Origin of the sequence: Parabacteroides chongii (assembly GCF_029581355.1) — a bacterium.
Lineage (GTDB): Bacteria > Bacteroidota > Bacteroidia > Bacteroidales > Tannerellaceae > Parabacteroides > Parabacteroides chongii.
The window spans coordinates 2394348-2452018 of sequence record NZ_CP120849.1 but is presented as its reverse complement, the minus strand read 5'-3'; the positions used below and the strand labels follow the sequence as shown (position 1 = coordinate 2452018).

43 protein-coding genes, 1 tRNA gene and 1 pseudogene (2 of these 45 cut by a window edge) are annotated in these 57671 nt (G+C 43.7%); 21 read left to right on the top strand and 24 right to left on the bottom strand.

Annotated features, from left to right (window positions below):
* From P3L47_RS09140 to P3L47_RS09095, 10 genes are all read right to left on the bottom strand, one after another.
* Positions 1–103 carry the 5' portion of an HU family DNA-binding protein gene (locus P3L47_RS09140; protein ID WP_277783407.1) on the bottom strand. 344 nt of this gene lie to the left of the window's left edge, so the window shows 103 of its 447 coding nt (coding positions 1–103); its start codon is at positions 101–103; its stop codon lies off the left edge, out of view.
* A gap of 185 nt (positions 104–288) precedes the next feature.
* Positions 289–1185: an Rpn family recombination-promoting nuclease/putative transposase gene (locus P3L47_RS09135; RefSeq protein ID WP_277783406.1), complete on the bottom strand. Its 897-nt coding sequence runs from the start codon at positions 1183–1185 to the stop codon at positions 289–291.
* A gap of 257 nt (positions 1186–1442) precedes the next feature.
* Positions 1443–2429 (bottom strand): FimB/Mfa2 family fimbrial subunit, encoded by a 987-nt coding sequence (locus P3L47_RS09130; protein WP_277783405.1) that lies wholly within the window; start codon positions 2427–2429, stop codon positions 1443–1445.
* Between the two features lie 58 nt (positions 2430–2487).
* Complete coding sequence (locus P3L47_RS09125) at positions 2488–3573, bottom strand: hypothetical protein (RefSeq protein WP_277783404.1); 1086 nt, start codon at positions 3571–3573, stop codon at positions 2488–2490.
* Positions 3574–3908: 335 nt separating this feature from the next.
* The gene (locus tag P3L47_RS09120) at positions 3909–5258 is read right to left on the bottom strand and encodes a fimbrial protein (protein WP_277783403.1); all 1350 of its coding nucleotides are present in this window, start codon (positions 5256–5258) and stop codon (positions 3909–3911) included.
* 46 nt (positions 5259–5304) lie between these two features.
* The gene (locus tag P3L47_RS09115) at positions 5305–6378 is read right to left on the bottom strand and encodes a fimbrial protein (protein WP_277783402.1); all 1074 of its coding nucleotides are present in this window, start codon (positions 6376–6378) and stop codon (positions 5305–5307) included.
* Positions 6379–6401: 23 nt separating this feature from the next.
* Positions 6402–8396, bottom strand: a complete 1995-nt coding sequence (locus P3L47_RS09110; protein WP_277783401.1) for a DUF4906 domain-containing protein — start codon at positions 8394–8396, stop codon at positions 6402–6404.
* Between the two features lie 18 nt (positions 8397–8414).
* Positions 8415–9341, bottom strand: coding sequence for a FimB/Mfa2 family fimbrial subunit (locus P3L47_RS09105; protein ID WP_277783400.1), 927 nt, complete (start codon positions 9339–9341; stop codon positions 8415–8417).
* Positions 9342–9378: 37 nt separating this feature from the next.
* The gene (locus P3L47_RS09100; protein WP_277783399.1) at positions 9379–10731 is read right to left on the bottom strand and encodes a fimbrial protein; all 1353 of its coding nucleotides are present in this window, start codon (positions 10729–10731) and stop codon (positions 9379–9381) included.
* A 269-nt stretch (positions 10732–11000) separates the two neighbouring features.
* Complete coding sequence (locus P3L47_RS09095) at positions 11001–12281, bottom strand: fimbrial protein (protein WP_277783398.1); 1281 nt, start codon at positions 12279–12281, stop codon at positions 11001–11003.
* 348 nt (positions 12282–12629) lie between these two features.
* Between P3L47_RS09095 and P3L47_RS09090 the strand changes: the two genes are divergently transcribed.
* Positions 12630–12917: an HU family DNA-binding protein gene (locus P3L47_RS09090; protein ID WP_122363258.1), complete on the top strand. Its 288-nt coding sequence runs from the start codon at positions 12630–12632 to the stop codon at positions 12915–12917.
* A 268-nt stretch (positions 12918–13185) separates the two neighbouring features.
* Positions 13186–13437 (top strand): hypothetical protein, encoded by a 252-nt coding sequence (locus tag P3L47_RS09085; protein WP_277783397.1) that lies wholly within the window; start codon positions 13186–13188, stop codon positions 13435–13437.
* Between the two features lie 269 nt (positions 13438–13706).
* Here the strand turns inward: P3L47_RS09085 and P3L47_RS09080 are convergent, their stop codons facing one another.
* Positions 13707–15752 carry a response regulator gene (locus P3L47_RS09080; RefSeq protein ID WP_122363257.1) on the bottom strand — a complete coding sequence of 682 codons (2046 nt, stop codon included), beginning with the start codon at positions 15750–15752 and terminating at the stop codon, positions 13707–13709.
* Positions 15753–16312: 560 nt separating this feature from the next.
* Here P3L47_RS09080 and P3L47_RS09075 point away from each other — a divergent pair.
* The 6 genes from P3L47_RS09075 to P3L47_RS09050 all read left to right on the top strand — a co-directional run bounded on the left by P3L47_RS09075 (position 16313) and on the right by P3L47_RS09050 (position 23799).
* Positions 16313–17248 (top strand): FimB/Mfa2 family fimbrial subunit, encoded by a 936-nt coding sequence (locus tag P3L47_RS09075; protein ID WP_122363255.1) that lies wholly within the window; start codon positions 16313–16315, stop codon positions 17246–17248.
* 602 nt (positions 17249–17850) lie between these two features.
* Entirely contained in the window at positions 17851–18513 is a 663-nt protein-coding gene (locus P3L47_RS09070) for an ABC transporter ATP-binding protein (protein ID WP_122363278.1), read from the top strand.
* A 17-nt stretch (positions 18514–18530) separates the two neighbouring features.
* Positions 18531–19796 carry an ABC transporter permease gene (locus tag P3L47_RS09065; protein ID WP_277783396.1) on the top strand — a complete coding sequence of 422 codons (1266 nt, stop codon included), beginning with the start codon at positions 18531–18533 and terminating at the stop codon, positions 19794–19796.
* Between the two features lie 2 nt (positions 19797–19798).
* Complete coding sequence (locus tag P3L47_RS09060; RefSeq protein ID WP_277783395.1) at positions 19799–21073, top strand: ABC transporter permease; 1275 nt, start codon at positions 19799–19801, stop codon at positions 21071–21073.
* A 45-nt stretch (positions 21074–21118) separates the two neighbouring features.
* Positions 21119–22474, top strand: coding sequence for a sigma-54-dependent transcriptional regulator (locus P3L47_RS09055; RefSeq protein WP_277783394.1), 1356 nt, complete (start codon positions 21119–21121; stop codon positions 22472–22474).
* Positions 22471–23799, top strand: coding sequence for a sensor histidine kinase (locus tag P3L47_RS09050; protein ID WP_277783393.1), 1329 nt, complete (start codon positions 22471–22473; stop codon positions 23797–23799). The genes P3L47_RS09055 and P3L47_RS09050 overlap by 4 nt, the downstream gene beginning before the upstream one ends.
* 88 nt (positions 23800–23887) lie before the next feature.
* Here the strand turns inward: P3L47_RS09050 and P3L47_RS09045 are convergent.
* A pseudogene (locus P3L47_RS09045) lies at positions 23888–24100 on the bottom strand (ORF6N domain-containing protein); the annotation flags it as partial.
* Between the two features lie 118 nt (positions 24101–24218).
* A tRNA-Met gene (locus tag P3L47_RS09040) sits at positions 24219–24292 on the bottom strand.
* 203 nt (positions 24293–24495) lie between these two features.
* Between P3L47_RS09040 and P3L47_RS09035 the strand changes: the two genes are divergently transcribed.
* The 4 genes from P3L47_RS09035 (at position 24496) to P3L47_RS09020 (ending at position 29344) form a co-directional block, all read left to right on the top strand.
* Positions 24496–24879 (top strand): START-like domain-containing protein, encoded by a 384-nt coding sequence (locus tag P3L47_RS09035; RefSeq protein WP_277783392.1) that lies wholly within the window; start codon positions 24496–24498, stop codon positions 24877–24879.
* 102 nt (positions 24880–24981) lie between these two features.
* Complete coding sequence (locus tag P3L47_RS09030; RefSeq protein ID WP_277783690.1) at positions 24982–26919, top strand: LptF/LptG family permease; 1938 nt, start codon at positions 24982–24984, stop codon at positions 26917–26919.
* A gap of 1 nt (position 26920) precedes the next feature.
* Positions 26921–28138: a bifunctional 3,4-dihydroxy-2-butanone-4-phosphate synthase/GTP cyclohydrolase II gene (locus P3L47_RS09025; protein WP_122363248.1), complete on the top strand. Its 1218-nt coding sequence runs from the start codon at positions 26921–26923 to the stop codon at positions 28136–28138.
* 12 nt (positions 28139–28150) lie between these two features.
* Positions 28151–29344, top strand: a complete 1194-nt coding sequence (locus tag P3L47_RS09020) for a pyridoxal phosphate-dependent aminotransferase (RefSeq protein ID WP_122363247.1) — start codon at positions 28151–28153, stop codon at positions 29342–29344.
* A gap of 81 nt (positions 29345–29425) precedes the next feature.
* On the opposite strand, the gene tsf is transcribed toward P3L47_RS09020, so the two are convergent.
* The 4 genes from tsf to rplM all read right to left on the bottom strand — a co-directional run bounded on the left by tsf (position 29426) and on the right by rplM (position 32386).
* Positions 29426–30415, bottom strand: a complete 990-nt coding sequence (tsf, locus tag P3L47_RS09015) for a translation elongation factor Ts (protein WP_122363246.1) — start codon at positions 30413–30415, stop codon at positions 29426–29428.
* Positions 30416–30559: 144 nt separating this feature from the next.
* Entirely contained in the window at positions 30560–31402 is an 843-nt protein-coding gene (rpsB, locus tag P3L47_RS09010; RefSeq protein ID WP_122363245.1) for a 30S ribosomal protein S2, read from the bottom strand.
* 136 nt (positions 31403–31538) lie between these two features.
* Positions 31539–31925, bottom strand: coding sequence for a 30S ribosomal protein S9 (rpsI, locus tag P3L47_RS09005; protein WP_122363244.1), 387 nt, complete (start codon positions 31923–31925; stop codon positions 31539–31541).
* A gap of 5 nt (positions 31926–31930) precedes the next feature.
* Positions 31931–32386, bottom strand: coding sequence for a 50S ribosomal protein L13 (gene rplM, locus P3L47_RS09000; RefSeq protein ID WP_122363243.1), 456 nt, complete (start codon positions 32384–32386; stop codon positions 31931–31933).
* A 282-nt stretch (positions 32387–32668) separates the two neighbouring features.
* Here rplM and P3L47_RS08995 point away from each other — a divergent pair, with 282 nt between their 5' ends.
* Positions 32669–32914 carry a DUF6722 family protein gene (locus P3L47_RS08995; RefSeq protein ID WP_122363242.1) on the top strand — a complete coding sequence of 82 codons (246 nt, stop codon included), beginning with the start codon at positions 32669–32671 and terminating at the stop codon, positions 32912–32914.
* A gap of 170 nt (positions 32915–33084) precedes the next feature.
* On the opposite strand, the gene P3L47_RS08990 is transcribed toward P3L47_RS08995, so the two are convergent.
* From P3L47_RS08990 to P3L47_RS08975, 4 genes are all read right to left on the bottom strand, one after another.
* A complete protein-coding gene (locus P3L47_RS08990) occupies positions 33085–33726 on the bottom strand; it encodes a porin family protein (protein ID WP_122363241.1) in 642 nt (213 codons plus the stop codon).
* 326 nt (positions 33727–34052) lie between these two features.
* Positions 34053–37019, bottom strand: a complete 2967-nt coding sequence (locus P3L47_RS08985) for a DUF6383 domain-containing protein (protein WP_277783391.1) — start codon at positions 37017–37019, stop codon at positions 34053–34055.
* 518 nt (positions 37020–37537) lie between these two features.
* Positions 37538–39922 (bottom strand): DUF3987 domain-containing protein, encoded by a 2385-nt coding sequence (locus P3L47_RS08980; RefSeq protein WP_277783390.1) that lies wholly within the window; start codon positions 39920–39922, stop codon positions 37538–37540.
* 25 nt (positions 39923–39947) lie between these two features.
* The gene (locus P3L47_RS08975; protein WP_122363238.1) at positions 39948–40184 is read right to left on the bottom strand and encodes a DUF4248 domain-containing protein; all 237 of its coding nucleotides are present in this window, start codon (positions 40182–40184) and stop codon (positions 39948–39950) included.
* A 212-nt stretch (positions 40185–40396) separates the two neighbouring features.
* Here P3L47_RS08975 and P3L47_RS08970 point away from each other — a divergent pair, with 212 nt between their 5' ends.
* The 3 genes from P3L47_RS08970 to trxA all read left to right on the top strand — a co-directional run bounded on the left by P3L47_RS08970 (position 40397) and on the right by trxA (position 45371).
* The gene (locus P3L47_RS08970; protein ID WP_277783389.1) at positions 40397–40840 is read left to right on the top strand and encodes an HU family DNA-binding protein; all 444 of its coding nucleotides are present in this window, start codon (positions 40397–40399) and stop codon (positions 40838–40840) included.
* A gap of 340 nt (positions 40841–41180) precedes the next feature.
* The gene (gene dnaE / locus P3L47_RS08965) at positions 41181–44984 is read left to right on the top strand and encodes a DNA polymerase III subunit alpha (RefSeq protein ID WP_277783388.1); all 3804 of its coding nucleotides are present in this window, start codon (positions 41181–41183) and stop codon (positions 44982–44984) included.
* 72 nt (positions 44985–45056) lie between these two features.
* A complete protein-coding gene (gene trxA / locus P3L47_RS08960; RefSeq protein ID WP_122363235.1) occupies positions 45057–45371 on the top strand; it encodes a thioredoxin in 315 nt (104 codons plus the stop codon).
* On the opposite strand, the gene mnmC2 is transcribed toward trxA, so the two are convergent.
* Positions 45372–46028: a tRNA (5-methylaminomethyl-2-thiouridine)(34)-methyltransferase MnmC2 gene (gene mnmC2, locus P3L47_RS08955; RefSeq protein ID WP_277783689.1), complete on the bottom strand. Its 657-nt coding sequence runs from the start codon at positions 46026–46028 to the stop codon at positions 45372–45374.
* A 131-nt stretch (positions 46029–46159) separates the two neighbouring features.
* Between mnmC2 and P3L47_RS08950 the strand changes: the two genes are divergently transcribed.
* Positions 46160–48496 carry a TonB-dependent receptor gene (locus P3L47_RS08950; RefSeq protein WP_277783688.1) on the top strand — a complete coding sequence of 779 codons (2337 nt, stop codon included), beginning with the start codon at positions 46160–46162 and terminating at the stop codon, positions 48494–48496.
* Positions 48497–48600: 104 nt separating this feature from the next.
* On the top strand, positions 48601–51276 hold the full coding sequence (locus tag P3L47_RS08945) for a response regulator (protein WP_277783387.1): 2676 nt from the start codon (positions 48601–48603) through the stop codon (positions 51274–51276).
* Positions 51277–51280: 4 nt separating this feature from the next.
* Here the strand turns inward: P3L47_RS08945 and P3L47_RS08940 are convergent, their stop codons facing one another.
* Both P3L47_RS08940 and P3L47_RS08935 read right to left on the bottom strand, forming a co-directional pair.
* Complete coding sequence (locus P3L47_RS08940; protein ID WP_277783386.1) at positions 51281–52282, bottom strand: sensor histidine kinase; 1002 nt, start codon at positions 52280–52282, stop codon at positions 51281–51283.
* Positions 52279–53643 carry a sigma-54-dependent transcriptional regulator gene (locus P3L47_RS08935; protein ID WP_277783385.1) on the bottom strand — a complete coding sequence of 455 codons (1365 nt, stop codon included), beginning with the start codon at positions 53641–53643 and terminating at the stop codon, positions 52279–52281. The genes P3L47_RS08940 and P3L47_RS08935 overlap by 4 nt, the downstream gene beginning before the upstream one ends.
* 168 nt (positions 53644–53811) lie before the next feature.
* Here P3L47_RS08935 and P3L47_RS08930 point away from each other — a divergent pair, with 168 nt between their 5' ends.
* The 3 genes in view from P3L47_RS08930 to P3L47_RS08920 are tightly spaced (at most 11 nt apart) and all read left to right on the top strand, a layout consistent with a single transcriptional unit that may run on beyond the window.
* Positions 53812–55290: a TolC family protein gene (locus tag P3L47_RS08930; RefSeq protein ID WP_122363229.1), complete on the top strand. Its 1479-nt coding sequence runs from the start codon at positions 53812–53814 to the stop codon at positions 55288–55290.
* A 4-nt stretch (positions 55291–55294) separates the two neighbouring features.
* Positions 55295–56545: an efflux RND transporter periplasmic adaptor subunit gene (locus P3L47_RS08925; RefSeq protein ID WP_277783384.1), complete on the top strand. Its 1251-nt coding sequence runs from the start codon at positions 55295–55297 to the stop codon at positions 56543–56545.
* Between the two features lie 11 nt (positions 56546–56556).
* Positions 56557–57671, top strand: partial view of an ABC transporter permease gene (locus tag P3L47_RS08920; protein WP_277783383.1) — the start only. 1282 nt of this gene lie beyond the right edge of the window; only the first 1115 of its 2397 coding nucleotides appear in the window; the start codon lies at positions 56557–56559; its stop codon lies off the right edge, out of view.

The following is a 57671-nucleotide window of genomic DNA, read 5'->3' as shown; positions in this document are numbered from 1 at the left end:
AATAATCAACACTACCTGCCAACAACGGACGGGCTACATACTTCGCTGTCTTAGTTTCATCGAAACCGAAAACTGTTTTCTTTACTACATACTTTAATGCCATAATACTTTGTTTTTATGATTACGAAACAAAGGTACGGCAAGCGATTGCGGCGGTGTAGACTTACGTGTCTTTACGTGACGATACGGCACTTTATTTCCGTTTATTGCACTTTAGGGCGATTTAACTCCACCTTTGTTTCTCGATTATGATACAAAGATAGGATGGCGGCGTGGAGGCGTGTCCGGTTACGGAAGGTTACGAACAGTCTTTTCATCCAATCCGGTACATTCGATAATGGAAGCCAGGTCTATGCCTTTCTTTTTCATATTGGCAGCTACAAGATGTAATTTTGCTTTGCCTTTTGCCAAGCCCTCTGCCAAGCCTTCCGCTTTACCTTTTGCTTCGCCCTCTGCCAAGCCTTCTGCCAAGCCTTTTCGGATAGCGCTGTTGTAGATTGTTTTTTCTACGCTGATGCCGTCCCAGAAATGTTCGTAGCCGGCCAACTGCTCTTCGGTAAAGGCAGATTCTTCCAGTTCGGTCAGGGCTTTATTTATTTCCGGGTTGGAAAGCAGTTCTTCCGGAACCTCACGCGTACGCTCGTTGATCTCTGTCAGGTAACGAAGCCAGAGTACCTGCATTTTTTTCTCTGCATAATTATGCGGTGTAAATTTCGGCAGCTCTACAAAAATAAGCTGTAAACCGTCGATCACCTTGTCGCTGTGCTCTACATGCACCAGTTCATAATGATGATAATAGCCCTCCAGTTCCGGTTCAAAGATATCGTTCACCAGGTTAAGCGAGTAAACAGGTTGCAAGAGTTCATACGTTTCTCCTTTATCCAGCTGCCGGACATAAGCTTTGGAGGCATTGAATAATACGCGTTGATAAAATTCAGGCGACCATAACATCTGCATCTCGACCAGGAACTGACGACCTTGCTTGTCCTTGCAACGGACATCGACAATACTGTATTTACGTAGGGGATTTTCCGGCACCATCTCAGCGGGCAAGTACTCGATTTCGGTTATCTCTGCGCCTTTTTTCAAAGGCAACAATGCGTTAAGCAGGCTCATCACCAGATCGGGGTGCTCGCCGAATACCCGCTTGAATGTTAAATCGGCTTTCGGATTTAGATACTTCATAGTTATAAAGTTTTATATGTTCACCGACAAATGTAGTGATTATTTCATGACAGACAAAGGTTTATTGAACAAAAACAGGCACGAACCGAAATACGATCCGTGCCTGCTTTATTCATTTATTCGGGGAGACTATTCGATTACGGGGCGGTCGTCTTCGCCGCTTCCGGAACATCCTTTTCTTCCTCCTGGCATTTACAGCCGAAGGCAGAACGGAAAGTCCCGAAAACTATTTACTCTTTATATCTATATCGTAAGCATCAATTAAAGCTAAAATCCACAGACTTCTCTTCAAAGCTTTCTATTTCAACATCCAATTTTCCTGTCACCGGAATTGATTTTATAACTGCAGTAACTTTGTAAGAATGACCGTTCTGAATGCACCCTTTAGTAATATTATCGGGAACATTAATATTAAAAGAAGAAGAATATGTATCCTTACCGATGTTTCCTGCTAAACTCACATTTAAATGATTATCCTTTGTTTTTCCATAAGTATAAAAAACAATATTCTGAGTTCCTTCTTTATCAAGCGTCAACGAACTTCCTTGATATTTTCCATTCTCGGAACAGCCATCAACCTTCATTGGATCTGTTATCCAAGCTTGCGTTCGTATATTTGAAACGGTTGGAATTACTGACAATTGTGCATTCCCTTCCAATCCAAGTTTAAAAGCAACCTCGACACGTGCAGACAACTGAGTCATCTTTATCTGAACACTATTTGCTCCGCCTTTAAAATCGACGTTTGTTTTACTTCCGACCTTAACTAAAGCATCAGCACTAAATGCCTCGTTATAGCTTTCAACACCTTCGATAATTTTTTGCAGAGAGGTTAGATTTTTGCAGTTTGTATAGTCATCCTTCGTAGGATTAGCGACAGCCCAAAAATCATACCTACCAAAATCAAGAGCTTCAATAACAACAGTTTTATTCGCCGAAGAAGTACCATTAGCTTTTGTCGACCCAAAATTAAAATAGTTTGGGCTACCAACAATTTTACCACTTTGATCAAAGACAAAAACATAAACATCTTTCACATTTTTTTCATTATCAATAGGTGCCAGCGATTCGTCCTTCGAAGCCGCCTTTGTTATATCATCCGTCTGGATAGAGGAAGAGCTCAACTCTAATACTAGATCACCTTTTCCCTGCACATCAGGAGCATCTATTATTTCTTCTTCTGTACAGGCACCAAACACCAACAGAGAAAATGCAATCGTTAAGAATATATTTTTACTTTTCATAATTTGTATAATTTTACCGTCAATACTTTCTTTTAAAGACTTTCAATATAGTATATTATTATAAGTCAACCTCGCCTAAATCATGAGAAAACCAATCCTCTGTAGTTAATGTGATATTAGCATCTACCCATTTTGGAGAAACTTCCATATTAACAACAATCTTATAAAGATTACCGCCAAGAACAGATCCCTTATTATCACTCTTAGGATTCACTACGTATGTTTTTTCATATTCTTTAGCATGACCATTATATTCAACAGAAAACTTAATATACAATTCTACATATTGATCATCATATCCGTCATTTCTATAACTATAAGCTGTGAGAATTGGCGATTGCTCAGCTTTAAAACTTATTACCTTTTTAGAAAAGGCATTTGCTCCTGCTCCATTAAGTAGTCCTTTCTCTTGAATATTTCTAAATTCAGCAGCTAACAAATTAACAGTACAAGGATTAAGATTTTTTTCTTCTACCACACCACCTTTATCTATAACATTAAATTTACTGAACTCCAAACGGGCAGCAACATGCTTTACTTCAACATTAATAGATTTTGGACTTCCCACATTTACAGATTTCGACTTCGGAAAAGTTCCATCAATAATAAATGAAGTTTCACCAACCTTCACTAAAGATTCAGCAGTCAAGTGACCAAAAATTTCTGTTTGTTCAATATCTTCTTTCGAATCACCTATTTTAATAGTATTAAAAGGATCGTCTGTAATTGCATCACTTTTATACGTTGTTGCATTAACAACTACATAAGCAGTTATTGTGCGACCATCTTTATATTTCGTTACAAACTCAGAATTTTTTAAGGTTATACCATCTGAAGTTTCGCTTGAAACATCACCACCTTTTCTTATTATACCAATAACGTTGTTATCTTCCAGTAAAAAAATATCATAAGAAGAAACTGTCATTTCTTTATCATCCGCATCTTGAGAATCAGCAGCCCCTACAGTCGTTTTAGACTTAGTAGTCATATCAGAGGTAGTGAGGCCAAAATTTATGGCTGTAAACATTTCAGATTCTTCTGCAATGCCGTTTTCTACGTCATTCATAATCGTATCGTCTTCCATTGAACAAGAAAAAGCGACAAAGATTAAAGAGATTGCTAATATTATATTTCTAAGTTTCATAACCCAATACTTTTATTTCGTTTGTGATTGTATTGCAAAAGTATTGCGAATAGCCATAGGATAAGATAGGCGAAACTTTCAAGATTAGGGGGTAAAAACGCCACTCCGAAAATTGATAGATGTACCCTTTAATGCGATAGAAATACCACAAAGCAAACAGAGTATCACAGAGATTCCTATTCAACAAAGGTGTAACATACAAAAAGATAGGTAAAATTATACAATTCTGCTATTTGAGAGTTTTAACCCCCAAAATGAGAATGGCGGTATGTCAAAAAGACACACCGCCATTCCCCTTATTATCGTCTGCTAAGATTAAAATTGCAATTTTTTAATTAGTTTGTATCCGATTCATTCTGTTCATAAACATTCCAGGGAGCGACCTTAATAGTGAAGTTCACACAAGTATTTTCCAGGATCTCATCCGGATTCGGACTACCTTCACCCGTGATAACAGCCGAGACTTTATAAAACTTGTTACTTACCACGTTTCCTTCAGTAGTACCATCCTCAAACTTCAAAGGAATATGGAAATATCTTGTTCCCAAAGAAGTTCCATTATCTTTCAATTCACCTTCAATAACCAAACGAGTTTGGTAAGCTCCGCTCTCACCTTCAATTCCTTGTGTTGATTCAGGACTATTGGCTGTAATATAAGTATCGAATGACAAATCCTGACTATTATCACCAACTAAAAAACCACCTGAATAATCTTTCTTGAAACAGCCTTTTATACTGCCTTTTGAGTCAATCAAATCCTGGATTATATCGAATTTAGCCGGAGCACCTCTATAAAAATCTGCCTCCTGATTCTCTTTTCCCATAACAGTCGCATCAGCGCGAACATTTGCCAGGAATATAGATTTAACAGTCAAAGTCAAATTTTTATACTGTAATGCAGAAAAGTCCGTTTTCAAAGAAACAAATTGAACACGTGCTACAGAACGGACCATTGAAACTGACTTACTACCGTCAGGTACAGCTACATTATGAGTACCATCATCAGTTTCTGCCTGTTTCGATTCATTTGCACCTGCATACCAATTCAATACATGTTTAGTTGTACCATTCTCTGTTTCATAAGATATTTTTAATCCGCCAACAGATAACACTGCACTATGCATCGGTAAATAGGCTACACCTGTTCCTGCGTCACTATATGTAGTAATATCAGCGATTTGCTCCTTTTTTAAAGCGTCAAGATCCGCCACTGAACGAGGTGTTGTATTTGCCAACAGCACAACTTGAAATTTAGAAGCTGAAGCCCCCTTTTCCAGGGCAGGTTTAGCCACTTTTACGTGAATACCTTTGATGGCTATAATAGAACCATCATTTACAGAATAATCTTCATTTTCTGTACCTGCCTTTGCATCTCCATCTCCTCCATTACCTAAAGACACATGTTTACTAATTACATACTTCCCATCAGCATTAAACACATAGGCTGTCAGCGAATTTATCTTTGCTTCATTTCCCGTACCAGCGTCTGTTTTCCCTTGGTTTTCGCCTTCACCTTCATTATTATCACCAGCTCTAGTAGATGATTTTGTCATCTGATTGGAAGTAGCCGCAATAGAGAAGTAGGCATCCACTTCCTGAGGTGTGGATAATCCGTCATCGTCTTTTGTGCAGGATGCCATTGAGCAGATTGCCAAAGATGCTATTAATAAATTTCTTAGTTTCATAATTATAATTCGTTTATTTTGTTCTACCATTCATTACCCTATACAATCAGATTTCCACATTCTGGCTGACCGGTCCCCAGCTTACCACCTGTACCTGAACATCCAGTGTTGCATCTTCTTCTTCGAAACTATTATCTCCGAAAGAGATATGGAGCTTATAGACATAATTTCGTTTGATGAAATTATGATTATAATTGTTTTCCAGTCCATTATTGTTGATCACGGCGGTAAACGTCTTGGTCTGCGCCTTGTATTTATCCGTTGCCAGCAGTGTAGCTTTGACCTGCAGGGTGGTGGGGGCTTCCGATCCATCGTTTTCCATCACATAATGCACATAGGGAGTATCGCTGAATCCGGCGGTGTTAGAGATAACGCGGTTTAGCGTAGTTGCTTCGCTGTTTGCCAGGTTACCGTCCACCATGACAGCGCCCCAATATCCGCGGCTGAAATAGCGGGAAGCGGTGTTCTGGTTGAGTATACGTACTTCATCGATTCTGACCGAACGGTCGATCAACGATTTTTTCGTAAACTTCGTCTTAGCATCGACCAGATCGAGCCGCGCCACCAAGCGGGTTATTTCGATAGGTTGGCTGATACCGTTGATATTATCTTCGCCCATAGAAGAGTATCCCAGATAGTTTTCGTCGGCGACCAGAGTTTTTTCAGTTGTAATAACCTGGCTGCTCATCACGAGGTTATTTTGTGACTGATCGGCGAGTTTAGCCAAGCGTGCTTCGAGTTCGCTATAATTCTTCACTCCGTCAAGGCTATTTTCGGGCACATTAGAGATAAGCACGATTTGTGCCAGATCAGCTTTAGCCGGAACATTGAGAATAGACGTTTCGCCTTCGTCGGGTGCAGTATTCTGCCATTTGTATCCGAAAAGTTCCGTACCAGTCTGATTAAAGACAAATGCAGCCAGGCTGTTCACTTTAGCTTCTCCTGAAAGTTCATTTTCATCGTTGGGATGAAAAGCCTTCGTTTCCGTTCTACCGGCAGCTTTCACGACAATGCTCACTTTAGCATCCGCATTTTCATTCCTGGATGAATCGTCATCCTTGGAACAGGCAGCACACAAAAGAACTGCCAACGTTGAGAGAAATATGTTTGTTAGTTTCATATGCTATGATATTATGTAATTAATCAAAAAGAACCAGAAGGACCTTGTTGTAATACACAACGAACATATCCAATACCCGATTGACTAACAGATCCATTTAAATCTACAAGCCCATCTGAAGTCCAATATGAACCTTGGTGCAATTCATAAAGCAAATCTTTAGTGTTATCTGCTCTCATCATATTAAGCTCATCCTTAGTAGGCAACCGCCATGTATAAGCAGCACTACTTCCTACAAAATCTTGCAATTTTTTACATCTAGCTTTTGCTGCCTCTAGAGTAGTAACAGTACCTTCTTCTTCTATTCTCTCCACATAAGGTCCTTTTCCAACAGAAGCTCCTGATACAGGTAAATAGAGTAAAGGATACTGCCGAATAAATATTTGATCCACTACACTTTCTCCTAAAGATGCAGTAACTGTTCTTTCGCGATAAATAGAACCACGACGAATTTTATTAAATAATGAACTCTTGTCAGTTGGCGAATTTTGATCAACATTTGTTATTTTTGTTAATGGATCATCGGTATTCCAAGTAGATACAGCACCACTTACAGAAGAGCCAACAACAGCCGGTTCATTAGAAGTCATTTCAAAATACGTACCACCTTTATTTGCTACACCTGTAATACTTCCGGACTCAGAAGCAGTGCCATTTTCGGCTTTAACCTTCCAAGGTCCCCAGGTATAATTTTCAATTACAATAGTAACTTCTTGGTCAGTATTATTTATAATTCGAAATGGATATACATAACTACCTTCTCCATCCATAATAACCGAACGACGAGAAAAACCTATTGTCTTTAGATCAGCAGCGACACGCCAATTTACTTTTATTTCATTATATCCGGCATCTGAACTTAACTCCAGATGGACTGTATATTTTCTATTTCTTTTAACATCCAGACTATTATAATTATTTTCTCCCAAAAAGAAACGATAGCGAATATCACCAACAGTTTTTTGCCCTTCTTCTTGATCTGTGCTTTTCCTCCATTTAGCGTAATAACCTTCTACTTGAATATAAGTACATGCAGTATTCGTCCATAATGATTCCCAGTTACCGAATGGATCAGAATCTATATTTTGAAGTTCCTCTGGCATCTCAATACCAATAGGTCGTTTAGTTTTTTGATCAGCACTACTAAGTTCCTCATTCACTCCCTGTGCATTCTCATACATATAAAAATTAGTCCCCTCTAACGATTGATCATTGCTACTCTTTATATAAACAGCATTCTTATGCACGTCTGAAAGCGTCCATGCACTTGGGAAAAGAGAGTATTTTGTTGGTAAATTATGTACAGAAATAGAAGTAATAGTAACCCTTATGCCCGCATTTTCATTATCCAAGCTACGACATTTATTATCAATAACAAAATCAACATGCGAATAAGGAGGTGTTACACTCGCATAAAAAGACTGATCGGCTGATTCAATAGAAATCACATCTGCTGAAGCTTTTTGACGATTTTTCGGGTTACTTTCTGTATAATTTGATTGATATCTATCATTGCTATCATCTTCACTACTTTTAAGAACAACATACCCCATCATCATTTCCTCACCAGTAGGTTCAGTTGGCTTCACTACATTATTATCTATTTGATAATTAAATATATCACCATCGTTTGCAAATGTCGTTTTCAACGCTTCTTCACTTTGCAAACTCTCAGGCAAATTTACCAATACATAAGTCTTACGATTTCCCGTTTTTGTATTAAAAGAAATGTCGGTAGTCTGACCTGACACATAAGTAGCACAAACATCTCCGCCTTCTGAATTATAGGAAAGAACACCTACATTTTTTATCTCTCCAAATGTTTTATCACCATTCTCCACCGCCCTTGTTTCGACCACGGGCACCTCGGGGGTACCGACGGAAAGTTTCAAGGTGACGGGTAATCCTTCGGGGACTGTCGGGCCGTCTTTGCGGTCGAGGTCCTCATTGGAACACGACACGATCATTACTGCGCTGCAGAACAAAGCGAATAGCTTGATTATATTTATATTTTTCATATTGCGTTCTTTTAAAAATTACCAGTCAATATCGTTGTCAACTACTCCCCAAGGAGTTACTTTCACTTTAGCACCCAAAAAAGCGCCGTTTTCATCCCATTCAAATTGCACAAGTGTGTTTTGCTGCGGTTGCACAGTGATAGGGCCGACAGTTCCGTCGGCATAGGTTCCTACTTCCACGCTTTGCAACTCCGCACCATTATAATAGATCGTACCTTCCAGATTCTTGTTGTCATACATATTGGTTCTTTCAGGAGTGATCCATTCCTGGTTCTTCAATACTCCACCCGGCTTGTAATAAACCGTATTGCCGGTTTCCTCGCCATTATAATCGAGACTTTCAATGGTACGGTCTACCTGAAACTGATACGTTTCTTCGGCATCCGATTTCAATAAGCCACGTCTTTTAGCTGCTTTCGACAAATTGACGGTTTGCATTGTAAGCGTCCCCGTCCGTGGCTGTATCACGATTTCCTGATTACCACCGACGAAACCGCCTGCGCCGTATGTTTCAACGACTTTATTACCATAAAAGATGGAGTCGGGCGAAGAAGCCAGTCCGTCAGCAGCGGTTTTCACAGACACCAGCAGTTCTTCTGCTTTCGTACCGGCCTTCACAATCTGGTTTCCTCCTGACAAGTTACCATAAGCCACTAAGGTCAGTTTTTTTCCTTCCGGATAGTTCAACGCGATCGCTTTCCTGTTCACTATAAAATCCTGATCCAGTTGAACCGTTTCCAACAAGGTCTTATTCTCGTCGAATACATACAACGACACGTCCTTCACAGCGCCCAGCGGTGTGACATCGTCATTTTTATAGTTCACGACTTTCAAAGTCAGGTTCGAACACTCGTCCAGGTCGTCTTTGATACAACTGGTCGACAATAATAATATCGTAGAAAGAACCAGTAACAGAAATTGCTTTGTCAATAATATATGTTTCATAATAAATTAATTTTCGTTTACCCTATATTATTATCTTTTAATCAAGAGATTCATTTTGATCGACCACATCCCAATCTTTCACATCAATCGCAACTGAAATATCAGCTGTACTTTCCGGATCGAATGGATTCTCAGAGCCGGGACCGGCAATAGTCAAACTTATATCATATAGATAATTATGCTTGATATACTCATGATCGGATTTTTTATTGTCTTTATTCACAACTACCGTATAATATCTGTCCTTCCAAACTTTCATCTGTCCCTTCACCGGATTATAAGTATAATCGCCTTTTACAACAAAAAGAGTGCGATTGGTTCCTAAATCTTTATTTTCGTAAATATGGAAGTAGGTTCCTAAAGGAAACCCTGCCGAATATCCTATATGAGGGGGCTCTTTAGAGTCTGCTTTTGGATCATAGTTAATCGTTTGAGAAACAACATTTTTATTATTTTCATCAAGTCCAAAAATATTACCAGAACAAACAATTATATCATTATTCACAAAAGGATATAATTCATTCATTAGGGTATGATTTAAAGGAGGATTTGTCACATCATAAAACAAGAAATTTTTTTTTGTATTCGGCTCTAAGCTACCTGTTCCCGTAGGAAAGTTACCACACCATAAATCAGAAGTCTCACACTCAACGGAAGCGCCTTTATCAAAAATCAGTTTTGATTTACTCTTTACATTAGCTACAAAAAAATCTTTTATTGTAAAAGTAACATTACCTTCTCCCAAATACTCGGAGTTTGGCTTCAAATACACAACAGCTAGCTCAACGCGAGATACATTTCTTACCATCTTGATCTTTTCACCAGACAATTCAACTCCACTCACCGAAACTCCACTGTGATCCACTGTTACTTCTTCTCCTTTACTTCCATACCCTACAAAATTATATCCCGGATTAAAACTATAATCCAGAAAACCGCTACTCATAGACAAAGAACCATTTATTTCATCATCCAGAGAAACAGTCATTTCTTCATAGTCAGACAGTTTTGTATTATTCAGTTTCTTATACTGTTCACCCACCTTCACATTAGCTAAAAGAACCACCTTTACGTTTCCGGACGGAACTGCTACCTCCTCGATCCGATAAACGCCATTTTCACCATCTTCTTCTTCTGAAAAAGCCACCAACTTACCTCCCTGAAAAACAGCTAAAGACAAAGATTTAATAAACATATAGTTATTACTTTCGACTTTGCCTACCTCCTTAGACTTTGTTTTAGCCTTTTCAGTATGATTGACAGATAACGAAAACGTTGCGTCATAGACGATTTCCGGTTCCGTATTTTCCTCTATGACATCATGTTCAGAACATGATATACATAAAACAAGCGCGGATAAAATTGTTAAAAAAGAACTATAGAACTTCATATTTATAGATTTTTTCGTTTTTTCTTATTGACAATACAAAAATAAGTTCTCTGTTTCAACATTTGAATAGGTGGTTCTCTCTATATTAATAGACAAATCTATCACTCTTAAAAATGATAGTTTTGCATAGGTTTTTAAGATTGAATATTTGATAAAATACTCAATACTCCTAAATAAACTTTACCCAATACCCCTTATCAAATATTATATAAAAAGCCAAAAGCCCCCGGAATCACCGAGGGCTTTCTATTTTTTCTGAATAATCCGGATTATTCGATTGTTACATCTTGATTAACATATCCGAAAGGTACAACCTGAACCTGAACATCCAACATTTGTGAATCACCTTTACCACCCGGTGTTTTATAACCAATACCTTTCACTGTCAAAGAGATATTGTATTGCAAGTTACGTAAAACATCAAAGGCATGTCCTGCAGTAGCGCCATTGATACCGTCAGCTCCACCACGAAGTGCGCCAAAATCAGTGGGGAGAGAGAAACCATTCTCAAATCCTGTACGACCTATGGCGATTGTATAATATCTATTGGGCATTGTTGTACGTACCTGGTTGCCAGATTCATCTTTCTCAGCAGTTTCATAAGAGAAGTCACCTTTGATTACCAACAAAGTTTTGGCATCAGTTTTTACGTCATTTTCAGAATTGTTCTCATATACATAAAATGATTTATCAAATTCGTTTTCTCCTTTTGCATTGATTACTTTACCAGAATAACTTTCTGCATAACTATCTGTTGCGTCGCTAACCTCTTCCACTTTGAATTTAACATCATCACTACTTTCTGCAGTTGTAGTAACACCTGCCAACCAATTAAAACTACTCGAAACTTGAGTTTCACCCCATTCAGTAAAATCACTAGGAAGGATTGATGTCTTGTCCTTTGCATTAGCAATATATACTTGTTTTACATCCAATGCTGCATTTGGATAGTGAGTATTGTCTTCACCTAATACGTCTGCTACAGAAATCTTACTAAGAACAACTTTTGCAACATTACGATACAATTTCACTCCATCTGTAGGAGCTTTGTCTATATAATTATTTCCGTCATTAGCTTTATCATATCCTAAATAATTTGTAACATTTGCCACCACATCAATATCATAAACAACAGAGTTCATTGACAGATTACCATCTGTTTCAGAAGCAATGCTATTTGTTTCAGCTGCAAGATCAGTTAGAGATTTTCCCACAAAACCTGCATTAACAGTTACATTTGCAAGCATAACCACTTTCTTTCGACCAGGGGTAACGGCAACCTTACGGGATAGATCACCTTTCCCTTTGTCTTTTGAAGCATCACTTGCAATTGCTTCAATTTTACCATCATTATCAGCCACAATCAAAGTCAGAGAGGAAATAGTAGCATCAGCATTAGCTTTTGTTTCAATTGATTTTGCATTAACTTCAACATAAGTTTTACCATCACCGCCATCGGGAGTCGGATTAGGAGTAGGATCGTCATCGTTAGAACAAGCAACGAACGCACAAGCGATCATTGTACCGAATAATAAATTTCTTAGTTTCATATTCTTTAAATTTAAAAGTTATATAATATACGTTTAATAAAATACTAGTTTCAGCCATGAGAGGATTATCATTTTTACCCTATACGATAATTTGTTTCCTGATGACATTGCAAAGGTATGGCAGTCCTAAAAAAAGCTGAATAGGTATCAGTATCAATAAATAGCGGTGAAACTCTAAATGTTTTTCAACGGTTCTTTCAATGCGATTCTCAACAAATGTAAGACTCTCAAAAAAGGGGTAAAAATATCTTTTGCAGGGTCCGACAATATTTATAGGCCAAAGATTTCAATTAGATCGCTTGTTTTCATTAGCTTTGTCGAATTATTAATCATTAAAGAAAAATACTCATGAACAGAGCAGAACTCATTGTAGCATTGGCGGAGAAATCCGGCCTGAGCAAGCAAAAGGCTAAAAAAGTGTTGGAGTCTTACATCGAGATCGTAACAGAAAAAATGTGCCAGAAAGAAGAAATAGTTATTATTGGCTTCGGTACATTGACTCCGCGACCGCAAACTGCCCGTATGGCACGCAATCCCAAAAACGGAGACCCGGTAATGATCGAGGCAAGAACGACAGTCAAGTTCAAACCCGGTAAATATTTGCTGGAAGATATCAATGGCAAAAAAACAAAATGACATCTCCGGTAGTTGTATATACTTTTCAGTACAACTCACTGATAACCGTCAAGTTAGATAGTATGATATCAGTAAAAGTCAGCCCGAAAGCCCAAATCTTGTTTTAAACGGGCGAAAATTCGTTTTAAACGAGCCTACAGTCCGTTTTAAACGAAAAAAAACTCGTTTTAAACGAAATGACGGTTCGTTTAAAACGAGTTTTTAGGGAATTTGCATAGACAGAATATTTTATCTATGTTTGTATGACAAACCTTAAAATAGAAACAAGATGGATGCAAATGTAAAATTAGAAGTGGATAAGGCAATGTTGGCTCGCCAAATTCTGAATATTGAAGATACAGCACTCTTCAATAAATTGAAACGATCTATAAACCAAATCCTTAAGCAAGAATATGAAAAAGAAACGATAAGTAAAGAAGAAATACTTGCCGGTATATCATGCGGACTAAAAGAAGTAGCCGAAGCCAAACGTACAGGACAGAAATTAAAAACCCTCCAGGAAGTAATTGATGAACTATAACATAGTCACAGCTCCGACATTTTTAAAGGAGTTGAAGCACTTAAGCAAAAAGTATCGTTCCTTGAAAAAGGACCTTATGAATTTGCAAGAGGAATTAATAGATAATCCTGAAACCGGAACCGATTTGGGTCGAGGTATAAGGAAGATTCGAACAGAACAAGACTCCATCAGCATTACTGAAATCGAACATTTAATAAAGGAAAATAACCTCCGGATAAAAGAATAATTTAAAACTGGCGGGCTTGAGCCCGCCAGAACAGATTTTAACCTTACGGCTGCCCGTACTGCGAAGGTGTTGTGCCATATTGCTCGGTGAAGCGTTTGCGGAACGTGGCGGTATCGTTGAAGCCGACCAGTTCAGCCACTTCCTGTACGGAGTATTGCTGGGTCCGGATCAGTTCGGCGGCTTTTTTCAGACGGATCGTACGGGTCAGCTCCAGGATACTGCAATCGGAGAATTGCTTGATCTTACGATATAAGGTCGGCAAACTCATATTCAATGAATCCGCCAGCACTTTGGCTTCGAAAGTCGAATCGTCCAAATGCATTTCGATATTCTTCACGACCAGATCCATGAACGGATTGCTCGGTATGCCCGGTTCGTTTTCGTCCGGTTCCTGGGGAGCCGTTCCTGCAAGCGTCTTGGTGAAGAACTGCTTCAACTGTTCACGCCGTTTCACCAGGTTATTCAATTTACTACGCAGAATCTCAACATCGAAAGGCTTCGTGATATAATCATCCGCACCGGCTTCAAGACCGACAATGACATCCTCACTCTCCACCTTTGCCGTCAGCATGACAACAGGGGTCTGCGAAGTACGGGGATCGGCCTTCAACTCCTTACAGGTTTCGAACCCGTCTTTGACAGGCATCATCACATCGCAAAGAATCAGGTCCGGATTGGCGGCAAAAGCAACACTCAAACCTTCTTCCCCGTTACGCGCCTCCAGTATCTCATATTCTTTCGCAAAGACATGTTTCAGGAACCAGCGTATCTGGTCGCTGTCGTCGATAACGAGGATTTTCTTACCGGTAGTCTTCTTCTGCGGGATCACCTGGATAAATTCGGCAATTTCTTCCTTCTGGCGGTCATTCAGTTTCACCAGGTCGGCTTCCGGTTCCACAAATTCCACACGGCGTTCCATCAGATGCTGTTTGCCCAGCGGTATTAATAATGTGTAGGTCGTACCCGAAGCGGTCGTTTCATTGCTGTAGAATCCGCCTATATCCTCCGTCATATCGTGCACCTGCCTCAAACCGCGGCGGGCACTTTCATCTTCATTCAACCCCTCGTCCTGTACGGATACAGCGCAGTAGGCCCTGCCGTCCTTGCGGACCACGGAAATATCCAGCGTAACTTTTCCGTAAACGAATGTATTTTTGAATGCATTAGATAATAATGTACGTAAAGCATATTCCATTTTACGCCGGTCCAGCCAGATCCATAACACAGCCGTCTGGGTATTGACCTGGAAATCGACGTTATTCATAGCCACCCAGTCGACAAACAAGTCACATATCTGGCGGGATATCTCAATCAAGTCGTAACGGGCGATACGCAGATAGTTGGCAACATCATTGGCGCGGCGTGTTCCGATCAGCTGGTCGGCAAGGTCCTGCAAGGCCAGCGTATTACGATAGGCAGAAAGCAGCTGGGTCGACATATCCTCGTTTTCATCCTTATTCTGCACCACCAACGCCAACGAACCCAGCACCAACGAAAGAGGAGTACGCATCTCATGGATGGTCTCGATAAAGAAATTATCATGGATCAGTTCGGCTTCTTTCAGGCGGGATTCGGCTTCCGCCAGTTTGTCGGCAACCTCGCGCTGCATGGCATCGCTCTCTTTTATTTTGGAAACAAGCAGTTGCTCCAGGTCTTTTTTATTACTGTTCAATGTAGAGATAGCCGTTTCCTGGGCAGTAATTTTTTGAAGAAGTTCGTTTTTCTCTGATTCGAGCTCCGCTGCTTGTTCTTCGATAGTTTGCTTCTGCTCTTCTATTGCATGCTTCTGTTCCTCCAATTCTTTTTTAGCAGCTTCCAACTCTTTACATTTTCGGTCAGCCTCCTTTTGTTTCATTGCCAGCAACTCGTTTTCCTTTACTATTGCCTGAGACTGACCCGTAAAACCGCTATACATCTTTCTTATATAGAAAGCTGCACCGATAAACAGCAATACCAGAATAAGAACAACCACCAAAACTGTTATTTCCAGAGGACTGGCAGAATCCCCTGCTGCGAATGCCTGTAGGCCGCAAAAAACAAAGTAAACAAGAAATAGGAACCATTTCCTGTACAAAGTCTTATTAATCATATCGATATATATATTTTAGTTTCTAAGATTTTTTATCTCCTCAATATCCTTTCAATCAATGATCAGTGCCTGCCTGATTACACCGGATCACCTATGCAAAGGTGCTAAAAAAATTTCGTTTTGAGAGTGTTGAATCTTTTTTATTTACGAAATAAGACATGATTATCAATTTTTTCTTCACCATTTACATTTATCAACACATTCCACAAGATCTCCCCACTACCCTCCTCAAACTATCAAATACAGATGCATTCCTATCGCAAAAGAGTGGTATTTCTATCAATTCAAAGAATAACGAGCCTGTCATATCTATCATTCACGACATGCAAATAAGAGATTTACATACGTTTTAAGAGTTTCACACCGCTGTTTTTGACATTTTCAGCAACTATTTTGATCGTTTTAACTTTTATTATCACTACATTTGATACACATGTCATTTTAGTCTCTACATTTGCAATGTAAACGAGAGACAAAAGGTTTTGATGAGGGTCTTAACCAAATTAAGGGAATCTCTCAAGAGTATAGGGTAATTTACAAGCATATAAAAAATTAAGGTCATGAAAAAGGGTAGAATTTCAACAAATTGTATTGTGTTTGTTTGCACATTGATCGCTACAATCACTTTCGCTAGCTGTTCAGCAGACAGTACATCTTCAACAGGTATCGATGAAAGTATTATTGATACAGCAGCTTCTAAAGCTGAAGCTCCATTTTCTGTTATTCTTAAAGCATATTCCGACAATCAGGATATCACAGTAAAAGGTGACGTAGATCAGACAACTTTGTTCGTATTCGACCAGAGCGGTGATTTCTACAAACAAATGACTGTAGACAAGACGTATTTACTCCAGGCTAAACCGATCGAAATAGCATGTCCGGGATCTGATCAGATCACTGTTGTGGCATGGGCAGGATTGTGTGGAGACAATGAAAACGTCAGCACCATGAGTCAGGCAAATATTATTTCCGACCTGCAGGTAAGCCTGAAACAGAATAACGGTATCGCATCAACACTGCCGGGAGATTTATTCTACGGACAGGTTACTTTAAAAAGCGCTTCTACAAAATCGGCTACTCAAACTTTAAAAATCGAACGCAAAGTTTCTTCCATTTCTTTGATCACAAAAGGGATCATTAAAGTGCTGGATTCAAGAGACGGCGATTTTTATTACAAAATAAAGAAAACAAAAAGTTCTTTCAATCATAACGGTGAACTGACCGGAGAAGATATCGAATATATTATTCCGGCTACTTTGAACGAAAAAGGAAATCTTGTTGCTGACAACACAACTATTTTACCGGCTTCCAATATCACGATAGAGCTTTACAAAGACGATAAAATGATTCTTTCTTCCGAAAATGTCAAAAATTTGGAGAAAGTGTCTGTAAACGAAGGAGAATTGTCTGAATTGACTTTTGATCTTTCAAGAAATAGTGGCAATATTGTTGTAACAGACTGGGGTACAGTTATTCAGCATGTTACTATTGATTAAAATTTGACCCTCAATTTTTTATATGCATAAAGGCGTACATCCGGATTGTTCCGCATGTGCGCCGCTTTTTTTCATATACGCGATTCTCCGTGATAGGATTACCACCCTTTATGATAGGAACACATGCGTTAATTTAAGTTTTATAAATATTGATATTCAAGACCTACAAACACAACAGCTGTATTTGTATCAGAAATGATAGTTTTACCACCCAACATATAGCCTCCAATAAAGATTGATATATATACCACATATCTATGATAGGAATACACACATTGCAAATAACACCAATGGCAGTACATTTGTGGACACAATACAATTTGTGAAATTTTACCCTATACTCTGTCTATACGGATCCCTTAAATTCTATAGGCAAACCTTAATTAACATAACCGTGAGGTTACATAATTAATATAGCCCGCATTCTCAAGTTGTTCATAGATGACAATCTGAGAATGCGGGCTTCTTTTATACAGGATTATGGACAAATTTGTCCGTATTCGGACACCCCGTAAAAAAGACTACCGCTCATTTTCAGCACAATAGAAATATGGCACACACATTGCAACAGGATAGGCAGATAAACTGGAAATAATATGGAAATAATCAAACTGGAAGGTATAACAAAAATATACCGCACAACGGAAGTAGAAACCACTGCTCTTGAAAATGTGAATCTCTCAGTCCAAAAAGGCGAATTCCTTTCTATTATGGGACCGTCGGGATGCGGGAAGAGTACATTACTCAATTTAATGGGCTTACTGGATTTGCCTGATAAGGGAAATATCCTGATCAATGGTACAAAAACCACAGAAATGAAAGACGGGGAAATGGCGGAGTTTAGAAATGAAATGCTCGGATTCGTCTTCCAGAGTTTTCATCTGATCAATTCGCTGAATGTGCTGGACAATGTAGAACTCCCGCTGCTTTACAGAAAATCCTCTGCCAAAAGCCGCCGGGAAGCTGCCGTAAAAGTGTTGGAAAAGGTAGGGCTATCACACCGCATGAGACATTTCCCGACCCAGCTATCGGGCGGACAATGCCAGCGCGTCGCCCTTGCCCGCGCCATAGTCGGTAATCCGCAGATCATTCTCGCCGATGAACCGACCGGAAACCTGGACAGCAAAATGGGAGCGGAAATCATGGAGCTTTTATTCCGGCTGAATGCAGAAGGAACCACCATCATCATGGTAACCCACGACGAGCATATTGCCGAATCAACACAACGCATCGTCCGCTTCTTCGACGGAAGACGGGTAGAATAAATCACAAAAGAACCAGTATGTACAAAGTATATTTCAAACAGGCGCTGCTGATGCTGAGACAAAACAAGTTCATCAGCCTGATCGCTATTATGGGAACTGCGCTGGCTATTATGATGATCATGACGATCATTGTAACAGACGAGATAAAGGAGATCAGTACCGCACCGGAGATAAACCGGTATCGTACCTTATATATAAACTACCAGGTAAAAAGGGATACGGCAAGAAACAGCTGGCAGTCGGGATCCATCCCTTACGAGACACTCAAAGAGTATCTTTACCCGCTGAAAACTCCCTTATATGTTTCCGGAGTCAATCCGTCATGGTCAAATATTCCCAATACACTGATCACGCGCGAAGGATCGAGCGAGATCATCAATGCCCATATGCGGATAACCGACACGGCTTACTGGAAAATAATGTCTTTTTCCTTCTTGCAGGGACGGCCGTTCAGCGACGGGGAATTTCAGTCGGGAATATCCGTGGCGGTTGTCAGTGAAACACTCGCCCGGCAAGTATTCAAAGGAGAAAATGCGCTGGGACAAACTTTTCTAGTGAATTTCAAACCGTACCGGATCGTGGGTATCGTAGAAGACGTATCGCCGGTTTTCAAACAGGCATACGGCGACCTGTGGATACCCAATACCACACAGCCTGTCGAAAACAGGTTTACCGAAGTGATGCTGATGGCTGAAAGCCCGGAAGATTTCCCGACTATCATAGAAGAGGTACGAAAGATGGAGAAAAAATTCGAAACGGAACACAGTCCCTGGATTCTTTATCTGAAAGGACCGGTAAACAACAAGATATTCCAGAAAGAGGTTTACGGGAACAATGCCGAAGAGATTGCCTCCGCTATCGCCGTACAAAAAAGGAAAATGATTTTTATCCTGCTGATCCTGCTGCTGATACCGGCGATCAACCTCTCTGGCTTGAGTCTCTCGCGTATAAAGAAACGGACGGAAGAGATCGGTATACGAAAGGCGTTCGGTGCCAAGAAGTATACGATCCTGATACAGGTACTTTTTGAAAACCTGATCACTTCAGTGATCGGCGGCGTGATAGGATTGGCACTGTCGTACGTCGTCGTCTTCCAAATGCGGGACTGGCTGCTGGATATTGCGGCAGACAGCACGATTCCTGCCAGTACGCTCATCTCATTCCCGGTCTTGCTGGCGATATTTGCCGTTTGCCTGATCATCAATCTCCTTTCTGCCGGCATACCGGCGTACCGGGCTTCACGGATGAAGATCATTAATTCACTCAATCAAAATGACAAATAATTATGATACGTCACATATTTAAAATTATCTGGAACGAACGCAAAACGAATGCCTGGATCGTATTGGAATATATACTTGTATTTTGTGTGCTTTGGTTTTGCGTCGATTACCTGTACTATATGGGAAAATGTTATTGGGAACCGGTCGGTTTTGACACGAAGAACACGTATCTGATCGAGATGCAAAAAAGACCTGATACGCCCTCCAACAACACCGAAGGAAACGGAGAAACGGAAAAGGTGGACAAACCGGCACTGGCGCAAACGCTTCTGAACCGTGTAAAAAATTATCCGGGTGTAGAAAATGTATGTTTTTCCAAATGGGCGGCTCCTTTTGACAGATCCAGCTACATGAGCGGCTACTACATCGACGAAGATACGACCCACAATGTCACATTCCGGTTGAGATGGGTTTCAGAAAGCTTCTTCGATGTGTTTAAAATAAATACCACGGCAAAAGAGCTCAGCGGCTGGGGCGCTCCCGGATCGAACCAGATACTGATCACTCCCAACCGGAAAGGCTTATTCGGCAATGACGAATACAATGTTCCGCTGGAAAATGTAAAAAAACTGACTTCATCCACCGACGACAGAAGGGAGCATACGGTCATCGGGACCGCCGAAAAAATGAAAGACGGCTATTTCAACTCGTATTTCTGTAATATCTTGTTGCCGTTAATGAGAGAAGAATATGATTTGCGGGAGCTGCAGATATGCCTGCGCGTAAGCCCGAGTGCGGATAAAGATTTTGAAGAACGGTTTACGAAGGAGATGCGGGAACAATTGATGCTCGGACCGTATTTCATGAGTTCACTGAAATCGATCGACAAAAATGCCCGGTTAACGAATTGGCCGACAGAAGATTTGAACGGGATCTATGCGATCACGGCCTTCCTGATCCTGAATATATTCCTGGGGATCATCGGGACATTCTGGTACCGCACGCAGGCACGCCGGAGCGAAGTAGGTCTGCGGCTGGCGCTCGGATCGACCCGGTGGGGCGTGAAAAAGTTAATTTTCGGAGAGACGTTGCTGTTGTTATTTATCGCCAGCATAGTGGGTGTAAATATCTGCATCAACATAGGGCATACCGAATTACTGGAACTTCTTGATATTCCGATCGCAAACAGGATGGATGCGGGCATAGGGAATGAACAGGAGTTCATTAATTACGCACTGGCATTCGGCTTGCTGGCTGTCATATCACTGATAGCGGTATGGTATCCTGCCCGGCAGGCAGCAAAGATTCCTCCGGCAGAAGCCTTACGGGATGAATAAAATTAGTAACTTTACAGTACTGATAATAATGAAATAATACATGCTATGATACTTATCTCTGACGATGATCTAACGGTACAGACTTCACTGACCCTGGTGCTGAAGCGGGCGGGATATGAGGTCGCAACAGCGTCGAACCCGCAGGAGACAGTCGACTTCGTGCGCCGCAACTGTCCGCAACTGATCCTGATGGATATGAATTATAGTAATACGACAACCGGCGAGGAAGGGTTGGAGTTACTGGCGAAAGTCCGTATCTTCTGCCCGGCGGTTCCGGTTATCCTGATCACCGCCTGGGGCTCCATAAACCTGGCGGTACAGGGCATACGGGCCGGCGCTTTCGATTTCATCACCAAACCCTGGAACAATCTGGCTCTGCTGAAAACGATACAGACTGCTATCCAGCTACGGGAAAGCGAAGAAAAAGAAACGGACGGAAAAGAGACGGAAAGAACGGACCGCTTTGAAAAGATCATCGGAAAGTCTCCCCGTCTGCAACAGGTTCTCAATACGATTTCACGCATCAGCCGGACGAACGCGCCTGTCCTGATCACCGGAGAAAGCGGAACAGGCAAAGAGCTGATAGCCGAAGCGATTCACGAGAGCAGCAACCGGCTGGGTAAACCGTTCGTCAAAGTCAATCTGGGCGGTATCTCACAATCACTGTTCGAGAGCGAAATGTTCGGTCATAAACAGGGGGCTTTCACGGATGCACGCCACGACCGGACGGGACGTTTCGAACTCGCCGACAAAGGGACGATCTTTCTCGATGAGATCGGAGAACTGGATATGGTTTGCCAGGTCAAACTATTGAGGGTTTTACAAGATCAGACTTTCGAGCCGCTGGGTGAAAGTAAGCCCAGGCAGGTGGACACACGAATTATCTGTGCGACAAACAAAAATCTCCCGGAGATGGTGGCGCAGGGAAAATTCAGGGAAGACCTGTTTTACCGCATCAATCTGATCACGATACAGATGCCGGCTTTACGCGAGCGGCTGGAGGATATTCCTTTGCTGGTCGAACATTTTGCACGCAGACAGGCTGAACAGAACAACTTTCCCCAACCGGAGATATCGCAGGAAGCGTATGGGTATCTGAAAAAGCTCCCTTACCACGGAAATATCCGTGAACTGAAAAACCTGGTAGAACGAACCATCCTGATCTCCGGAAAGGATATCATTACGGATGCCGACTTCAAAAAGCAATATATAGAAGTCCCTGCCAGCCAGCCTGCAGGCGGGAACACCATCCTTTCCCTGGAAAGGGTGGAAAAAGAGATGATACAGAGAGCTGTGGAATTATATGGTTGCAATCATTCCAAAATAGCTACGGCATTGGGACTGACCAGGCAAACGTTATACCGCCGTCTTGAAAAATACGACATCAAATTACCTGAATGAAATCGAAGCTGATATTCTGGACGATCGCTGCCTTTATCACGGGTATATCAAGTGGTATCGGTTTTCTCTTTTTCCGGGAAGAGCCAATTCCTTTTTGGGTTATACAGTGTATCGCCATTTTATCGCTCCTGCTGGCTGCATTTATCTACCATAAGCTGGTCAAGCCGTATCATATCCTGCTCAGCGGCATGCAGCTTCTGAAAGACCAGGATTTTTCCACGCATCTGCGCCCGGTCAGGAATAAAGATGCCAACGAGCTGATCGGTATCTTCAACCGGATGATCTCGCAGTTGCGGAGCGAACGGCTGGCGGTAAGGGAGAAAAACCAGTTCCTCGACCTGCTCATCCATGCCTCGCCGCAGGGGATCGTTATCCTGAACTTCGACAAGCAGATAGCAGATGTAAATCCCACCGGTTTAAAACTGCTGAATATCTCCAATCTTTCGGATATCAAAGGGAAAACGCTCCTGGAATCTTCTTTTGAGCTGGCCCCTGCCCTGGCGGAATTAAAACAGGGGGATGATGTGATGATCCGGACTTCAACGCACACGATCTACCATTGTATCCGATCGGCATTTATCGACCAGGGATTTAAGCATCCTTTTATATTGATAGAAGAGATTACGCAGGAGTTGCTTAAAGTGGAGAAGGATTCGTACGAACGTATCATCCGGATGATGTCGCATGAAGTGAATAATTCGGTCGGAGCGATCGGATCGACTCTGAATGTAGTGGCAGACATTTTCAAACAGGACGAAAACGGGCAATGGGAATATGTATTACCTGCCGTGGAAGCGTCTTTCGAGCGGTGCAGGCATCTGGCGAGTTTCATCAGTAACCTGGCGCATGCCATCCGTGTCCCCGAACCGACTCTTTCAGCTATTTCACTGAACGAACAGGCGCGTTCGGTCTATGCTCTCACGGATATAGAATGTCGCCAAAGAAACATCAGGCTGGTCCTGACATTGACAGAGAATGACCGGACGATTGAAGTCGACGGGGTACAGATCGAACAGGTGCTGGTCAATATTATCAAAAATGCGTATGAAGCGATCGGACAAAACGGGGAAATACGGATTACTACCCAAACTTCGCCGGTATCCATCCTCATTGAAGACAATGGTCCGGGCATCAGCGAAGAAACTCAAAAGAAGCTTTTCACTCCTTTCTTCACCACCAAATCATCAGGCCAGGGCATCGGCTTAATGTTCGTCAGAGAAGTTCTGACAAATCATCACTGCCAGTTCAGCCTCTCCAGCGACAACGGCTGGACCAGATTCACAATCCTGTTTAATACAGTAAGTGATAGATGTCGGTGCAACTGATTTCATTTTACAAAACCAATTTTGGGCCGCGGCTTATTCAAGGCTTTATTTTTATCCTGCAGTTCTGCCAGCGTTTCATTGATTAGCTCCAACTTGATGTCGCAAATTGCGATTTCAAGTTTTTCCACTCATCGGCATTAAGCTGAAACATGAAATCATCGGGAAACCGCCTTATATTCCTTTTCACGGCTTCATTAAGCCTACGTGTTTCCACTTGATAGAGTTCGGCTAAATCAAAATCCAGCATCACCTTTTGTCCTCGTATCTCGTAAATTTTATTCTGTATTAGTTGCAGTTCCATGGTCATTCATTTTAATTATTGAAATACAAAGCTACCATAAAAAATGAATTAAAAACAACCCTGAAGATATGAAAAACAAAAAAAGCCTCAAAATCTTTCGACCTTGAGGCTTAAATCGTAGCGAGACCCGGGATTGAACCGGGGACCTCATGATTATGAATCATGCGCTCTAACCAGCTGAGCTATCTCGCCATCATGTTTTTGTTGTCATTTCTCTTATTAACGCTGCAAAAGTAGAAGTTATTTTTATATTATGCAACACTTTCGCGAAAAAAAATCTTTTATTTTTCAGGGCTTTCAGCTAAGACGTTAAAAATTAGATGCTTTTTTACTATAAGATTATTGGGAATATCAATCTTTATGAGTAACTTGCTGCGCAAATAATTGCATGAAAGATGAAAAAAGAGAAGTTTCATATCGAATACATTTTCGATAAAGTTTCGCGCCGAAGTTTATGGAATCACCTCACTACTCCGCCAGGGCTGTCGGCCTGGTTCGCTGACGATGTAACTATTAATGACAACATGTACGTTTTTAAATGGAACAGGGACGAACAGGAAGCAGAGGTGTTGTCGGTAAAACCCGAAATAAGCATCCGCTACCGATGGGCAGATGAGGAAGAAGAGAATGTCTACTTCGAGTTTTTAATTCACACTGTCGAACTTACGGGAGCAACCGCGCTTGAAATAACTGACTTTGCCGAACCGGATGAAAAGAAAGATTCTATCAATTTGTGGGACTCACAGGTGGAAGAATTGAAACGGACACTCGGCATTTAGGTTGTTTTAGAGAATTATGTAATGTTCTTATCGTTTTTTACACTACTTTTGCCCCGTCAATCCGGATAGGCAATGGTGAAGATAAAACGATTATATACATTTATGCTGCAGACTTTCCTGCCGTTGTTCATTATGACCTTCGGTATCTGTCTGTTTATTGTACTCATGCAGTTCCTTTGGAGGTACATAGACGATATGGTAGGAAAGGGATTGGGCATTCCTGTACTCGGCGAAATGTTCTTCTACGCCGGCTTATCACTCTTCCCACTGGCTCTCCCGCTAGCCATTTTGTTGTCATCGCTCATGACTTTCGGGAATCTGGGTGAACGCCTGGAATTGCTTGCCATGAAATCCGCCGGTGTATCGCTTATTCATATCATGCGCCCTCTGATTATCACTATCGGACTTATCAGTGTCGGCGCTTTTTTCTTCCAAAACAATGTAATGCCTGTCGCACAGGTCAAATTATACACCCTACTCTATTCGATGCGTCAGAAATCACCGGAACTGGATATTCCGGAAGGTGTTTTTTACGGGGAAATCACAGGGTACAATGTGTATGTCAAAGAAAAAGACAAGACCGGTTTGCTCAAGGATATCATGATCTATGATTATTCGAAAGGATTCAATAAAACCAGTGTAATCGTTGCCGACTCCGGCAGACTCAAAACATCAGCCGACAAGTTATTTCTCGTGTTGTCGCTCTTCAATGGGGAGTCGTTCGAGAATATGGAAAACCAGTCCGGAGGCAGTAACAAGAAAACATCTGTTCCTTACCGCAGGGAGACATTCAATACCAAGGAGATACTGATCGAATTCGATGCCAACTTCTCCCGGACTGACGAATCTCTCATGGCAAACCAGTATATGGGCAAGCAGTTGAATGACCTGCAGTCTTCCATTGACTCCATGACCGTTCGGCTCGACAGTATCAAAGCACTCAATGCAAGAAGTGTTTATGACATGTCGTACAGAAGAACATTCTCCAAATCAAAAAGAGAATCGAGCCCACAGGAGGAATCGGGTGCTGCCGCAGTCGCATCAAACAAAACTGATTCGTTGACCAAGAAATCGGACGAGCCGGTCAGAATCATCAAATTCGACAGTCTGTACAAGGCTGAAACGCCAAGTGGGCAGGCCGCATTACTTGTCCGCGCCAAATCAAATATTGAAAGCGTAAAAGCTGATTATTATTTTAAAGCCGCCACACAGGGAGACGAAGCCTACAAGCTGCGCCGTCACCTGACCGAGTGGCATAAGAAATTCACACTTTCGTTCGCCTGCATGGTTTTCTTCTTTATCGGTGCCCCGCTGGGAGCTATTATACGTAAAGGAGGACTGGGTATGCCGGTCGTTATCTCCGTTATCCTGTTTATCTTCTATTATATCATAGATAATATAGGGTTCAAGATGGCGCGCGACGGGATATGGCAGGCATGGGAAGGCATGTGGCTGAGTTCAGCGGTACTGGCTCCGCTGGGTATTTTCCTGACTTACAAAGCGGTAAACGATAGCGTGATACTGAATGCGGACACGTATCTGAACGCATTGAAAAACTTCATCGGCAAACGCGCCGGCCGTAAGGTGGAGAAAAAAGAAGTAATCATCTTCAATCCGGATTATGCTGCTATGCTGCCCCGCCTGGACAAGTTGGCGGAAGACTGCGTCGTATACCTTAAAAACCATAAGCGTTGGCTTAATTATTTTACTTTCTGGAAACAGGGAGGAAAAGATCATACAGCCGAACAGCTAGCTGCAGAAATGGAAGGTATCATCGACGAACTGGGAAACTCGGATCAGAATCTGATACTCAACAAGCTGATGGATTATCCCGTTATCGGAGGATACAACCAGCTGAATGCCAACATCAATGGAAAGGTCGGACTGATATTCGGACTGTTTTTTCCGATAGGAGTTCCGGTTTATCTGCTCGCCACCTACCAGCGCAAGTTATTGCGCCATGATATACAGGTTGTACAAAAAACAAGCCGCGAACTGGAAGATATGATCAGTAATTTGGAAACTAAAAATTTAAAATGATATGAGTGAGATCAAATTAAACACCATCGAAGAAGCAATTGAAGATTTCCGTGAAGGAAAATTCCTGATCGTAGTAGATGACGAAGACCGCGAAAATGAAGGAGACTTCATTGTGGCAGCGGAAAAGATAACACCCGAAAAAGTAAATTTCATGATGACATATGGTCGCGGTGTTTTATGCGCCCCGATCACAGAAGAACGCTGCCAGGAACTGGAGCTGGACATGCAGGTTGCCAGAAACACTTCCATGCTTGAAACACCGTTTACCGTAACAGTCGACAAACTGGGCGGGGGATGTACAACCGGTGTTTCCATGTTCGACCGTGCTGAAACGATCCGCGCATTGGCTGATAAGCAAACCAAACCTGCCGATCTGGGACGTCCGGGACATGTGAATCCGTTACGCGCCCGTTCACGCGGTGTACTTCGCCGTGCAGGACATACGGAAGCCGCTGTCGACCTGGCACGCCTTGCCGGTCTCTACCCTGCCGGAGCACTGATCGAAATCATCAATGAAGACGGCACCATGGCACGTCTCCCGCAATTAGTGGAAGTGGCTAAAAAGTTCGATATTAAAATCATTTGCATCAAGGACCTGATCGCTTACCGCCTGAAGACGGAATCGATTGTCGACAAAGGCGTGGAGGTAGACATGCCTACGCAATACGGTCATTTCCACTTGATCCCGTTCCGTCAGAAAAGTAACGGACTGGAACATATCGCCTTGATAAAAGGAGATATCTCCGGCGACGAACCCGTATTGGTTCGCGTACATTCTTCTTGTGCGACAGGCGACATTTTCGGTTCCATGCGTTGCGAATGCGGCGAACAGCTTCACAAAGCCATGCAGATGATCGAGAAAGAAGGACGCGGTGCCATCGTTTACCTGAACCAGGAAGGACGCGGTATCGGTCTGATGGATAAAATGAAAGCCTATAAACTGCAGGAAGAAGGACTGGATACGGTCGATGCCAACCTGCACCTGGGACACCAGGCTGATGAGCGCGATTACGGTGTCGGAGCACAGATACTGAAACATATCGGTATCACGAAAATGCGTCTGATGACCAACAATCCGATAAAACGCGTGGGCCTGGAGGCTTACGGTTTGACTATTGCAGAAAACGTTCCTATCGAAGTCACTCCCAACAAATATAACGAGTTTTATATGAAGACAAAGAAAGAACGTATGGGACATATCCTTCACAACATCAAATAAATTCATACTATCATGACACAAGTTTCAGATCGTTTAGCAAGTTTGTCGCCTTCCGCTACGTTGGCGATGTCTCAGAAGAGCAATGAGCTCAAAGCACAAGGTATCGATGTAATCAACCTGAGTGTGGGAGAACCTGATTTCAACACACCTGATCACATCAAGGAAGCAGCTAAAAAAGCGGTAGATGACAATTTCTCTCGTTACTCTCCGGTTCCCGGTTACCCGGCATTACGCAATGCTATCGTAGCCAAACTGAAGAATGAAAACGGATTGGAATATGCAGCTACTCAGATTTCTTGCGCGAATGGAGCAAAGCAATCCGTTTGTAATACTATCCTGGTACTGGTTAATCCCGGAGATGAAGTGATCATTCCGGCTCCGTTCTGGGTTAGCTATCCTGAAATGGTTAAATTGGCTGAAGGTAAACCGGTAATCGTTACGGCTGGCATCGAACAGGATTTCAAGATCACTCCTGCCCAGCTGGAAGCAGCTATCACACCGAAGACAAAAGCATTGATCCTCTGCTCTCCTTCCAACCCGACAGGTTCTGTCTACAGTGCAGAAGAGTTGGCAGGACTGGCTGAAGTATTGAAAAAACATCCGGAAATCATCGTTATTGCTGACGAGATCTACGAACATATCAACTATATCGGCAAACATCACAGCATCGCTTCCGTTGATGGCATGAAAGACCGTACTGTTATTGTAAACGGTGTTTCCAAAGCCTATGCAATGACTGGCTGGCGTATCGGTTTCATTGCCGGTCCGGAATGGATTGTTAAAGCCGTAAACAAATTACAGGGACAATATACTTCAGGTCCTTGCTCTGTATCCCAAAAAGCTGCAGAAGCTGCTTATACAGGCTCACAGGAACCGGTTGAAGAAATGCGCAAAGCATTCGAACGCCGTCGCGACCTGATCGTCAGCCTGGCAAAAGAAGTTCCGGGATTCGAGATCAACAAACCGGAAGGCGCTTTCTACCTGTTCCCGAAATGCAGCTACTACTATGGCAAGACAGACGGAAACAACACGATTAAAGACGCTGACGATCTAGCTATGTATCTCCTGGAAGCCGCACACGTTGCTTGTGTAGGCGGAACTTCTTTCGGAGCTCCCGAATGTATCCGTATGAGCTATGCAACCAGCGACGAAAATATCGTGGAAGCTATCAAACGTATCAAAGAAGCTTTGGCTAAACTGAAATAAGAGAAAGCAAATCCTATAAACAGAAAAAGGGGTTCCGATAATTTCGGAACCCCTTTTTTATGTCATTCTGCTAACGCAAAATTATTCAGCACGCAAAGTAAAGCGTTTGAATGCAAGGATCTGCAATTCAGGATCAGCAGCCTTCATTACTTCTTTAACAGTCTTCTTGGCATCCATGATGTCTTCCTGGTTCAGCAAGCAAACTTCTTTCAAGAATTTGCTAAGACGACCCTGAGCGATGTTCTGGATCATCTGTTCCGGCAGGTTAGCAGCCTTTTCTGCAGAAACAGTAGCGATAATTTCTTTTGCTTTCGCTACGTCTTCAGCAGTGATCCAGCCCTTAGCCATATTGCTTTCCATATGATCTTCGCTATCCACGTGTGTAGGATTGATACCCGCTTTCTTCAAAGCAGCTTCAACAGCTTTCTGTACCTGTTCAGCTTTTGTCTTTTCGATAGCTACCTGGATTTCCTGTTCTTTTACAGATTCAGGAACACCGGCTTCGTCGATAGCGATCGGGTTCATAGCAGCGATCTGCATAGCGATGTTGTGAGCAACTTCTTCTGATTCCTTGTTGAATGCAACGATTGTACAGAGCTGATTCTTACCCATGTGGTTGTAAGTAGTGGTATAAGCACCTTCTACTACATTGTAGCCGTCCAGTTCCATCTTTTCGCCAGTGATACCGCTACGGTCAGTAACAGCGTCCTGGATAGTACCTTTACCCATCGGCAATGCTTTTACTTCGTCCAAAGTTTTGCACTTGTTAGCCACAGCAGCGTCAAGGATAGCCTGAGCCAAAGCAACGAAATCTTCGTTCTTAGCAACGAAGTCTGTTTCGCACTTCAAAGCGATAGTTGCAGCAAATTCACCGTCTTTTTTAGCCAGTACACAACCTTCAGCCGCTTCACGGTCAGAACGTTTTGCAGCAATTGCCTGTCCTTTTTTACGGATAATTTCCATTGCCTTTTCGATGTCACCGTCAGCTTCAGTCAAAGCCTTCTTACAATCCATCATACCAGCTCCACTCATTTTGCGCAGCTTGGTAATATCAGCCATAGTTACAGCCATAATCTTATTTCCTTCTATTTTAATGTTTATACTCTTTTAAATTGACAATGGACAATTGACAATTGACAATTACTGTCAAAAGCCAATTGCCCATTGTATTTGTATTCGAATTGTCAATTGTCAATTCTCAATTTTCAATTGAAATTACTCTTCTTCTTTAGCGTACTTGTCGGCAACGTTAGCATTCAGAGCTTCTTCGTCTTCTTTCTTAGTACGTTCTTTCTTTACAGTAGCTTTTCCTTTGCGTTCTCTTTTAGCACCTTCGCCTTCGCCGGCAGCTTCTGTATCGATTTTTTCAGCTTTGCGTTCCTGCAGACCTTCGTTCATAGCTTCGCAGATAGCGCCTAAGATAACTTCTACTGATTTAGTAGCGTCATCGTTAGCCGGGATCACGTAGTCAATGTTGTTAGGATCAGAGTTAGTATCAACCATACCGAAAACGGGGATACCCAAACGGTTGGCTTCACGCACTGCAATATGTTCTTTCATCACGTCAACAACGAACAAAGCAGACGGCAGACGAGTCAGGTCTACAATAGAACCTAAAGTCTTTTCCAGCTTAGCACGCTGACGAGTGATCTGAAGTTTTTCTCTTTTTGACAGATTATCAAATGTACCATCTTTTGTCATCTTATCGATAGTAGTCATCTTTTTGATGGCTTTACGGATAGTCGGGAAGTTAGTCAACATACCACCCGGCCAGCGTTCGATAACGTAAGGCATACCTACAGAAGCAGCCTTATCAGCGACAACTTGTTTTGCTTGTTTTTTAGTAGCAACGAAAAGTACTTTTTTACCTTGCTTAGCCAGGTTTTTCATTACTTCTGCTGCTTCGTCTACTTTAGCAACTGTTTTATATAAATCAATGATATGAATACCATTGCGCTCCATAAAGATGTAAGGAGCCATAGCGGGATTCCACTTTCTCTTCAAGTGTCCGAAGTGTACACCAGCTTCTAATAACTGATCAAAATTAACTCTTGACATTTTTTTCTTTTTAAATCGTTTACTTTCTGTTTAATTTTCAACTATCAGGTAGTCCTCCGGCATGTCTGCATGCAAAAGAAATCCCGACAATTTAGATACTAAACGCTTTGTCCTTGTAAGAAACTCACAAATAACATTAACGTTTGCTGAACTGGAATCTCTTACGAGCTTTCGGCTGACCCGGTTTCTTACGTTCAACAGAACGAGGATCGCGAGTTACGAATCCTTCTGCTCTCAACGCAGGTTTGTCTTCCGGATTAATCTTGATCAAAGCACGAGCGATAGCCAAACGTGCAGCTTCTGACTGACCTTTGAAACCACCACCGTCAAGGTTGATCTTGATATCATATTGTTCTTCAACATTCAGCTTTGCAAGCGGCTGCTTAACAATGAACTGAAGGATTGTAGAAGGAAAGTAATTTGCAAGATCACGTTTGTTGATAGTTATCTTTCCCGTTCCTTCGCTTACGAATACGCGAGCAACTGCTGCTTTACGTCTTCCTATTGCATTTACTACTTCCATAGTTATTATTTAAGTGAGTTTATATCGATTGACTTAGGCTGTTGAGCTTCGTGTTTGTGCTCTGTTCCTTCATATACATATAAGTTACCAAGTAACTTAGCACCCAGACGGTTTTTAGGCAACATACCCTTTACTACTTTCTTGAACAAATGACTAGCACCTTTCTTCATCAAGTCGTTAGGTGTGTACTCGATCTGTCCACCGGGATATCCGGTATATCTCAAATAAATACGATCGTTCCATTTGTTTCCTGTCAGAACGATTTTATCTGCATTGATAATGATTACATTATCACCACAATCAACATGAGGAGTGAAGTTGGGTTTGTACTTGCCGCGCAAAAGTTTTGCTACTTTTGCACAAAGGCGTCCCAAAGTCTGTCCATCAGCGTCAACGATGACCCACTCTTTGTTTACAGTTGCTTTGTTTGCAGAAATGGTCTTAAAACTTAAAGTATCCACTGCTTAATAAATTAATTAATTAATAACTCTAAAAAACAAGCGCTTAGTTTTTTCGCTGTCATTATCACTACGGACACTTGACGTAATAATGTGCTAGAAACTAAACCCTTAGTACAATTTGATAATATTCGGCTTGCAAAGGTACGGCTTTTCTTCGAAATACAAAATATTTGTACATCTTTTTCATTATGAACAGCTAAGAGATAGAAGGTATAAAGTACGGCAAACATTTTTTATAATCAATGAGATACCTATCGCTAATTTATTTTGTATATTTGCGATATGGGAACGTGGGAGAAGCAACAAGAGATAAAACGAGAGAAACGGGAACAGGATAAAATTCGTAAAGAAAGTCTTGGTAAATTCTTCTATGATCTGGCAAAACTAACATTTGCAGCTATCGTTTTAGGAGAAATGCTAGTTTTACAAAAAGATATATCGGATTTTATGAGTTGGTATATGATTTGTGTCGGTATTTTACAAACTTATATACTTGCTTATATTGGAAATAAAATATTAAAACAATAATAATATGAATGGGTTAGCTTTATTTTTCACAATCGGTTGTGTAGTAGCTGGTGCTTTCCTTGCATGGCTTTACACCAAACCTGGCAAAAGATGGCTGGATAACTTATAAATAATTTTTATAACAAGCTAAAGCTCTGTGTAAACACACAGGGCTTTTTTATTCAATAAAGTTACTTCCTAAAATAATACCCCAGTGAGAAAGTAACATTATTCTGATAAAGGGAAGATTCGCCGTCGTGTTTGGAAGTACGGCGGTCTAAGGTTCCGCATAGGGCGGATACGGAAAAGAAGAAATTGGAATATTCAACCTGTAATCCGAGATTTACTCCCAGGTCGAACGTTTGAAGGTCTGCCTCGCCCGATTTTCCGAAAACGATATCGGTATCGACATTTTTAGTTCGCATCTTTCCGAAAAGAGAGAAATCGACAGCCGGACCGGCCATCACACTGAAATAGACATCGGTAAACTGGAAAGTATACACCAGGTTGACCGGAACAAGAATGGAATAATAGTTACATTTCGTCTTCGGATAAGCCGGATCCAGCACCTCTCCATCCGAGATTTTGGAAAGATAATTACCTCCCTGATGCACGAATGCGACTTCCGGTTGCAATGACAGTCTCTTATATAAAGGTATCTGCGCCAACCCTGCCACACTGAAACCAAAGCGGGCTCCCGACTGATAATTATTGTCAATCTTCTGTACCAGCGACGAATAAGCCAACCCGCCACGTACCCCCCAGGTAACCTGTGCCGCAGACGGCAAGACCATCAACATCACCAATATTATTACCAATCCAATTTTTTTCATGCTATATCCTCTTTTCTACGAGCAAAGATAGTTTTTTTTTCTAACGATGATACTTATTTCATGAAATTAACGTATGATTCAGCAAATTGAAAGAAAACAGAACATATATCAGTAAATAAAGCCACCCCGACCCTAAAACCGAGGTGACTTACTTTTTGTCTGTTGTTGCTCTTCACAGAGATCGAACAGAAGAACTTTATTTCATTACTTTAGTATTAATATCTACCGCTTGTTCGCCTGTCGCAGGGTAATTGGCTCTTTGTGCGTTGCATGCAATATGAACCACGCGGTAAACAATTTAGAATTATTTGATTTTAAATAATTGCTTATTTTACGATTGCTTTTACAGCAGCTTCGCCTTCTATGGCTACTACAACGATACCTGCAGGAACAGAGATTGTTGCTTCACTTGAAGTGATCATTGTGTTAGCAACTGTCTGACCAAGTACATTGCTGATAGCGACTTTCTTGCCTTCAGCACCCTTGATGATAACAGCGCCGTCTGTAGCAATTACCGATACACTTTCAGTTGAGATTTCGTCGTTAGCTGTCGGAGTTTCTGATGTTTCACGTACATTGAAGACTTCAGCTTCATTCAGTTTTTCAGTCAATACAGGACAACCGTTATGCCATTTTACATAAGCGATCTTGTAACCCTGAGAGGCGTCAGACAAGCTGTTACGAAGAGCTGTTTCGATTACGAAATCTTCTGTTTCTGCATCCACGATACGGAAAGCGAATTTAGCCGGATTGATCTTCTGATCACCTACCAATACTTTCTTAGACGGAGTTTCGATAACCAAAGTATCTACATGATGTACAGCCGGAACAAATCCTAATTTAGTCATTGTAGTTCCTGCATAATAGAACTTGTTGTTCAATTCTGCACGGTGAGCAGCCACAGAGTCTGTGAATGATACCAGGTAACGAGCAGCGATCATTCCAGGAATTTCTTCTGCATGTTCACAATCTTCCTTACCACAGATCGGGCATTTTTGTGTAGCATCTGTTTTGTCTACACCTACAGCCAACATATAGAACGGTTTCTTTGTTTCTCCACGAACATAAGCTGTATCTACAAAGATAGACGGGTTATATTTTTCACGGTTGTAAGTCATACCCAGGAATTCGCCATGTTCGAACAAGAACTCATCAGCATATTCTGTACGGAAGAACTCCAATGTGTCAGGAGCAGCGATCGTACGATAAACAGCCGGAGCATTGCCTAACATTTCCAACTGAGCATTAGCAACCCAATTATAGATATTTTTAGCTTGTCTCAACTCTGCATAGTTGAAATCAAAGTATAGCATGTTCTCATCCAACAATTCTTCTGCATTTGTTACATTATCAGCATCGGTATCTTCTACATTAATAACATTTACAGTTGTTCCTTCTTTGAATTTAACAACATAGTTGTCTGCTGAAACAGTCTCCGATTCTGTAATCAAATCCAATTTATCGCCAGATGTAGCCAAATACTTACCATTATATTCCAGTTCATAACGATAATAGCTGATTGTATCTCCATCCTCCTTCAACTCCCATGCTTCATCGTCTTTATTGTAAACCATGATATCATTGGTAATACGGAATAAGTCCGTTGCTTTTTCGGATTTGATTTTACCATCGTCTCCCATAATGTCAGTCGTAGCCGTTTTTTTCATATTGAAGTTGATAGCAGCGGCAGCATTGTCAGTCAAAACCACTTTACCTTCACCATCGAAACCTACGTAGTTCAGTTTACCAGTCACCTTGTTTACCAAAGTAATAGCATATGTCTGAGCATTACCATTGTTTGCATCATCTTGCTTATAATTACCATAATAAGCAAATGATTCGCCTCCTAATTCAATAACTTTTGTAATTTCATATTCACTATCATCACTGTAATATACATCACCTGATTTATGACGTAAAGAACCAATTGCAAAATCTGATACAGTTTTCGTTTCACGGTTTGTCAATGCCAATCCGTTTACATCTTCAGTGATGATCCACTGTCCTTCCGGTTTAGAGAAAGCTACATAATCTGCATTTTCCCATGTTGCAGTTGTTGCATTAGGAACCAATGTCTTACCATTATTAGTACCCTTTACTCCCTTGATATTGATTGCATATCCATAATATTTAGATGCATCAAAGTTGTTGCCTTGACCGAATTTAACATAAGTAGTTGATGCATAGTCAGCTTTCTTGTCTACAGTAGAAGCTTTTGCTGTTGTCAGCAAATAGCTACCGTCAACTTCTGCAACCAATAATTCAGCCCACTCAGTATCTATCTTAACAGCAACCTCCAACGGTTCATCAATAACTACATTCGGCTGTGAGATGCGGAATACATAAGATTTGATTGTTTTTTTAGCAGCATCAGTTTCTTTTGCATCAGCTTTTAATGCTTCAATCAACTCTTTTGCTGTCATCAAACCAAATTTATAACCTTTCAGCATATCACCAGCTGCAGGAACCAAATCAGTATTCTGTTTACTCCATTTCTGATTCAATAATACAACAAACTTCTTAGCATTTGCATTATACAAATAAGATTCTGTATTATCAACCAAAGCAGTAAATGTAACACCCGGATTTGTATTATCAGTAATCTTATCGTTCGCTTTCAAAGTACCAGCAAAAGCCTCGCCACCTTTCAGCGTGTATTCAGTAAACTTATCAGCTTTGCCATCTTTCAGATAACCAATACCTAAACCGAAACCACTCTTCAGTTTATTATTTAAATCCGTACGTGTGATTGCTGAAGGATCCACAGAATAGACACCGAAAGTTAAGTTGATAATATCAGTTTTATCAACATCAATTGCTTTTGACAATACAGGTACACTGTTATTATTATCCCAAGCCAGATACAATTCATCAACCACACCAACAGCCCTAACTTGAATGCCATTAAACTCAAACACATTAATATCGCCGGCTGCATCGTAAACATAAGAACTTTCTTTTTCTTTAAAAGCAAGCTTCTTTCCTTCTGCATTTACCAAAGAATAACCAGTAATTATTCCATTTTGTTTTACAGGGACTACTTTCCACAGGTTAGTAGCTTCAACACCTGACGCTAAATAAGATAAATTACCATTTTTTACTTCAATTGAGCCATTTTGCCACGTCGCTGCTGCAGTCACATCTTTGTCTGCATTAATTCTCAAGACATAATACTCTCCTTCCGTTGCTCCTGCAAAATTATTCGCAACAAAAGTTTGAGCATTCAGGTTTCCAAACCAAGCTCCCCCCATTAATAAGGCAGAAACTAAGAAAGTAGAAAACTTTTTGTTCATAATCAATAAATTTAATATTAATAATAGTGTTATATAAAAGTCCTGTTCTATGTCGTTTAAATGTCATCAACTGTTAAATGACTAGTTTAAACGTTCCTTTTTTCTAGTCATGTTTTCGAGCCTTTTTTAACTTCGTGTCAAAAAGTGTGAATTTCGTACTCACTTTTATAATGCGTTGATAAGAAAGAAGATAGATTTGGAAAAAATATTGATGAAATGATTGGAGGTTTGAAAGAATGTCGTAAATTTGCTGGCGAGAAAAAAGGAACGATTATTTTAGTCATAGTTTTTCGAGCCTTCGATGTTTGATATTCAATTCCTAGAATACAGTTTTCGAGCCCTTTCAAAAAAGGCATTTTTGACCCTTTTGCCGGTCACCTTTCAAACGGATGCCTACCCGTCAGAACCCCGATGCCTACTCGTTTTCGAGCCGATTACCATCCATTCAGGAAAAGAACGGTTTCAGACGGTGAAATGTTAATGAGTCTCACGAGTCTCATAAGTCTCACCCCCCGTTTTCAATTTTTAACATGCTTGCCTTTTTCCGTCTTCCGGTAGCAACCTATTGATACTAACTCAACTAAACCATATAGCTGGGCATTTTTCAACATACGGAATACGCTCGCACGGCTGATTCCCCGGACGCTCGCCTCGGTCAAAACCTCTGCCGTTTTGAACTCGTCGGGCATCGCGTCGAACAGGCCGACCTGTGCATCCGGCAATTTGTGATGCTGATCCGCATCGCTGTGCTTCAGACTGGTGCTCACCAGCAACGAATGACGCAGGCAACGCGTACCGATATGGAAAGCTATTTCGAAATCATCGTCCGAAATCTCGATATCTTCCTCCATGCTACGGCTTTCTCCTTTACGTATCCCCGTCAGTGTCATGGCAATACGGAAAATAATCAGGCGATGGCGCAGCACCACCGAAGTCACGTCGCTGTTACCGAATACGCGTACATTATAATATTCACGTTCAAAGTAACGGTCGAGACGTTTACGCTGCTTATCGGAGAAAGACACGAACGTGTGCGATTTCTCCAGGTGTACCGCCATATCGAACACACGCAACCCCAGATTGTTGAAGTAATGCACACTGCTCATCGTATCGTCCGACGATGTCAGCGGCTGATAATCCGTACGACCGGCAATGCGGTAAATCAACAGACGGCTGTAAAGCCCACTTTCGGTGGAAGGGATCAGCTTCTGCAACATCGCAGGCGTACCGGTTGCCAGGAATCCCAGTTCGGGAGCTTCCACAAAAGAAGTCCCGTTCGTTCTCGAAGAACAACTGATCCGCTCATGATGGAAAGCCTGGTTCAGGACATAGCCGTAACCGCCGAAATCCTGCATCATCGTATTGTTCACCGACTCCAGCTCGGTCTCGAAGAGCAGCGAAGCATAAGGTTTGTTTATCTCCAGCTGTTCGATCATACGCGCCGTAGAGGTATAGCCGCTCATATGAAGCCGCTTTTCATATACCGGTTCGGGCTCTTCGGGGACAGGACCTGCGGGGAGTTTTGCTTTTCCCGTACGCTGCTGCGCCTTGTAAAGCTCATAAGCCTCTTTCTCTTTTTTCGCTTCCTTCACCAAAGCTTTCGAGTTATTCAATACGTACTCCTGCCAGTAGTCGACCAGTTTATGGAGCATGCTGATACAACCCTTTCCACTTCCCGATTCACCAACGATCAGGGTGTAGAAAGGAGGTTTGTAAGGTGTTTTCTTCAACATGCCGCTGACACCGGGCAACACGGTACTAAGCATCGTGATCGAGGATATCGCCATCAGATCGTATTCACGCTCGTCGCCGGACGTTTTGAGAACGTCCAAAAGCAGTCCCGGAAGACGGTCCAGAACAGCCTTGTCGAAGTGGGGCAAACATGCTTCATCCGGCTCAATATCAAAGCCCATAGGAGACAATTCTTCAGATGCCTGATTTTCAGGAAGAGGGGTGAGACTTGTGAGACTGTTGAGACTCGCCGGCCTGGAAGGAGGCACAGGTGGAGTCCAGGGATTCGATCCGTGCGCCCCGCGATAACGCTGGTAGATATCCGCCACGATGCCCCGGATTTCTTTCTCCGGAAAACCCGGTTCCGAGTAGCGGCGCAGGCATTCGGACTCCACCTCATACTCCGCAAAACCGGCACTGTTCAGCGCTGAAGCCAACTTCACCAGATAGCTGTGGCGGCCTCCGTCCATAAAAGAGTTATCCGATTCGAAACGGTCGATATAATTCGACAACGTCGTCTTTACCGGTTGCCCCGTCACATGTGCGGAAGGGCGGGCTGCCGGAGCTGCCTGTTGCTTTTCAGCCCTCAGTTCTTCGACAGGGATATGCACCACGCGCGATTCCTCCTTATAGAAAGCCTCCGGATCGTAACCCGCAAAGCAGCCGCGGTTGGCGTCTTTGCCCGAAATGTCCACTTTCACGCCCGGAAGGTCGTGTTCGATCATCCGGCTCACATACCCGAATGCCGACTGATGGTCTGCCAAAGAGCTATCCACCAGCACAAACAGTTTGTCACCCGTACCCGAAGGACTGACATGTCCCGCCTTCACATAATCGAGAGCCTCCGCCTGATGCAGAAAATCAAGCGCCGACCCCGGCACATCGTCCAGGTCGATCGGCACGCACTGGCTGTAACGTACCATGTGCTCCAGTTTACGGCCACCTTCCATCACGCCGCCCGCCACCAGCAGGGGCAGACGCTTCTTCGTGCTCTCGGCATGTTCCGCATCGTGGGCTGCCAAATAGCCGCGCAAACGTTCGACGGCAGCCTTGTGCTTTCCGTTCTTTACTCCGGCAAGGTAATCATCCAAAAAGATGGTTGCGCAGACCGCTGTCTTGAATGCCGATTCAAAGAATGAGCATTCCACTTGTTGTTTTTTCAATTCACTCATGAAACAAATTTTTAATGACACCTGATCAGGGTTCTCCCAAATGGTCTATCAATACGGAGACCTGCTTCGGCGTATACAATTTCTGAAACTTTACCCATCCTGCGGCTTCGAGCTTCGCTTTCAGCCCGCGGGAAGTGCGTATCCATTCCCACATACGTTTATAGGCAATCACCGGTGTCTGACCCGGAAAATACAATTGGGCAAATTCCGTTACCCCATACGCTCTCCCCCAGGGAGACATTTCTCTTTTTTTACCGTCCATACTGTTTTATTTTTTAGACAATTAAGTGACTACAATATACGTATAATATCCATACGTTATCCTCCGAAAGACAACTATTTACAGAAAAAGAAATACATACTGATCATTCCCTACCATCCGGCAGCTTCCGGTGAGAAACAAAGCATATATTATCTTTGTAATGTAGTTCAAAGAGAGCTACTTATTACACTAACCCTTAAACATTTAAAAGTATGTCAGTAAAGTACAAGCTGGTCCAGAAAAAGGACCTTACAAAAGGAGCGGCAGCGGATGCCAAGCGGTATTATGCCTCGGCTCCGGTCAGCGGCACAATGGATTTCGATTCGATCTGTGACGTAGTAGCCGATCGTTCGACGGCGAGCGACGGCGATGTTTCACTGGTAGTGCGCGGGCTGTTGCGTGCCATGGAAGAATCGCTGCTGCGCAACGAGGTCGTACAGTTGGGCAGGCTGGGGAATTTCCGCCTCTCGATCGGCAGTTCGGGAACGGTTGCAGAAAAGGATTTTCAGGCAAGCATGATCCGCAAGCCGAAGATCATCTTCACACCGGGCACGAAATTGCGGGCGATGATCGAAAAGGTCAGCCTCGAACGCATCGGCAAGGAACCGGAGCAGTCCGGAGGCGACGGGGAAGATGACCGTCCGGTCATTGAGTAACCTTTCTTTAAATCATTCACTTATAAACTTAAAAAAAGATGTCCAAATTCAAACGAATCATCGAATTTATTCTTGCATTGCTGAACTTTTTGTTTCACTTTAAACCATCGACAGATGATGAAGCAACTACCGTCACTCAAACGTATCCTAGCCCTGCTGCTCCGCCTGGCAAGGAAAGGGATCACACTCTATTTACACCTGTCCCTTAGGATCAGGCTGAAGCTATTGTAAGGGCGGTGGGATAAAACCCGCCCTTACCAAATTCATCAATTGTCAATTAAATCGCCACTCTTCCAGACAAAAATAGTATCTTTGTAAGGTCGAGATTAAAGAATCATATATGGAACCATTTATACATCTACACGTCCATACCCAGTATTCTCTGCTGGATGGGCAAGCCTCTATCGATGCTTTGATAGACAAGGCTCAGAAAGACGGCATGAACGCGATTGCAGTGACCGATCACGGGAATATGTTCGGTATAAAAGAGTTCTTCAATAAAGTTTCCAAGAAGAACGGTAAGCCGCTCGGAGCTATCAAGGATCTTGAAAAGGAACTGAAGACGCTGAAGGCGAAAGAAGAACTTACCGCTAACGAACAGGCTCGGATAGAAGCGATCCCGGGATTGATAGAAGCTGAAAAGAAAAAGATATTCAAGCCCATCATCGGGTGCGAGTGTTATTGTGCCCGTAACGGACGGCATAACAAATCAACCAAGGAAGACCGTAGCGGTTACCACCTGATCGTGCTGGCTAAAAACCTGAGGGGATATAAAAACCTGATTAAGATGGTCTCCATCTCATGGACCGAAGGTTTCTATGGCCGTCCGCGTATCGACCACGAACTGCTGGAGAAATATCACGAAGACCTGATCGTCTGTTCCGCCTGTCTCGGAGGTGAGATTCCGCAGCATATCATGCATGACCGGATAGACAAGGCTGAAGAATCGATCCTCTGGTTCAAGAACCTGTTCGGCGAAGACTATTACCTGGAAATGCAACGGCACGAGACACATGATCCGAATGCCGACTGCACCACGTATCCCAAACAGCAGGAAGTGAACAAGGTCTTGATCGAACTGGCTCACAAACACAATATCAAGCTGATCGCCACCAACGATGTGCATTTCGTCAACCAGGAAGATGCCGAGGCACACGACCGCCTGATCTGCCTCAGTACCGGCAAAGACCTCGACGACCCGACCCGTATGCGCTATTCCAAACAGGAATGGATGAAAACGACCGCCGAGATGAACGCCATCTTTGCCGATATTCCCGAAGTACTCAGCAATACGCTTGAGATAGCCGACAAAGTAGACTTCTACTCCATCGACAGCGGTCCTATCATGCCGACATTTGCCATACCGGAAGAATTCGGAACCGAAGAATCCTACCGCGCCAAGCTGACCGAACAGGATCTGTTCGAAGAGTTTACACGCGACGAGAACGGTAAAGTCGTCCTGAGTGAAGAAGATGCCAAAGATAAGATCAAGAAGCTGGGCGGATACGATAAACTCTACCGTATCAAGCTGGAAGCCGACTATCTGAAGAAACTGACCTACGACGGAGCCAGAGAATGCTATGGCGAAGATCTGTCGGAAGAAGTCAGGGAACGTCTGGATTTCGAATTGCACATTATGAAGACAATGGGTTTCCCCGGATACTTCCTTATTGTGCAAGACTTTATTAAAGCAGCCCGCGAAGAACTGGGCGTATCGGTAGGTCCCGGACGTGGTTCGGCTGCCGGTTCGGCTGTGGCCTACTGTCTGGGGATCACCAAGATCGACCCGATCAAGTACGACCTGCTGTTCGAACGTTTCCTGAATCCCGACCGTATCTCCCTCCCCGATATCGATACCGACTTCGATGATGACGGACGCGGCGAGGTGTTGCGCTGGGTAACGGAAAAATACGGAGCCGACCGCGTAGCACATATCATTACATACGGTACGATGGCGACCAAATCAGCTATCAAGGATGTTGCCCGCGTACAGAAACTTCCACTTTCCGAATCGAACCGGCTGGCAAAACTGGTACCGGACAAGATTCCGGACATGAAAAAGTTCAAGCTGAAAGATGCGATCAACTATGTGCCCGAGCTGAAAGAAGCCGCCACCGGTAATGATCCGCTGGCACGTGATACATTAAAATATGCACAGATGCTGGAAGGCAACGTACGTAACACGGGCGTGCATGCCTGCGGCGTTATCATCGGGCGTTACGATATTTCCGATGTCGTTCCGGTAAGTACGGCGAAAGACAAGGAAACCGGCGAAGAAATGTTGGTGACCCAATATGAAGGATCGGTGATCGAAGAGACCGGACTGATCAAGATGGACTTCCTGGGACTGAAAACGTTGTCCATCATCAAGGAAGCCATCGAAAATATACGGCTGACTACCGGTGAGGAGCTTGATATCGACCATATCAGCCTGGAGGATCCACCCACCTACAAGTTATACTGCGAAGGAAAAACAACCGGAACATTCCAGTTCGAATCCGCCGGTATGCAGAAATACCTGAAAGAATTGCAGCCGTCGAAATTCGAAGACCTGATTGCCATGAATGCCCTGTATCGCCCAGGCCCTATGGATTATATCCCTTCTTTCATTGCCCGTAAACAGGGAAAGGAAGAAATCAAATACGATATACCGGTGATGGAACGTTACCTGAAAGATACATACGGTATCACCGTCTATCAGGAACAGGTCATGCTTCTGTCACGTTTGCTGGCCAACTTTACCCGTGGTGAAAGTGATGCCCTCCGTAAAGCGATGGGTAAGAAACTGATTGAAAAGATGAACCACCTGAAATCGAAGTTCATGGCTGGCGGACAAGCAAACGGTTATAAACCGGAAACGCTGGAAAAGATTTGGGGAGACTGGGAAAAGTTCGCGTCGTATGCTTTCAATAAGAGTCACGCCACCTGCTATTCGTGGGTCGCTTACCAGACAGCTTTCCTGAAAGCGAACTATCCTTCGGAATACATGGCTGCCGTACTGAGCCGAAGTTTGTCGAATATCGTGGATATCACGAAGTTCATGGACGAATGCAAGGCGATGGGTATCCAGGTATTAGGCCCGGATGTGAACGAATCGATCCTGAAATTCAGCGTAGACAAGGACAAGAACATCCGCTTCGGGCTGGGAGCCGTCAAAGGTGTCGGAGAATCGGCTGTACAGAATATTATCGAAGAGCGGAAGAAGAACGGTCCGTACAAAAACATTTTCGATTTTGTGGAGCGGGTAAACCTGACCGCCTGTAACAAGAAGAACATCGAATCGCTGGCTTTGGCGGGTGCATTCGACAACTTCGGCATTCAACGCGAACAGTTCTTCGGGGAGACAGGGAAAGGGGAACTTTTCCTGGATACGCTGGTACGCTATGGCAACAAATACCAGATGGACAAGAGCACGGCAGCCAATTCATTGTTCGGCAGCGACGACCTTTCGATTGCCATCGCCAAACCGGAAATTCCGGTATGCCAGCGTTGGAGCGACCTGGAGCGCCTGAACAAAGAAAAGGAACTGGTCGGCATTTATCTTTCCGCCCACCCGCTGGATGAATACCGTATCGTGCTGACGTATGTATGCAACACGGGTATGGCAGAACTCAGCGACCGGGAAAGTCTGAAAGGGCGCGAGATACTGCTGGGCGGCATCGTCACCGATTTCCGGGAAGGGATGACCAAGACGGGCAAGCCTTACGGGGTAGTCAAGATAGAGGACTTTACCGGTAGCGGCGAGATCGCCTTATTCGGCAACAACTATATAGAGTACAGCAAATACTGTAAACTGGGTATGTACCTGCTTATCACCGCCCGCGTGGAACCACGCCGCTGGAATGAGAACGAGCTCGATTTCAATATCGGCTCGATCCGCCTGTTGCAGGACGAGAAAGACAAGCTGATCGAGAAGATCAGCATTACCCTGCCGATACATGACCTCGACGAACCTACAGTCAATGAATTATCGGTGCTGATCAAGAACAATCCGGGTCAGAGCCTGTTATATTTCAGAGTAGTGGACGGAGAACACAATATCGCACAGAATTTCTTCTCACAGAATATCCGGTTGAACGTGACAAGTAAACTGGTTGAATTCCTGCAGGAGAATGAGAATATTGATTTCAAAATTAACGGGTAAAGTTGTACGGTGCAGAAAGAATTAGTACTTTTGGCACCGCAAAAGGGAACAATTTAAATTAGATATACAATTATGGCACTAGAAGTTACAGATGCAAATTTTGAAGAGTTAGTAAACTCAGGTAAGCCTATGGTCCTTGACTTTTGGGCAGAATGGTGTGGTCCTTGCCGCATGGTCAGCCCGATCATCGATGAACTGGCAACCGAATATGAAGGACGCGTTACAATCGGTAAGATGGACGTAGACAATAACAACGACGTTGTCGGTCAGTTTGGAATCCGCAATATCCCGACCGTATTGTTCTTCAAGGACGGTAAGTTGGTAGACAAACAGGTAGGCGCAGCTCAGAAGCCTGTTTTTGTTGCTAAGATCGATGCTCTTTTATAATCATTTCATAGCGCGCAGCATTTCGCGCTTTCCCGGAGGGCCGGGTATTCTTTCAACGGAATACCCGGCCTTCTGCATCATACGGCGGACTACTCCTTTGGCACAATAGGTGGTAAGGATCCCTCCTTCCGACGTATGCGCATAGATTTTATCGAATATCTCCTGGCTCCACATCTCCGGCTGCTTGTCCGGGGCAAAGGCATCGAAATAGACGAGGTCGATGTCTTCGGGTAATTGGCAGGTATTGCTGTCCCCCTGTATCTTATGCAAAGTGAAACGGTCAGTAATCTTTGCCGCTTCATTCCAGGATGCGGCATGTAACGCGCCGAACCATTCTTTCTTTTCCGGACAGATCACGTCTCCGTAGTTCAATGCCCCGACCAGTTCAGGGGCTAGCGGATAAAGCTCGACAGAGTAATAATTCACAGAACGGTTATTCTCTTCCGCATCCAGCAAGGTCAGGAAGGCATTCAACCCTGTCCCGAAACCGATTTCGAAGACGGTAATATCTTTTTTGGTCTGATGATGCAATCCGGCTTCAATAAAAACATGGCGCGACTCCTGTACCGCCCCGTTCACCGAGTGGTAGTGTTCGTCCATTTCCGGGATAAATAAAGTATGACTGCCGTCGGCTGTCTGCTGCAATTCGCGATTGATATGATTCTGTTCCACGATATATCTCTATTAATATTGCAAAGGTAGAGAAAATATTATCTTTGTAAAAAAATAGTCTGATGTACTGGAAATTCATTTGCTCCATCCTATTCTCCGTGACTTGTCCGCTGGTAATGACAGCACAAAAAACCTATTCCGTCAAAGGCATAGTAAAAGAAGCCGCCAGCGGGGAACCTATTCCCTACGCAACCGTGATCATATGGAATACGACACAGGGTACAGCCACCGACTCTGTCGGCCATTTTGAAATAACCGGAATCACGCCCGGCAGCTATCGCCTGCAAGCTTCGTTTCTAGGATATAAACCGACAGTAACGGCAGAATTCCGTGTCGCCAATAAAGACATCTTTTTCCCGATCGAGCTGGAACCTGCCAGCGAAAGCCTGCAGGAAGTGAGCGTCGTCGCCTCCCCGTTCCGTAAAACGGCTGAAAGTCCGCTCGGCTTGCGCGTCATAGGATTTAAAGAGATTGAAAAGAGTGCCGGCGGAAACCGGGATATATCACGCGTCGTCCAGTCTTTTCCCGGAGTGGCTTCGACGGCTGCATTCCGAAATGACTTGATGGTGAGAGGCGGGGGACCGTCAGAAAACCGTTTTTTCCTGGATGGGGTAGAAATTCCGAATATCAACCATTTCTCCACACAAGGGGCTTCAGGCGGACCGGTCGGGATCATTAATCCGGATTTCATACGTGAAGTGAATTTCTATTCGGCGGCTTTTCCGGCAGCCAGGGGAAATGCGCTGAGCTCCGTACTGGATTTCAAACTACAGGACGGGAATAAGGAAAAGTTCTCCTTACGCGGCGTACTGGGAGCTTCCGATATAGGGGTGTCAGTCAACGGACCTATGGGAGATAAAACGACTTACCAGGTATCCGTCAGGCGGTCATACCTGCAATTCCTGTTCGATATGATCGGGCTTCCTTTCCTGCCGACCTTCACGGACGCGCAGTTCAAGATAAAACATTCTTTCAACAAGAAAAACGAACTGACATTTCTCGGTCTGGGAGCTATCGACGATATGAAACTGAATACCGGAATGAAAGACATGAGCGAGAAGAACCAGTATATCCTGGCTTACCTGCCGGTTGTCAAGCAAAAGACCTATACGCTGGGAGCCGTCTACAAGCATTATGCAGGAAAAAATATCTATTCGCTGATCGCCAGCCGCAGCCAGATGAACAACAAAAACATCAAATATCGTGATAATGACGAAAGTACGCCGGATAACCTGACGCTGAATTACCGTTCGGACGAGATCGAGAACAAATTCCGCAGTGAGAATATCTTCCGTCTCCCTTACATACAATTGCAGGTAGGCGGCAACGTCGACTATTCGGAATATACCAATCACACTTTTCAGAAACAATTTACGACCAATCCCTACGAGATTACCTACCGGACCGACCTGGGGATATGGAAATGGGGATTATATGCCACTGCCATCTATGAAAGCGACAATGAGCGTTTTACCGCATCATTGGGACTTCGTACGGATGCCAGCAATTATTCATCCGAAATGAATAACATGCTCGACCAGCTGTCGCCGCGGCTGTCACTTTCCTACCGGATTGCCGGGGACGTTTACCTGAATGCCAATGCCGGACGTTATTACGAGCTTCCTCCTTACACCGTGATGGGTTTCAAAGACAATAACGGCAATTATATCAATAAGTCCAACGGCCTGCAATATATCCGCAGCGACCAGGCGGGTCTCGGACTGGAATACCGCCCTTCTTCTTATCTGAAATTCACGGCTGAGGGATTCTACAAGCATTATAATCGTTACCCGATGTCGCTCATCGACAGCATTCCGCTCGCCTCCAAAGGGACCGACTACGGTGTACTGGGAAATGAAGCCGTTACTTCCACAGCTACCGGACGCGCCTACGGGATGGAACTGATGGGACGCTGGTACAATTATAAAGGGCTTACCTTCATCGCCTCCTATACGTATGTGAGAAGTGAATTTAAGGACGGCAGAAATACAGGCAAATACCTGCCTTCCGCCTGGGACAATAAGCACCTCTTCACATTCAGCGGGACGTATTCCCTCCCCCGTAACTGGGATATAGGAGCCAAACTCCGGGTAGTCGGCGGTGCTCCCTATACTCCTTACGACGTAGAAAAGAGCAGTTATGTGGAAGCGTGGGATGCCAGCGGTAGCCTTTACTACGATTACAGCCGCTTCAACAGCGAGCGCCTGAAACCGTTTACTCAGCTGGACCTGCGTGTGGACAAGACGTTTTACCTGAACAAAATCATGCTCGGCTTCTATATCGACCTGCAAAATGTACTTAATTCGAAATACAAAGAGCAGGATGTATACATAAAAACGGGAAAGATCGTAAATCCCGAAGCTCCCAGGGGTGAACAACGGTATGAACTGAAGCCTGTAGAACGTATGACAGGGACCTTATTACCCAGCATCGGCATCATGATTGAAATATAATACCCTTGATTTTCTTGCGTTTTTCTTTGCCATAGTTCTGCATACCTCACAAATAATGTCTATTTTTGTAGCCGGGATTAAGGACTGTAACAGATAAGGTATCAATGTTTAATACAACTTTAAGAAATAGAATACACCACATACGAATATTGCTTATACTTGTATGCTTATCGTTGACTATCCCATGTCATGCTGAAGAGGATACCCACCCCATTCTTATCATCAGCTCCTATAACCCGGACACCCGCAATACGACTCAGAACATCTCCGAATTTATGGAGGAATACAAACGTCTGGGGGGCACCGCACCGGTCATCATCGAAAACATGAACTGCAAAAGTTTGCCGGAGGCTCCTTTGTGGAAGAAAAAAATGGAAACCTTGCTGGAAAAATACAAGAACGAAAATACTCCGCAGATTATAGTTATCTTAGGGCAAGAAGGATGGGCTTCCTACCTCTCACAAGACCATCCGATTCTGATAGACATACCTGTCATATGCGGTATGGTCAGCAGCAATGCCGTCATACTGCCGGACTCCAGTACCAGGATGAGTGAATGGGAGCCGGAAAGCATAGATATCAAAAGTTATGCCGACAAAGGATATCATCTCACGGGATTTACCTATAATTACGATATAAAAAAGAACCTTAAACTGGCCCTGGACCTTTATCCTGCGACAAAACATTTCGCATTAATAACAGACAACAGCTACGGCGGTATCGCCCTGCAGGCACTGGTAAAAAAAGAGTTGAGAGAATTTCCGGAGCAAAGCCTGATCTTACTGGACGGACGAAAGAACAATATTTATACGATTGTCGAACAAATAAAAAAGCTACCCAAAGAAACTGTTATCTTGTTAGGTACATGGCGTGTAGATGTAAACGATGGCTATTATGTAGGTAATGCGACTTACACCATGATGTCCGGCAACCCGACTCTCCCGGCTTTCACTCTGACATCGATCGGACTCGGCCACTGGGCTATAGGAGGTTATATCCCTAAATACCGTCCGATAGGAAAAGATCTGGCCAGGCAGACTATCGATATCCAGACAAAAAAGGTACAGCTTACAGATATAGAGACGATAAATATACCTAACACCTACACTTTCGATGCCAAAAAGCTGAAAGAATTCAACATTGAAAAAGGTAGTTTACCCGATGATTCTATATGGATCAACACCGACGGGAATCTGTTCGTGAAGTACAGATTCGAGATACTGTTGATCGTTGCCTGCGTATTATTGCTCTTCCTGGTCATGATCCTGTTCTTCCTGTTCAAAACCAACCGGCTGAAAGACAAACTGCTGGATATACAGAAAGACAATGTTATTATTATGAATAACATACAGTCTTCCATCCGCTTTATCAAACCGGATTACTCGGTGAAATGGGAAAACCAGATCAAAATGCCGTGCAGACCCCAATACGGTCCCACAAACTGTTGCCTGGTTAAAAACGGACAAAAGCCTTTCTGCGACGAATGTGCACTGATATCCGCCATGGAAAGTAAAAAGCCTTTCGAATTAACCAAACAATGTGCTCCGGGCGAATATACGCATGTATTTGCCAATCCGATCATAGACTCGAAAGACAATTTATTGGGTGTCGTATTCAAAAAAGAGAATGTCACCAGACAGAAACTGGCCGAAAACGAGCTGAGACTGGCAAAAGAGAAAGCGGAAGAATCCGACCACCTGAAATCGGCATTCCTTGCCAACATGAGCCATGAGATACGTACGCCTCTGAATGCGATCGTCGGTTTCTCCGGGTTGCTCGCCATGACTGACGAACTGGAAGAACGGGAAGAATATATCAGTATCATCAACAATAACAACGAGCTCCTGTTACAATTGATAAACGATATTCTCGACCTGGCAAAGATCGAGGCCAACACACTTGAATTCGTCTACTCGGATGTCGACATCAATCAGTTGTTATGTGACATAGAACAAACATCGCGCCTGAAAGCAGCCGAGGGTGTAAAGGTTTCATTCACAGAAAAAATGTCGCATTGCATTATCAGGACCGACAAAAACCGCCTGTCGCAAGTTATGACCAACTTCATTAACAATGCGATCAAGTTCACCAAAGAAGGAAGCATACGTTTCGGATACAAACATAAAGAAAACAAACTGAAATTCTTCGTAACCGATACGGGGTGCGGTATTGATAAAAGCATCAAGGACAGCGTCTTCCAACGTTTTGTCAAACTGGATAATTTCGCACAGGGGACAGGACTCGGGCTGTCTATCTGCCAGATGATCGTGCAGAAGCTGGAAGGAGAGATCGGTGTGGAATCGGAATTGGGAGAAGGATCGACTTTCTGGTTCACACTGCCTGATTCAGTGATCGAAGAATCGCATATGGCGGTTCCCGGACCAGCCAGAATTGAAATACAGAGTAATGCTTCTACCGGCAGTGACAGTAAAAAGGCGACTTTGCTGATAGCCGAGGATAATGAAAGCAATTACATTTATATAAAAGCCATATTAAAAGAATACAACCTTATCCATGCGTGGAACGGGCAGGAAGCTGTAGAACTGTATAAGAAATATCATCCGGACATGATCCTGATGGACCTCAAAATGCCGCTCATGGACGGTTACCAGGCTACCCGGGAAATACGTGAGGACAACACGGTCATACCTATTATTGCTGTAACCGCTTTTGCATTTGCCGAAGATGAGCAACGCGTAAAGCAAAGCGGGTTCAATGATTATGTAGCCAAACCAATCAAGCCGGACAGCCTGAAACAGAAAATATCGGAACTTCTGTAGAGTTTTAGATAGAACGTGTACCGGGGAACTGCATAGTAAATGTCGTTCCTTTTTCCATCTCTGAAGTAACAGTAATATTTCCGCCATGCCGGTTCAATATTTGCCGGCAGACGCTCAATCCGATACCCGATCCCCCTTGCTTGGTGGTAAAGAAAGGAACAAATACTTTGTCCAACGCTTCAGGAACAATACCGCTGCCATTATCTGTCACGGTAATTACCGGCATGCCGTCGCGTCTGAAAGCCTCTATGCGGATTTCAGGAAACTCATTGTCACAACTGGCTTCTACCGCGTTCTTTAACAAATTAATAAGGACTTGTTCGATCATGCTCCGATCGGCATACAACCGCAATTCGCTTGGGCGAATGGAGTAAACGACCTGTATGCCTTCTGCCGGAACCAGTTTCTGCAAGTCGCTGAACAAAGTCGACACTGGGAATATCTGCATGGTAGGAGTCGGGATGCGCGTCAACTTGCGGTAATTCTCCACAAAGTCGAGCAAGCCTTTGCTACGACGGTGAATGGTTTGTATGGCCTGGAGCATAACTGCATAATCACGTTCATTCATTCCATTCAAAGCGGCCCGCTCGGTAACCGTTTCCGACAGGGAGATAATGGGAGCGATCGAGTTCATGATCTCATGCGTAAGTACACGGATCAGTTTCTGCCAGGCATCCGTTTCTGCTTCTGCTACCACTGCATTATAGAGCCGGGAACGGAATGCATTCAACGCCTCGTTCATCGAACGGGTCAGCTGGGCTTCGGCATCTCCCGAAGAAGGTACCGGGAAAGAAAGATTCAGGTCGCCGTAATGGATATTCGCTATCAGATGTTCCATCCGGCGGATTGCCTTCTGCTGGTCCAGGTACAGGGAAACAGCCAATATAATCAAGATAGCTCCCACCATAACCGATGTGAAGTAAAGACCTTTCAATAGCAAGAAAGCGACTGCCAGCGAAAGCAAGACAATCAGCAGGATCTTTATCGGGACGATATAACGTTTCATAGGCCCAGCTTATCCAGTTTCCGGTACAAGGCAAAACGAGTAATTCCCAATAATTCTGCAGCCCGCGTCACATTTCCTTCGGCACGCCGCAAAGCCCGTTCGATCGCTTCCTTCTCCAGGATACTCAGGTTAAGTTCTTCCAGGTCCGCAGTCTTGTTGGAGACCGTCGGCTGCAGCATAAAATTCTCCGGTCTCAACATCGTGCCGTCAGATAAAATCACAGCGCGTTCGATCGCATGCTGCAACTCACGGACATTGCCGGGCCAGTTATAATTTTGCAACTTGCTCCGCACATCACGCGACAGTCCTCTGATCTCTTTCTTGTATTTCCGGGCATAACGTGCCAGGAAATAGTCAGCCAGCAGCTGGATATCATTACCGCGTTCCCGCAATGGGGGAATGTGCAGTTCGATCGTATTGATACGGTATAGTAAATCCTGGCGGAAAGTTCCCTGCCCTACCATCGCATGGATATTCATATTGGTTGCCGAGATCAGGCGGACATCGATAGAGATCGGACGGGTTGCACCCAAACGGGTGATCTGCTGTTTTTCTATGGCTGTCAGCAATTTGGCCTGCATGGGCATACTCAGGTTACCGATTTCATCGAGGAACAGTGTACCGCCGGTTGCCACCTCCATACGTCCCGGCTTATCGCGGCGGGCATCCGTAAAGGCTCCTTTCTCATATCCGAACAGTTCGCTTTCGAAAAGCTGTTCGGGAATACTCCCCAGGTCGATCCCGACAAAGACCTGGTTGTTACGCGGCGAATGATGATATAAAGCACGCGCCACAAGATCCTTGCCCGTGCCGTTCTCTCCCAGGATCAGGATATTGGCATCGGTATCGCGCAGCTTCTCTATGGTCGTGAATATCTCCTGCATGGCATTGCTTTCACCGATAATCTCAAACCCATCGTTTTCCGAGCTTTCAAGAGCAGCGACCTGACGCTTCAGCGACCGCACCTCGGAACGACTCTCACGGAGTTTCAGGGCAGCTGATAAGGTGGCAAGCAACTTCTCTTTCTCCCAGGGTTTGGGTATAAAATCGGTAGCTCCGGCTTTGATGGCACGTACAGCCTTTTCCGTGTCTGCATAAGCCGTTATAAAAAGAACGACGGCATCCGGATCAGTCTTTTTTATCTTCTCAAGCCAGAAGAAACCTTCCTGCCCACTGATAGCATCCCGCCGGAAATTCATATCCAGTAAAATAACATCGGGCACATAACTCTCCATAAAATGCTCGATCCGTTCCGGCTGTGTCGTTACACGTATCTGTTCGACATAAGGTTCCAACAACAGATTCAATGCAAAAAGCACATCTTCATTATCATCGATGATCAATATCTTCCCTTGTTTCATTCCTGTATCTGATTTGGTTGTAAAGATACGTATAAAAGTAGTTGCATGTGTGTGCGAATACGAACGTTTTTCGTGCGCTCACGCACTGTAAAAGAAGAAACATCCAACTATTACTTTCTACAAATCAGCAGATTACAAACATGGCATACTATTTGTATCCTATTTGGCATGAAACAGATAAAGAGTTACATAGTCTCCATACTCCTTGCCGCACTGGCCACTTTCCCGGCTCACTCGCAGGATACACTACACCTGACCTTGTCAGAGACAGTACGCATCGCTCAGGAGCAATCTCCCCAGGCCATCGCCGCCCGCCATTCTTTCCGGGCTTCTTACTGGAACTGGCGTTCCTACCGGGCAAACATGTTGCCGAGTCTTACTTTCACCTCCGATCCTTCACTGAACAGGTCGATCAGCTCGGTTACCTTGCCCGACGGAGGGGAAAGTTTCGTACATCGCAACCAGTTAATGATAGATGCCGGTTTAACGATCAACCAGAATATTCCATTCACCGGGGGTAGCCTCTTCGTGAAAACCGCTTTACAACGGCTAGACCTGTTTTCAGAAAAAACCAGTTCATATAACAGTACACCGGTAGTAATAGGATATGAACAAAACCTGTTTGGATACAATCAGTTCAAGTGGGATCGAAAAGTCGAACCTATCCGCTATGCCGAATCCAAAAAGAATCTGGTGGAAACACTTGAACTGGTTGCCGCACAAGCAACCCAACAGTTCTTCCAACTGGCTACCGCACAAACTAACTGGGAGATCGCACAATACAACTATGCGAATGCCGACACCCTGTTCCAATATGCCAAAGGACGGTATAATATAGGTACAATCACAGAAAACGAAATGTTGCAACTGGAACTGAACCTGTTGACCGAACAGACCAATGTGATGAATGCCCGCATCGAAGTGGACGACTGCATCCAATCGCTACGTAGTTATCTGGGCATCAACAACGCCTCCGAACTAGTGGCCGATGTCAACGGAGAAATACCTCATTTCAGCGTTGAAGTAAAACAGGCATTGGAACTGGCCTACGCCAATAACCCCGAACCTGAATATCTGCAACGACGTCGACTGGAAAGTGAAAGCGCCGTGGCACAGGCAAAAGCCTCACGCGGTTTCAAAGCCGACCTTTATATGCAATTCGGTTTGACACAGACCAATGAAAAACTGAAAGAGGCCTATCGGAATCCGCTAGACCAGCAACTGGTCACCCTGGGTATACGCATCCCGATCCTCGACTGGGGTGTCGGTAAAGGAAAGGTAAAAGTAGCTCTCAGTAACCGAGACAAGACATACACGGAAGTAGAACAGTCACGCAACGATTTCGAACTGAACGTCATCAAGATGGTCAAACAGTTTAATCTGCAAGCTGATAAAGTGACCATCGCACAAAAGACAGATCAGACGGCTCAACGCAGAAATGATGTGGCACAAAAGTTATACATCCTCGGTAAATCAAGTATTCTCGACCTCAACGCTTCTATCAGCGAGAAAGATCGGGCACGACGAGAGTACATCTCTGCCTTATATAATTACTGGAGCCTCTATTACGGCCTGCGCAGCATGACCGGATACGACTTCGAGAAAAACAGAGAACTGACATTCGATTACGAACAATTAATGAAATAAGATAATGGATAAACCTATTGAAAAGAAACCCGTATATTACCGTTATCGCTGGCATATTGCCGGAGGTGCAGCCTTTATTATCCTTTTAGTGTACGTTTCTATCGTTGCCTCGGGAGGAAGGAAACTACGCACGGAAGCCGACAACCTCATCATCGGTGAAGCACTGGCGGATAAATTCCTCGAATATGTTGATGTGGAGGGTGTCGTCCAGCCCATTCTGACCATCAAGATAAATGCCCGGGAAGCCGGTAGTGTCGAGCGTATCGTTGCTGAAGAAGGAACGATGATGGATAAGGGCGACACCATCCTGGTCCTGAACAACCCGGACCTGATACGTACCATCGACGACCAGCGCGACGAATGGGAAAAACAATTGATCTCTTACCAGGAAAAAGAGATAGAGATGGAACAGAAAAGCCTGGATCTGCAGAAACAGACACTGCAAACGACCTACGAGCTGAACCGCTTGAAAAAGAGCTTTGCCCTCGATGAAGAGGAGTTCCGTATGGGTGTGAAAAGCAAGGCACAACTGGAAGTCCAGCGCGATGAATATGAATATAAAACACAAAGTACGGCCCTGCAACTGGAAGGTCTCCGCCACGACAGTGCCGCTACGATCCTCCGCCGTGAACTGATGAAGAACGACCTGGAACGGGAACGAAAGAAGTTCGACCGTGCCCAGGAACGTATGGAGAACCTGATCGTCCGTGCCCCGCTGGCAGGACAGCTCAGTTTCGTTAAAGTAACTCCGGGACAGCAGGTACAAAGCACCGAAGCTATTGCCGAGATCAAGGTACTCGACCAGTTCAAGATTCATACTTCACTCAGTGAATATTATATCGACCGCATCACGACGGGTCTCCCTGCAACGATTACATGGCAGGGAAAGAAGTATCCGCTGCGTATCACCAAAGTTGTACCGGAAGTAAAAGACCGTAATTTCGATGTCGACCTCGTCTTCACCGGCGAATCTCCCGATAATGTCCGTATCGGTAAGAGTTTTCGCGTACAAGTCGAACTGGGACAGCCGGAAGAGGCCTTGGTTATCCCCCGGGGCGATTTCTTCCAGACTACCGGCGGCCAGTGGATCTATAAGCTGAATGAAGCCGGTACAAAAGCCCGCAAAGTAAATATCAGCATCGGTCGTCAGAATCCGCAGCAGTATGAGATCACCGGCGGATTACAGGCGGGAGACAAGGTTATTGTCACCGGATATAGTACTTTTGGCGACGCAGAAGAGTTGATTTTGAAATAAGACATTATACCATGAAACTACTTATACTGGCTATACGCCCTTTATTGCGTTTCCGGACGTACACGTTTGTAAATATCATCGGTTTGGCTTTAAGCCTGGCTTGCTTTATCATCATTAGCCGTTATGTGTATAGCGAATGGCAGACCGACCACTTTTACCCCGATCTGGATCGGGTGTTTACCACCATCTACGAGGACGACAAGCATCCGGGCGAACTGATGTATTCCGGTGTCTCCAATCCCAATAAGGAAAAGGGCTTCAACAGCTTGCTTAAACATCCGGGCGTGGAATGTGCCAGTAAAATGCGAAAGGAAGAGGAGATCAGCTATTGGTCCAACGAGAACGAATATTTGGGAAAGACCCTAATTACCGACAGCAACTTCTTCCACATTGCCCGCTACCCGTTACTGGCCGGTACCAACACGCTGGTCAAGCCTGACGAGGCAGTCATCACAGAAAAACTTGCCCGAAAGATATTCGGTAAAGAGAGTCCTATAGGCAAGCAATTGCGCCTGTCCATAGGAAAGACCGTGACCATCTCCGGCATGGTTGGCGCACCCGCCACAGCCAGCAGTATCGAGTTCGACTTGGTGATTTCCGAACAATTGTCTGATTGGCAGCGCATGAGCAACCATCTGGTTCGTCTCCACCCGCAAGCCGATTACCGGCAAATCAACCGGCAATACAACCAATTCATGTTAATGGAACATTGGAAACACAGTGTCCGTTACCAACTGTATCCCCTGTCAGAAGTGTATCTGAACAAGAACAACTACACCAACTACTTCTTCCGGTTGGGCAACCCGACACATATCTATGTCTTGTCGATCGTGGCGTTGATGATACTTCTGGTGGGTATCTTCAACTTCATCAACATCTATTCCGTGGTTATCCTAAAGAGGGGGCGCGAATGGGGGATGAAGAAAGTGTTTGGTGCCGGTAGTTCGATGATGTTCATCCAATTGTATTTGGAAAATATTCTGATGATGGCTTTTGCCATCCTGCTGAGTTGGGTATTCATCGAAGTGGCCAGTCCACTTGTACAGAATCAATTGGGGTTGACATTCGTTACGAATAGTACCTTCGACTTATTGCTCAATGGCGGGATTCTGTTCCTACTTCCTTT

What these genes read in the sequence shown, in the direction of transcription:
- P3L47_RS09100 (WP_277783399.1), bottom strand. Translation starts at nt 10,731, where the DNA reads ATGAAGTTCTATAGTTCTTTTTTAACAATTTTATCCGCGCTTGTTTTA.
- rpsI (WP_122363244.1), bottom strand. Translation starts at nt 31,925, where the DNA reads ATGGAAGTAGTAAATGCAATAGGAAGACGTAAAGCAGCAGTTGCTCGC.
- P3L47_RS09130 (WP_277783405.1), bottom strand. Translation starts at nt 2,429, where the DNA reads ATGAAAAGTAAAAATATATTCTTAACGATTGCATTTTCTCTGTTGGTG.
- P3L47_RS08940 (WP_277783386.1), bottom strand. Translation starts at nt 52,282, where the DNA reads ATGAAACGTTATATCGTCCCGATAAAGATCCTGCTGATTGTCTTGCTT.
- P3L47_RS08970 (WP_277783389.1), top strand. Translation starts at nt 40,397, where the DNA reads ATGTCAGTAAAGTACAAGCTGGTCCAGAAAAAGGACCTTACAAAAGGA.
- P3L47_RS09055 (WP_277783394.1), top strand. Translation starts at nt 21,119, where the DNA reads ATGATACTTATCTCTGACGATGATCTAACGGTACAGACTTCACTGACC.
- P3L47_RS08945 (WP_277783387.1), top strand. Translation starts at nt 48,601, where the DNA reads ATGTTTAATACAACTTTAAGAAATAGAATACACCACATACGAATATTG.
- P3L47_RS09035 (WP_277783392.1), top strand. Translation starts at nt 24,496, where the DNA reads ATGAAAAAAGAGAAGTTTCATATCGAATACATTTTCGATAAAGTTTCG.
- P3L47_RS09065 (WP_277783396.1), top strand. Translation starts at nt 18,531, where the DNA reads ATGTACAAAGTATATTTCAAACAGGCGCTGCTGATGCTGAGACAAAAC.
- P3L47_RS08935 (WP_277783385.1), bottom strand. Translation starts at nt 53,643, where the DNA reads ATGAAACAAGGGAAGATATTGATCATCGATGATAATGAAGATGTGCTT.
- P3L47_RS08980 (WP_277783390.1), bottom strand. Translation starts at nt 39,922, where the DNA reads ATGAGTGAATTGAAAAAACAACAAGTGGAATGCTCATTCTTTGAATCG.
- P3L47_RS09085 (WP_277783397.1), top strand. Translation starts at nt 13,186, where the DNA reads ATGGATGCAAATGTAAAATTAGAAGTGGATAAGGCAATGTTGGCTCGC.
- tsf (WP_122363246.1), bottom strand. Translation starts at nt 30,415, where the DNA reads ATGGCTGTAACTATGGCTGATATTACCAAGCTGCGCAAAATGAGTGGA.
- P3L47_RS09050 (WP_277783393.1), top strand. Translation starts at nt 22,471, where the DNA reads ATGAAATCGAAGCTGATATTCTGGACGATCGCTGCCTTTATCACGGGT.
- P3L47_RS08990 (WP_122363241.1), bottom strand. Translation starts at nt 33,726, where the DNA reads ATGAAAAAAATTGGATTGGTAATAATATTGGTGATGTTGATGGTCTTG.
- P3L47_RS08995 (WP_122363242.1), top strand. Translation starts at nt 32,669, where the DNA reads ATGGGAACGTGGGAGAAGCAACAAGAGATAAAACGAGAGAAACGGGAA.
- P3L47_RS09080 (WP_122363257.1), bottom strand. Translation starts at nt 15,752, where the DNA reads ATGATTAATAAGACTTTGTACAGGAAATGGTTCCTATTTCTTGTTTAC.
- P3L47_RS09110 (WP_277783401.1), bottom strand. Translation starts at nt 8,396, where the DNA reads ATGAAAAATATAAATATAATCAAGCTATTCGCTTTGTTCTGCAGCGCA.
- P3L47_RS08985 (WP_277783391.1), bottom strand. Translation starts at nt 37,019, where the DNA reads ATGAACAAAAAGTTTTCTACTTTCTTAGTTTCTGCCTTATTAATGGGG.
- P3L47_RS09115 (WP_277783402.1), bottom strand. Translation starts at nt 6,378, where the DNA reads ATGAAACTAACAAACATATTTCTCTCAACGTTGGCAGTTCTTTTGTGT.
- trxA (WP_122363235.1), top strand. Translation starts at nt 45,057, where the DNA reads ATGGCACTAGAAGTTACAGATGCAAATTTTGAAGAGTTAGTAAACTCA.
- P3L47_RS08925 (WP_277783384.1), top strand. Translation starts at nt 55,295, where the DNA reads ATGGATAAACCTATTGAAAAGAAACCCGTATATTACCGTTATCGCTGG.
- P3L47_RS09125 (WP_277783404.1), bottom strand. Translation starts at nt 3,573, where the DNA reads ATGAAACTTAGAAATATAATATTAGCAATCTCTTTAATCTTTGTCGCT.
- P3L47_RS09135 (WP_277783406.1), bottom strand. Translation starts at nt 1,185, where the DNA reads ATGAAGTATCTAAATCCGAAAGCCGATTTAACATTCAAGCGGGTATTC.
- P3L47_RS09020 (WP_122363247.1), top strand. Translation starts at nt 28,151, where the DNA reads ATGACACAAGTTTCAGATCGTTTAGCAAGTTTGTCGCCTTCCGCTACG.
- P3L47_RS09120 (WP_277783403.1), bottom strand. Translation starts at nt 5,258, where the DNA reads ATGAAACTAAGAAATTTATTAATAGCATCTTTGGCAATCTGCTCAATG.
- P3L47_RS08950 (WP_277783688.1), top strand. Translation starts at nt 46,160, where the DNA reads ATGACAGCACAAAAAACCTATTCCGTCAAAGGCATAGTAAAAGAAGCC.
- P3L47_RS09090 (WP_122363258.1), top strand. Translation starts at nt 12,630, where the DNA reads ATGAACAGAGCAGAACTCATTGTAGCATTGGCGGAGAAATCCGGCCTG.
- P3L47_RS09060 (WP_277783395.1), top strand. Translation starts at nt 19,799, where the DNA reads ATGATACGTCACATATTTAAAATTATCTGGAACGAACGCAAAACGAAT.
- P3L47_RS09105 (WP_277783400.1), bottom strand. Translation starts at nt 9,341, where the DNA reads ATGAAACATATATTATTGACAAAGCAATTTCTGTTACTGGTTCTTTCT.
- P3L47_RS09025 (WP_122363248.1), top strand. Translation starts at nt 26,921, where the DNA reads ATGAGTGAGATCAAATTAAACACCATCGAAGAAGCAATTGAAGATTTC.
- P3L47_RS09030 (WP_277783690.1), top strand. Translation starts at nt 24,982, where the DNA reads ATGCTGCAGACTTTCCTGCCGTTGTTCATTATGACCTTCGGTATCTGT.
- rpsB (WP_122363245.1), bottom strand. Translation starts at nt 31,402, where the DNA reads ATGTCAAGAGTTAATTTTGATCAGTTATTAGAAGCTGGTGTACACTTC.
- P3L47_RS08975 (WP_122363238.1), bottom strand. Translation starts at nt 40,184, where the DNA reads ATGGACGGTAAAAAAAGAGAAATGTCTCCCTGGGGGAGAGCGTATGGG.
- P3L47_RS08930 (WP_122363229.1), top strand. Translation starts at nt 53,812, where the DNA reads ATGAAACAGATAAAGAGTTACATAGTCTCCATACTCCTTGCCGCACTG.
- P3L47_RS09075 (WP_122363255.1), top strand. Translation starts at nt 16,313, where the DNA reads ATGAAAAAGGGTAGAATTTCAACAAATTGTATTGTGTTTGTTTGCACA.
- P3L47_RS09095 (WP_277783398.1), bottom strand. Translation starts at nt 12,281, where the DNA reads ATGAAACTAAGAAATTTATTATTCGGTACAATGATCGCTTGTGCGTTC.
- dnaE (WP_277783388.1), top strand. Translation starts at nt 41,181, where the DNA reads ATGGAACCATTTATACATCTACACGTCCATACCCAGTATTCTCTGCTG.